Annotated in this window: 43 protein-coding genes and 1 tRNA gene (1 of these 44 cut by a window edge); 23 read left to right on the top strand and 21 right to left on the bottom strand. The window is 64.0% G+C overall.

The features are described from left to right. Nucleotides 1-129 precede the first annotated feature (129 nt). The 4 genes from FSZ31_RS09075 (at nt 130) to rpoD (ending at nt 5,475) form a co-directional block, all read left to right on the top strand. On the top strand, nt 130-582 hold the full coding sequence (locus FSZ31_RS09075; protein WP_147123027.1) for a GatB/YqeY domain-containing protein: 453 nt from the start codon (nt 130-132) through the stop codon (nt 580-582). Between the two features lie 98 nt (nt 583-680). Then, the gene (locus tag FSZ31_RS09070) at nt 681-1,499 is read left to right on the top strand and encodes a hypothetical protein (protein ID WP_147123026.1); all 819 of its coding nucleotides are present in this window, start codon (nt 681-683) and stop codon (nt 1,497-1,499) included. Between the two features lie 31 nt (nt 1,500-1,530). Further along, nucleotides 1,531-3,420 carry a DNA primase gene (gene dnaG / locus FSZ31_RS09065; protein ID WP_147123025.1) on the top strand — a complete coding sequence of 630 codons (1,890 nt, stop codon included), beginning with the start codon at nt 1,531-1,533 and terminating at the stop codon, nt 3,418-3,420. A 39-nt stretch (nt 3,421-3,459) separates the two neighbouring features. Then, entirely contained in the window at nt 3,460-5,475 is a 2,016-nt protein-coding gene (gene rpoD / locus FSZ31_RS09060) for an RNA polymerase sigma factor RpoD (protein ID WP_147123024.1), read from the top strand. Between the two features lie 119 nt (nt 5,476-5,594). Here rpoD and FSZ31_RS09055 read toward each other — a convergent pair whose 3' ends face one another. Continuing rightward, complete coding sequence (locus tag FSZ31_RS09055; protein ID WP_147123023.1) at nt 5,595-6,371, bottom strand: right-handed parallel beta-helix repeat-containing protein; 777 nt, start codon at nt 6,369-6,371, stop codon at nt 5,595-5,597. Between the two features lie 460 nt (nt 6,372-6,831). Here FSZ31_RS09055 and FSZ31_RS09050 point away from each other — a divergent pair, with 460 nt between their 5' ends. After that, complete coding sequence (locus FSZ31_RS09050) at nt 6,832-7,497, top strand: DUF6975 family protein (protein WP_147123022.1); 666 nt, start codon at nt 6,832-6,834, stop codon at nt 7,495-7,497. Between the two features lie 114 nt (nt 7,498-7,611). Next, the gene (locus FSZ31_RS09045; protein ID WP_147123021.1) at nt 7,612-8,454 is read left to right on the top strand and encodes an AAA family ATPase; all 843 of its coding nucleotides are present in this window, start codon (nt 7,612-7,614) and stop codon (nt 8,452-8,454) included. A gap of 21 nt (nt 8,455-8,475) precedes the next feature. Here the strand turns inward: FSZ31_RS09045 and FSZ31_RS09040 are convergent, their stop codons facing one another. Next, nucleotides 8,476-9,897, bottom strand: a complete 1,422-nt coding sequence (locus FSZ31_RS09040) for a methyl-accepting chemotaxis protein (protein WP_147123020.1) — start codon at nt 9,895-9,897, stop codon at nt 8,476-8,478. 126 nt (nt 9,898-10,023) lie between these two features. Here FSZ31_RS09040 and FSZ31_RS09035 point away from each other — a divergent pair, with 126 nt between their 5' ends. Then, complete coding sequence (locus FSZ31_RS09035) at nt 10,024-11,199, top strand: vWA domain-containing protein (RefSeq protein ID WP_147123019.1); 1,176 nt, start codon at nt 10,024-10,026, stop codon at nt 11,197-11,199. A 104-nt stretch (nt 11,200-11,303) separates the two neighbouring features. Here the strand turns inward: FSZ31_RS09035 and FSZ31_RS09030 are convergent, their stop codons facing one another. Together FSZ31_RS09030 and FSZ31_RS09025 are read right to left on the bottom strand one after the other, a co-directional pair. After that, nucleotides 11,304-12,503: an exo-beta-N-acetylmuramidase NamZ family protein gene (locus FSZ31_RS09030; protein WP_147123018.1), complete on the bottom strand. Its 1,200-nt coding sequence runs from the start codon at nt 12,501-12,503 to the stop codon at nt 11,304-11,306. Next, a complete protein-coding gene (locus FSZ31_RS09025) occupies nt 12,500-13,042 on the bottom strand; it encodes a DOMON-like domain-containing protein (RefSeq protein ID WP_236643742.1) in 543 nt (180 codons plus the stop codon). The genes FSZ31_RS09030 and FSZ31_RS09025 overlap by 4 nt, the downstream gene beginning before the upstream one ends. A 30-nt stretch (nt 13,043-13,072) precedes the next feature. Here FSZ31_RS09025 and tyrS point away from each other — a divergent pair, with 30 nt between their 5' ends. Together tyrS and FSZ31_RS09015 are read left to right on the top strand one after the other, a co-directional pair. Then, a complete protein-coding gene (tyrS, locus tag FSZ31_RS09020; protein WP_147123017.1) occupies nt 13,073-14,311 on the top strand; it encodes a tyrosine--tRNA ligase in 1,239 nt (412 codons plus the stop codon). A 68-nt stretch (nt 14,312-14,379) separates the two neighbouring features. After that, nucleotides 14,380-14,721 carry a PilZ domain-containing protein gene (locus FSZ31_RS09015; protein WP_147123016.1) on the top strand — a complete coding sequence of 114 codons (342 nt, stop codon included), beginning with the start codon at nt 14,380-14,382 and terminating at the stop codon, nt 14,719-14,721. Between the two features lie 145 nt (nt 14,722-14,866). On the opposite strand, the gene recG is transcribed toward FSZ31_RS09015, so the two are convergent. Beyond that, the gene (gene recG, locus FSZ31_RS09010; RefSeq protein WP_147123015.1) at nt 14,867-16,930 is read right to left on the bottom strand and encodes an ATP-dependent DNA helicase RecG; all 2,064 of its coding nucleotides are present in this window, start codon (nt 16,928-16,930) and stop codon (nt 14,867-14,869) included. Between the two features lie 95 nt (nt 16,931-17,025). Between recG and FSZ31_RS09005 the strand changes: the two genes are divergently transcribed. Further along, nucleotides 17,026-17,292, top strand: a complete 267-nt coding sequence (locus FSZ31_RS09005) for an FAD assembly factor SdhE (RefSeq protein WP_147123014.1) — start codon at nt 17,026-17,028, stop codon at nt 17,290-17,292. Between the two features lie 16 nt (nt 17,293-17,308). Next, nucleotides 17,309-20,773: a transcription-repair coupling factor gene (gene mfd / locus FSZ31_RS09000; protein ID WP_147123013.1), complete on the top strand. Its 3,465-nt coding sequence runs from the start codon at nt 17,309-17,311 to the stop codon at nt 20,771-20,773. 5 nt (nt 20,774-20,778) lie between these two features. On the opposite strand, the gene FSZ31_RS08995 is transcribed toward mfd, so the two are convergent. Then, nucleotides 20,779-22,407 (bottom strand): GGDEF domain-containing phosphodiesterase, encoded by a 1,629-nt coding sequence (locus FSZ31_RS08995; protein ID WP_147123012.1) that lies wholly within the window; start codon nt 22,405-22,407, stop codon nt 20,779-20,781. 173 nt (nt 22,408-22,580) lie between these two features. Here FSZ31_RS08995 and moaA point away from each other — a divergent pair, with 173 nt between their 5' ends. The 3 genes from moaA to FSZ31_RS08980 all read left to right on the top strand — a co-directional run bounded on the left by moaA (nt 22,581) and on the right by FSZ31_RS08980 (nt 24,439). After that, nucleotides 22,581-23,528, top strand: a complete 948-nt coding sequence (gene moaA / locus FSZ31_RS08990; protein WP_236643768.1) for a GTP 3',8-cyclase MoaA — start codon at nt 22,581-22,583, stop codon at nt 23,526-23,528. Then, the gene (locus FSZ31_RS08985) at nt 23,525-24,304 is read left to right on the top strand and encodes an NAD kinase (RefSeq protein WP_147123011.1); all 780 of its coding nucleotides are present in this window, start codon (nt 23,525-23,527) and stop codon (nt 24,302-24,304) included. Before moaA ends, FSZ31_RS08985 begins: the two co-directional genes overlap by 4 nt. A gap of 60 nt (nt 24,305-24,364) precedes the next feature. Further along, nucleotides 24,365-24,439, top strand: a tRNA-Asn gene (locus FSZ31_RS08980). Nucleotides 24,440-24,468: 29 nt separating this feature from the next. On the opposite strand, the gene FSZ31_RS08975 is transcribed toward FSZ31_RS08980, so the two are convergent. From FSZ31_RS08975 to FSZ31_RS08935, 9 genes are all read right to left on the bottom strand, one after another. After that, nucleotides 24,469-25,221: a sulfite exporter TauE/SafE family protein gene (locus tag FSZ31_RS08975; RefSeq protein WP_201739150.1), complete on the bottom strand. Its 753-nt coding sequence runs from the start codon at nt 25,219-25,221 to the stop codon at nt 24,469-24,471. A gap of 18 nt (nt 25,222-25,239) precedes the next feature. After that, the gene (gene secA / locus FSZ31_RS08970; RefSeq protein WP_147123010.1) at nt 25,240-27,987 is read right to left on the bottom strand and encodes a preprotein translocase subunit SecA; all 2,748 of its coding nucleotides are present in this window, start codon (nt 27,985-27,987) and stop codon (nt 25,240-25,242) included. A 171-nt stretch (nt 27,988-28,158) separates the two neighbouring features. Then, entirely contained in the window at nt 28,159-28,479 is a 321-nt protein-coding gene (trxA, locus tag FSZ31_RS08965) for a thioredoxin TrxA (RefSeq protein ID WP_147123009.1), read from the bottom strand. Between the two features lie 54 nt (nt 28,480-28,533). Next, nucleotides 28,534-31,953 (bottom strand): double-strand break repair helicase AddA, encoded by a 3,420-nt coding sequence (gene addA / locus FSZ31_RS08960; RefSeq protein WP_147123008.1) that lies wholly within the window; start codon nt 31,951-31,953, stop codon nt 28,534-28,536. Further along, on the bottom strand, nt 31,950-34,943 hold the full coding sequence (addB, locus tag FSZ31_RS08955; RefSeq protein WP_147123007.1) for a double-strand break repair protein AddB: 2,994 nt from the start codon (nt 34,941-34,943) through the stop codon (nt 31,950-31,952). The genes addA and addB overlap by 4 nt, the downstream gene beginning before the upstream one ends. After that, on the bottom strand, nt 34,936-35,661 hold the full coding sequence (locus FSZ31_RS08950; protein WP_147123006.1) for a nucleotidyltransferase family protein: 726 nt from the start codon (nt 35,659-35,661) through the stop codon (nt 34,936-34,938). The genes addB and FSZ31_RS08950 overlap by 8 nt, the downstream gene beginning before the upstream one ends. Beyond that, complete coding sequence (locus FSZ31_RS08945; protein ID WP_147123274.1) at nt 35,658-36,629, bottom strand: aminoglycoside phosphotransferase family protein; 972 nt, start codon at nt 36,627-36,629, stop codon at nt 35,658-35,660. The genes FSZ31_RS08950 and FSZ31_RS08945 overlap by 4 nt, the downstream gene beginning before the upstream one ends. Further along, the gene (gene tsaE, locus FSZ31_RS08940; RefSeq protein WP_147123005.1) at nt 36,626-37,069 is read right to left on the bottom strand and encodes a tRNA (adenosine(37)-N6)-threonylcarbamoyltransferase complex ATPase subunit type 1 TsaE; all 444 of its coding nucleotides are present in this window, start codon (nt 37,067-37,069) and stop codon (nt 36,626-36,628) included. The genes FSZ31_RS08945 and tsaE overlap by 4 nt, the downstream gene beginning before the upstream one ends. Then, nucleotides 37,066-39,438, bottom strand: a complete 2,373-nt coding sequence (locus FSZ31_RS08935; RefSeq protein ID WP_147123004.1) for a sensor histidine kinase — start codon at nt 39,436-39,438, stop codon at nt 37,066-37,068. The genes tsaE and FSZ31_RS08935 overlap by 4 nt, the downstream gene beginning before the upstream one ends. Nucleotides 39,439-39,952: 514 nt before the next feature. On the opposite strand from FSZ31_RS08935, the gene FSZ31_RS08930 reads away from it, so the two are divergent. The 3 genes from FSZ31_RS08930 (at nt 39,953) to FSZ31_RS08920 (ending at nt 45,702) form a co-directional block, all read left to right on the top strand. Then, nucleotides 39,953-43,129 carry a TonB-dependent receptor domain-containing protein gene (locus tag FSZ31_RS08930; RefSeq protein ID WP_147123003.1) on the top strand — a complete coding sequence of 1,059 codons (3,177 nt, stop codon included), beginning with the start codon at nt 39,953-39,955 and terminating at the stop codon, nt 43,127-43,129. 63 nt (nt 43,130-43,192) lie between these two features. Beyond that, nucleotides 43,193-44,092 (top strand): 2OG-Fe(II) oxygenase, encoded by a 900-nt coding sequence (locus tag FSZ31_RS08925; RefSeq protein ID WP_147123002.1) that lies wholly within the window; start codon nt 43,193-43,195, stop codon nt 44,090-44,092. After that, entirely contained in the window at nt 44,089-45,702 is a 1,614-nt protein-coding gene (locus FSZ31_RS08920; RefSeq protein ID WP_147123001.1) for a tetratricopeptide repeat-containing sulfotransferase family protein, read from the top strand. The genes FSZ31_RS08925 and FSZ31_RS08920 overlap by 4 nt, the downstream gene beginning before the upstream one ends. Here FSZ31_RS08920 and ahcY read toward each other — a convergent pair. Then, entirely contained in the window at nt 45,696-47,114 is a 1,419-nt protein-coding gene (gene ahcY / locus FSZ31_RS08915) for an adenosylhomocysteinase (RefSeq protein ID WP_147123000.1), read from the bottom strand. The two genes, FSZ31_RS08920 and ahcY, sit on opposite strands and share 7 nt — an antisense overlap. Before the next feature lie 162 nt (nt 47,115-47,276). Then, a complete protein-coding gene (locus FSZ31_RS08910) occupies nt 47,277-47,837 on the bottom strand; it encodes a YqgE/AlgH family protein (RefSeq protein WP_147122999.1) in 561 nt (186 codons plus the stop codon). A 140-nt stretch (nt 47,838-47,977) separates the two neighbouring features. Here FSZ31_RS08910 and FSZ31_RS08905 point away from each other — a divergent pair, with 140 nt between their 5' ends. After that, nucleotides 47,978-48,457, top strand: a complete 480-nt coding sequence (locus FSZ31_RS08905) for a peroxiredoxin (RefSeq protein ID WP_147122998.1) — start codon at nt 47,978-47,980, stop codon at nt 48,455-48,457. Nucleotides 48,458-48,536: 79 nt separating this feature from the next. Continuing rightward, nucleotides 48,537-49,973 carry an AMP nucleosidase gene (locus FSZ31_RS08900; protein WP_147122997.1) on the top strand — a complete coding sequence of 479 codons (1,437 nt, stop codon included), beginning with the start codon at nt 48,537-48,539 and terminating at the stop codon, nt 49,971-49,973. On the opposite strand, the gene FSZ31_RS08895 is transcribed toward FSZ31_RS08900, so the two are convergent. Both FSZ31_RS08895 and FSZ31_RS08890 read right to left on the bottom strand, forming a co-directional pair. After that, complete coding sequence (locus FSZ31_RS08895; RefSeq protein ID WP_147122996.1) at nt 49,970-50,530, bottom strand: YbjN domain-containing protein; 561 nt, start codon at nt 50,528-50,530, stop codon at nt 49,970-49,972. The two genes, FSZ31_RS08900 and FSZ31_RS08895, sit on opposite strands and share 4 nt — an antisense overlap. A 195-nt stretch (nt 50,531-50,725) precedes the next feature. Then, the gene (locus FSZ31_RS08890) at nt 50,726-51,478 is read right to left on the bottom strand and encodes an alpha/beta fold hydrolase (RefSeq protein WP_147122995.1); all 753 of its coding nucleotides are present in this window, start codon (nt 51,476-51,478) and stop codon (nt 50,726-50,728) included. Nucleotides 51,479-51,565: 87 nt separating this feature from the next. On the opposite strand from FSZ31_RS08890, the gene FSZ31_RS08885 reads away from it, so the two are divergent. Genes FSZ31_RS08885 through FSZ31_RS08875 form a run of 3 tightly spaced genes read left to right on the top strand, consistent with a single transcriptional unit; the run spans nt 51,566 to nt 54,711 of the window. After that, nucleotides 51,566-52,012 carry a MarR family winged helix-turn-helix transcriptional regulator gene (locus FSZ31_RS08885; RefSeq protein WP_147122994.1) on the top strand — a complete coding sequence of 149 codons (447 nt, stop codon included), beginning with the start codon at nt 51,566-51,568 and terminating at the stop codon, nt 52,010-52,012. After that, nucleotides 51,999-53,126: an HlyD family secretion protein gene (locus FSZ31_RS08880; RefSeq protein ID WP_236643740.1), complete on the top strand. Its 1,128-nt coding sequence runs from the start codon at nt 51,999-52,001 to the stop codon at nt 53,124-53,126. Before FSZ31_RS08885 ends, FSZ31_RS08880 begins: the two co-directional genes overlap by 14 nt. Next, nucleotides 53,101-54,711, top strand: coding sequence for a DHA2 family efflux MFS transporter permease subunit (locus FSZ31_RS08875; protein ID WP_147122993.1), 1,611 nt, complete (start codon nt 53,101-53,103; stop codon nt 54,709-54,711). Before FSZ31_RS08880 ends, FSZ31_RS08875 begins: the two co-directional genes overlap by 26 nt. A 12-nt stretch (nt 54,712-54,723) precedes the next feature. Here FSZ31_RS08875 and FSZ31_RS08870 read toward each other — a convergent pair whose 3' ends face one another. After that, nucleotides 54,724-55,749 (bottom strand): aspartate-semialdehyde dehydrogenase, encoded by a 1,026-nt coding sequence (locus FSZ31_RS08870; protein WP_147122992.1) that lies wholly within the window; start codon nt 55,747-55,749, stop codon nt 54,724-54,726. Nucleotides 55,750-55,914: 165 nt separating this feature from the next. Here FSZ31_RS08870 and FSZ31_RS08865 point away from each other — a divergent pair, with 165 nt between their 5' ends. Beyond that, nucleotides 55,915-56,730: a DUF2189 domain-containing protein gene (locus FSZ31_RS08865; protein WP_147122991.1), complete on the top strand. Its 816-nt coding sequence runs from the start codon at nt 55,915-55,917 to the stop codon at nt 56,728-56,730. On the opposite strand, the gene FSZ31_RS08860 is transcribed toward FSZ31_RS08865, so the two are convergent. Further along, a protein-coding gene (locus FSZ31_RS08860) for an APC family permease (protein ID WP_147122990.1) crosses the window boundary here: on the bottom strand, nt 56,727-57,671 show its 3' portion. 246 nt of this gene lie beyond the right edge of the window; the window shows 945 of its 1,191 coding nt (coding positions 247-1,191); the start codon falls outside the window, past its right edge; it ends in the stop codon at nt 56,727-56,729. The two genes, FSZ31_RS08865 and FSZ31_RS08860, sit on opposite strands and share 4 nt — an antisense overlap.

The raw sequence follows: 57,671 nt of genomic DNA, 5'->3' as shown, positions 1-57,671 counted from the left end.
AAGGGTGTCCGTCGGCATGAGGCTAAACGGCCAGATATTTATGCCTGCCCGGCGCGCGATACAATCTATCGAAAAAAGAAGTTTGCCGCTAAGGTTAGCGTTTCCGTGATGAAAGGGAGTCTCCGCGCCATGATTCGCGACGACGTAAAAGCTGCGCAAATTTCCTCGATGAAGTCAGGCGACAAGCCGACATTGGCGGCGGTCCGCCTGATCCTTGCCAAGATCAAGGATCGCGACATCGAGCTGCGCGGCAAGGCTCCGCCCGCCGACGACGACGCGATGGTCGTCGAGGTAATGCAGAAAATGATCAAGCAGCGCCGCGAATCGATCGACATGTATCGCAAGGGCGGCCGCGACGAGCTTGCCGATGCCGAACAGGGCGAGCTCGAGGTGATCGAGCGGTTCCTGCCCGCGCAGATGGACGAGGCGGCAACGCGCGCGGCGATCGAGACGATCAAGGCCGAAACCGGCGCCGCGTCGGTCAAGGACATGGGCCGCGTCATGGCCGCGCTCAAGAGCCGCCACGGTGCCGAGCTCGACATGAGCCAGGCGAGCCGGCTGGTGAAGGAATCGCTGGCGTGACGTGCGACCTGGGCCACCCCTCACCCGCTTACCCTGAGCTTGTCGAAGGGCCAGCGCGCGGAAGGGCTTCGACGAGCTCAGCCCGAACGGGATTGGGGATGCTGTTGGCCCTCTCGCTCGCGGCGTGCAATTTCTCGTCCGAACGCCCCGACCAGCAGGCGCAGAACGAGGCCGAGGCAACAATCTCGGCGAGCAAGACGCCCGATATCACTCCGGTCGATAACGCATCGATCCGGGCCGAGGGCGTCGTCGCCAACGGCATCGTCATCGCCGATCTCGACGCGCTCGCTTTGGGTCCGAAGATCGTCGGGCCGGTCGGACCCGAAGTGCAAGCATCGCTGGCGACGCCGCTCGCCGCGTTCGGCGATATCGAAAGCTGGGTCGCCTGCCCCGCGCGCGACAGTATCCGCGACGACAGCGGCAAGACGACCATGCCGCAACCCAAGGCCCCCAAGATCGAGACGTGCGAGCCGGGCAATATGCGCGACGGCACGGTCTACACCTACGTCCATGCGGTGACGCCGGGCGTCGACAAGCCCAACGACCGCCCCTTCGCGCAGCCCGAGGCGCTCAACATGCCCGCCGACATCACCGCGTTCAGGGTGGCAGTGCCGCTCGCGGGTTTCACCGGCAAGGCCGGCTATTCGTTCGGCGATGCGACCAAGGCATTGGGCAGCAAGGGCAAGTTTGCAGTCGCCTGTCTCGGCAAGGCGATCGTCTTTACCGTCGAGGCGCCCGAGGGCGGCTGGCGCAAGGGCCAGACGGTGCGCTTTTTCTGGCAGAGCACGGTGGCCCCCGCTGGCCCCGCCGAAGCCTATGAACTCGCCGCCGACGGCAAGCGCGCGCGCGGCGCAGGCCCTGCCCCGGCGCAGCCCAAGGACGGCGAAGGACCCGCGCTCAACGTGCCATGCGCGTGAGCGGGCGGTTTAGCGGGCGAGGCAACGGCAGGTGACGCTCAGCCCGCAATGGCTCGACGAACTGCGTTCGCGCACGACGCTGTCGAGCCTGATCGCGCAGTCGGTCAAGCTGACCCGCGCGGGGCGCGAGTACAAGGCGTGCTGCCCGTTCCATAACGAGAAATCGCCCAGCTTCACGGTCAACGACGAAAAGGGCTTCTACCACTGTTTCGGTTGCAGCGCGCATGGCGACGCGATCAGCTGGATGACGCAGCAGCGCGGCCTGTCGTTCATCGACGCGGTCAAGGAACTCGCCGATGCGGCGGGGATGGACGTCCCCGCGCCCGATCCGCGCGCGGCGAAACGCGCCGAGGCGGCGCAATCGCTGCGTGACGTGACCGAGGCCGCGGCACACTGGTTCACCGACCAGCTCGGCGGGATCGATGGAACAGGCGCGCGCGAGTACCTCCGGAAGCGCGGGATCAGCGACGAGGTCCGGCGCCGCTTTGCGCTGGGCTTCGCTCCCGACAGCCGCGGCAAGCTCAAATCGGCGCTGAGCCAGTTCCCCGAGGCGATGCTCGTCGAATCGGGCATGCTCATCGATGTCGATGACAAGGACACCTACGATCGCTTTCGCGGCCGGCTGATGATCCCGATCCGCGATCCGCGCGGGCGCGTCATTGCCTTTGGCGGACGCATCCTCGGTGCGGGCGAGCCGAAGTATCTCAACTCGCCCGACACGCCGTTGTTCGACAAGGGCCGCACGCTCTACAATCTCGACCACGCCTCGCCCGCGTCGCGCAAGACCGAGCGGATCATCGTCGTCGAAGGTTATATGGACGTCATCGCGCTGTCGCAGGCGGGGATCGACGATGTCGTCGCCCCGCTCGGCACCGCGCTGACCGAACAGCAGATCGGCATGATCTGGCGCATGGTGCCCGTGCCGATCCTGTGTTTCGATGGCGACAGCGCGGGGCAAAAGGCGGCGATGCGCGCCGCGATGCGCGTGCTGCCGCTGCTTCGGCCCGGATTCAGCCTGGCCTTCGTCGCGCTGCCCGAGGGGCAGGATCCCGATGATATCGTCAGTGCCGGCGGCGCACGCGCGCTCGAGGCGATCCTCGACAAGGCCGAACCGCTCGTCGACCATTTGTGGAATTACGAACGCGGCTCAGCCCCGCTCGACACGCCCGAACAACGTGCGGGGCTCAAGCAGCGGCTCGGCGAGATCGTTTCGAATATCGCGCACGCCGATGTCGCGGCGCACTATCGCGAGAATTTCCGCGCGCGCTACGACACGCTGTTTTTCGGTGCGAGCCGCAACGAGGCGGCGGGTGGGTCGCGCTTTGTGCCCGGGCAGCGACGCAAGTGGCAGCCCGACCCGCGGCTGTTGCCGCCACACGGCACGACGCGGACGATCGGCGGATCGGGTCTCGAGGGCCAACTGGCCGAGGCGGTGCTCGCCGGATTGCTGCGCCATCCGCACAAGATCGCCGAACATGCCGAGGACCTCGCCTCGCTCCATCTCGCCGATGGCGAGGCCGCCGCGCTGCTCGAATCGATGATCGATGCCGCGTTGAGCGAACAAAGCCTTGATCGCGAAGCCCTCCTCACCATATTGGCCGGAGGTAGGGCATATCATCGGGCAAAGGCGCTGCTGCGCGCCGACGCCATGCATTTTTCGTTTACGCGCGATGCGCCGCAGACCAGCGACGGGGATGACGCCAGTGAGGCTCCCGACCCGCGGGCGATGCGCGATCTCGATGAAGCGATTGCGGCGATGATCGCCTGGCCCGAAATCGACGCGGCCTTGCGGGCGGCAACCGAACGTGCCAGTCGCACGTTGGACGAGGATAGCTACGCCGCGCAGCAGCATTTGCGCGCTATGAAGGCCGAATTGACCCGTCGCCTGGGCGACCTGATGCAGAGCGATGCAAACGGTTGACCGGGACGATACCACGAACAGATTATTGCTAGGGCGAAAATGGCGGAAACCAAAGACAAGGGCGAGAGCGACGCACCGTTGCTCGACCTCAACGACGCAGGCATCAAGAAGCTCATCGCGAAAGCGAAGAAGCGCGGATACCTGACCTATGACGAGCTCAACGAGGCTCTGCCACAGGACCAGATGAATTCGGAACAGATCGAAGACGTCATGTCGACGATCTCCGAAATGGGCGTCAATATCGTCGAAAGCGACGAAGAAGCGCAGGAAGAAGCCGAACACAAATCGGCCACCGCCGCCAAGGAGATCGACGGCGGCGCCCAGGCGGCCGCCATCAACGTTCCCGAAAAGAAGAAGGTCACGATCGACCGGACCGACGATCCGGTACGCATGTACCTGCGCGAAATGGGCGCGGTCGAACTGCTCAGCCGCGAGGGCGAAATCGCCATCGCCAAGCGGATCGAAGCCGGTCGCGACATGATGATCATCGGCTTGTGCGAAAGCCCGATCACCTTCAACGCGATCATCGACTGGTCGAACGCGCTCAACGCCGAGGAAATGCAGCTGCGCGAGATCATGGATCTCGACGCGATGCTGTCGAAGGATCCGGCGCCCGAGAATCTCGAGGACGATGCCGAGGACGACGACGGTGAAATCTCCGAAAAGACCGCCGGACCGTCGTACAAGGAAGAAGAAGACGTCGAGGACGCCGAGGGCGAAGACGACGACGAATCGTCGATGACCGAAAAATCGGCGCGCAAGACCGACGATGACGACGACGAGGACAATACGCTCAGCCTCGCCGCGATGGAGGAACTGCTCAAGCCCGACGCGCTCGCGCGTTTCGCCGTCATTACCGCGCTCTACAAGAAATTCTCGAAGATCCAGTCGGCGCGGATGGAAGCGTTGGCAGCGGGCGAAGTGTTCCCCGCGGCCGACGAGCGCAAGTACCAGAAGCTGTCCGAGCAGCTGACCGCCGAGGTCGAGAGCGTCCAGTTCCACAACGCCAAGATCGAATATCTCGTCGATCAGCTCTACAGCTACAACCGCCGCCTGACCGCCCTGGGCGGCCAGATGCTGCGGCTTGCCGAGCGACACAAGGTCCCGCGCAAGGACTTCCTCGACAGCTATATCGGGCGTGAGCTCGACGAATCGTGGCTCGCCACGTCGGCGAAAAAGGACAAGAAATGGGCCGCGTTCGCCAAGAACGAGGCCGATGCGGTCGAGCGCATCCGCAACGAGATTGCCGAAATCGCCCAGGCGACAGGCATGAGCCTCGGCGAGTTCCGCCGCATCGTCAACACGGTGCAAAAGGCCGAACGCGAAGCGCGCATCGCCAAGAAGGAAATGGTCGAGGCCAATTTGCGCCTCGTCATCTCGATTGCGAAGAAATACACCAATCGCGGCCTGCAGTTCCTCGATCTCATCCAGGAAGGCAATATCGGCCTGATGAAGGCGGTCGATAAGTTCGAATATCGCCGCGGTTACAAGTTCTCGACCTATGCGACCTGGTGGATCCGCCAGGCGATCACGCGTTCGATCGCCGACCAGGCGCGCACGATCCGCATTCCGGTCCACATGATCGAGACGATCAACAAGCTGGTTCGCACCAGCCGCCAGTTCCTCCACGAACAGGGCCGCGAACCGACACCCGAAGAAATGGCGCAGCGCCTGTCGATGCCGCTCGAGAAGGTCCGCAAGGTGATGAAAATCGCCAAGGAGCCGATCAGCCTCGAAACGCCGATCGGCGACGAGGAGGATTCGCATCTCGGCGACTTCATCGAGGACAAGAACGCGGTGATCCCGGTCGACGCCGCGATCCAGGCGAACCTCAAGGAAACCGTCACGCGGGTCCTGGCGTCGCTGACCCCGCGCGAGGAACGCGTGCTGCGGATGCGTTTCGGCATCGGCATGAACACCGATCACACGCTCGAGGAAGTCGGCCAGCAGTTCTCGGTTACCCGCGAACGCATCCGCCAGATCGAGGCCAAGGCGCTGAGGAAACTCAAGCACCCGAGCCGCAGCCGCAAGATGCGCAGCTTCCTCGACCAGTAAGCGAACGCGCAAGGCACGATTGAGATCGCACAGAAAAGGCCGCCCCGTCCTAACGACGGGGCGGCCTTTTCTTGGGCGTCCGATTTACGGCGACGGGTTCGCGCGTCGCGGTGACCAGATCAGTGCTGCGACGTCAGCGTGTAACCCGTCGGTGGCACATCGAGGAAAGAGTTGTTGCCGAACGAGAGCACTTTTCCGCCATTTTCGACAAGGAAAGATGGCGCGCCCCTGCCGGTAAAAATAACGTCGCTCAGGACAACGAGATTTTTATTCCCGTTGATGCGGATCTGCCCCAGTTCGTTGCCGGCCAGCAATGTCCGCGTTACCCACGCGCGACCCAAACCCGTCGCGTCCGACAGCGACAGACCATACTGGCTGTTGCCGATGATCGTCGAGCGATCGATCGTCAGGTCGGATGTGCCGGTCGACAGGACATTGATGCCGACTTGAAAGCCCCGGATCGTGCAGTCGATGATGATCACCTGCCCCGCAGCCGAAATCGACACGCCGTTGATGCCCGAAGTGGTGGCCTGGTTCAGACCTTCGAAATCGAGGCCTTCGAGGACAACGCGCGCAGTCGTGGGAGCATTGATCGTGATGCCATTGGTTCCCGCGACGAGTACGCCTGCCGTTGCACCATCGGCGCGAATGGTGATCGCCTTGGTGATGGTGACGCCGCCAAACCCGCCCGAATCAAGAACGTTGATCTCGCCGCCCGTAGCGGTCTTCGAGATCGCACCAGCGAAGGTCTTGCAGGGCGCGGTACGCGAGCATGGATTGGCATCGTCGCCGACTCCCGAAACCCACGTTCGCGTCGCCTGCGCCGACGCCGGCGTAGCCATGAAGGTAAATGCCACTAAGACCGCGGCAACGACCTGGATCAGTGTCCTTGGCATCGAATAGCTCCCTAAATGAACGTGTTTTACTGGCTGTTGAAATGCAGAACAGCGCCGTGGGAAGGCATGGTTACCACGATTTCAGAATTAGGGACAAAGTAAAATGCAGGGCTCAAATGAAAAACGGAGTTGATCTACCGTCACGACTTGAAATCCAAAGAAATTCGAGCGCAATGCAGTCGTCGGCGCGCTCGACCGGAATGCTGTCCAAGCCAATACCCCCGGCTCGCAAACCCAACCGAACCGGCAATGTCACCTATCCACGACCAAGGCCTGAAGACGCGGATCGGGCGCGCTTGGCGCCGCGCCGAGACAGTCGGTTTTTGCGCTCATTTACACCCCGATCGCTGAAAGCTGGGCACCCGCGTAAACCTGATTTTTACGAGTTGACCCCTAGGGTCCCGGTTAACGCGGTGAGATGCCTATCGGCGTCGTTCGTGCGCGAATCGGAGGGTCGGTCTTGTTAGAAGCACAACGCCTGGAAAATTCCGGCGGCATTGCCGAAATCGTCGATGATCTCGTCGCGAACGAGGGCACTGGCGCAAGCGCCTATGTCGCTTCGGGCAAACTGATTTCGGGACCGCAATCGCGCGCCAATCTCGCCGACGCCGCGCATTATCTCTGCCTGTTGCATGGCGACCATCCGGGCATGATCGATGCCGCACTCGAAACCAATGTTGTTCCCGCCGGTCGCGCCTGGCTCGCCGAGGCGGCCGATGGTTTTTCGAACGAGCGTGAATTCCTCGCACGGCTCGTCGCCACCGTCGGCTCGATGCCGAGCACCGTCGGACACGCCCAGTGCGAAGCTGCCGTTCTTGCCCAACGCCATGCGCTCGACATGCTCGCAGTCTCCGAACGGCGCGGCTGTGCCTTTGGCGCAGCAGTCGCACTGACCCTCGACTGGCGCACGATCCGCGCGATCCTCGACATTGCCGGCGAACGGCTCGACATCACGCCGATGCGCTGCACGCTTCCCGATCTCCAGGAAACCGCCACCGTCCTCATGTCGATCGCGCAGGACGAGGCGATCAAACGCGCCATCGATTTCGGCGCACGCCAGCTGCTCATGCAGCATCGCGGCCTGTGGGACCTGCTCGGCGTACGTGAAGCGTCGCGCGCCGACTGAGCGATCCCGCGCTCACGCGCGCCCGCGATGCCGTAGCGTCGCTTCCATCCCCCTTGTAACCGCCCCGCGCGTCCCCCTATGCGTGGCACGGCACACGAGTTTCAGAGGGATTTTATGCGCTTCGAAGGCACCGACAGCTATATCGCCACCGACGACCTCAAGGTCGCCGTCAATGCCGCTGCAACCTTGCGCCGGCCGTTGCTGGTCAAGGGCGAGCCGGGCACGGGCAAGACCGTCCTTGCCGCCGAAGTCGCCGCCGCGATGGGCGCGCCGTTGATCGAATGGAATATCAAGTCGACGACCAAGGCGCAGCAGGGCCTGTACGAGTATGACGCGGTGGCGCGGCTGCGCGACGGGCAGCTTGGCGAAGAGCGCGTCCACGACATCGGCAACTATATCAAGCGCGGCAAATTGTGGGAGGCGTTCACCTCTCCCGAACTGCCGGTGCTGCTGATCGACGAGATCGACAAGGCCGATATCGAGTTTCCCAACGACCTCCTCCAGGAACTCGATCGCATGCGCTTCCATGTCTACGAGACCGGCGAGACGGTCGAGGCGGCCGAACGGCCGATCGTCGTCATCACCTCGAACAACGAGAAGGAGCTGCCCGACGCGTTCCTGCGCCGGTGTTTCTTCCATTATATCCGCTTTCCCGATCGCGACACGATGCAGGCGATCATTGATGTCCATTTCCCGGGCATCCAGAAGATCCTGGTGCGCAAGGCGATGGATATCTTCTACGAGATTCGCGAGGTTCCGGGGCTCAAGAAGAAGCCTTCGACCAGCGAACTGCTCGATTGGCTCAAGCTCCTGCTCGCCGAAGACATGCCGCTCGACGTGCTGCAGTCGCGCGATGCGACCAAGGCGATCCCGCCGCTGCACGGCGCGCTGCTCAAGAACGAGCAGGATGTGATGCTGTTCGAACGCCTCGCCTTCATGGCCCGACGCAACGGCTGACGCGCGTCGCGCGCGCCGGCTTCAGCGGAAGTTGTACGCGACCTCGAGGTCTCCCCAGCGCCGGCCCTTGACGACCGCGGGCATATAGACGTTGCGCACGGTCAGGAAATTCGTCCCGTCGCCTTCCTGGCGATAGACGCACATGAAGAACGGCGCCTTGCTTGCCTTGGCGTGCTTGTCATCGACGTCGAAGATGATCCGGCCATTGCGGCAATAGGTCGTGTCGTGGACGAGATCGCCGGTGGGTTTGCGCGAATGTGCGGTCACGTGCGTCGGCAGGAAACCGTTCATGTCGGAGGCCGCGCCCATCTTAATCGCCGGGTGCGCGCCGCAAATACGATCGAACAACGGACGCCAGTTTTGGTCCGCCCAGTCGCTTAGCGAGGTGCGGAACAGCGGCGGATTGGTCCCTTCGACAGACCGATAATCGGTATCGAAAAGCTGTTCGATGGTCAGTTCGCCGGCGTCGATTGCCGTTTCGGCCAAGGCGACAAACTGGTCACGAAATCCTTCGGCGAGTTTGACGATTTCGGTATCGCCGGGCGACACACCCGCCGAGATCACCGAATTGAACATGCGGTTCGACATCGCCTCCATGCCGATGATGCTGCCGCGGGTATCTTCGAGCAGCTTCTGGTTGTTGCGCACGGTCGACGCGAAGGCGGTAAGCTCGTCGCGGACGCGCGCGCTGCTGACGTGGTTGAGCGCCGAATTGCGCGCAATGTCGTCGCTTTGTCCGTCGACGCGCTGGACGAGTTCGGAGGCGAGTTCGATCGCGTGATTGATCTCGACGAATTCCTGTTCGGCCTTGCGGCTCTGGTCGATTCCCCTGCCCACTTCGCTAACGATGCCTTCGGCTTCGGCGGCAAGATGGCCGACCGATCGGGTAATCTCGTCGGTCGCGTTGCGCGTGTCCTGCGCCAGTTTCTTGACCTCCGACGCGACGACCGCGAAGGTCCGCCCCGCATCGCCCGCGCGCTCGGCCTCGATCGCGGCGTTGAGCGCGAGCATGTTTGTCGTCTTGGCGATGACCTCGATCGTGCTCGAAACGCTGCGCACCTGCTCCATCACCGCGGCGAAATTGACGACGTGATCGCCGAGTCGCGAGACGAGGTCGGTCAGCGAGCGGAATTCGCCGACGACGACGCCGACCTGCTGCGCGCTCTGGTCGAGCTGTTCGCGCGCACGCGCAGAAAACAGCTTGGCCTCTTCGGTCGATTCGGCGATCTTTTCCTGGTCGCGTTCGAGGCTCTCGACGACGAGCTCGATCTTGTCGAGCGCCTTGAGCTGCCCTGCCATTTCGTCGGTCACGTCGGCGATCTGTCCCGCCGCGGTCGTGCAACCGACTGCCAGTGCGCCACAATCGGACGCGGTCGATGCGTCGAGCCCCGCATCGCCGGCGTCAACCAGGCTTTGCGCAATTCGGGAATGGTCGTGCTGCATGGGTACCTTCCGCTTGGATTTCGTGCGCAAGGCATAGCCAGCGAGTGGTTAATATCGCCTAAAGTCCCGGTCACGCGATACGCCCGGCGGCTTGGCTATTGCCTGCCGGGCCGATAAGGTGATGCGATGTTCATCGATTTCGTCGAAGCGTTGCGCGCCGCGGGCATTCCCGCCTCGATGAAGGAGCACCTCGTCCTGCTCGAAGCGCTCGATGCCGACGTCATCGCGCAGGATCCCGAGCAGTTCTATTTCCTGTCGCGCGCGACCTTCGTCAAGGACGAGGGGCTGATCGACGCATTCGACCAGGTCTTCGCGCGCGTCTTCAAGGGGATCATCGCGCCCGAGGGCGAGGAGCGCGCGACGGTCCCCGACGAATGGCTCCGCGCGGTCGCGCAACGCTATCTCAGCGCCGAGGAAATGGCCAAGATCGAGGCTCTCGGCGGCTGGGACGAGATCATGGAAACACTCAAGAAGCGTCTGGAAGAACAGGAAAAACGCCACCAGGGCGGCAACAAGTGGATCGGCACCGGCGGCACGTCTCCCTATGGCAATTCGGGCTATAATCCCGAGGGTATCCGGATCGGCGGCGAGAGCACACACAAGCGCGCGATCAAGGTCTGGGAAAAGCGCGAATTCCGGAACCTCGACGCGACGCGCGAGCTCGGCACGCGCAACATCAAGGTCGCATTGCGCCGCCTGCGTCGCTTTGCCCGCGAAGGTGCCACCGACGAGCTCGATATCGACGCCACGATCGACGGCACCGCGCGCCAGGGCTGGCTCGACATCCACATGCGCGCCGAACGGCGCAATGCGGTCAAGATCCTGCTCTTCCTCGATATCGGCGGGTCGATGGATCCGCACGTAAAGCTGTGCGAGGAATTGTTCAGCGCGGCGAGCAGCGAGTTCAAAAACCTCGAGTTTTTCTATTTTCACAATTGCGTTTACGAAGGCGTCTGGAAAGACAACCGGCGGCGTTTCACCGAGCGTACGCCGGTCTGGGACATCCTCCACAAATACGGCCATGACTATAAGCTGATCTTCGTCGGCGATGCATCGATGAGCCCCTATGAAATCACCTATCCGGGCGGCTCGGTCGAGCATTTCAACGAAGAGCCCGGCGCGGTGTGGATCGAGCGGATGACGCACATCTATCCCGCGGCCGCATGGCTCAACCCCGTCGCCGAAAAACACTGGGGCTACACCCCGTCGATCGGCATCATGCGCGAGTTGATGAAGGAGCGGATGTACCCGCTGACGCTCGCCGGTCTCGACGACGCGATGCGCACATTGGTCCGCAAATAGCGCAAACGCGCGGGAATTCGACGCAGGCTGACGTCATGACGTCATGGCGTCGGGCGTTGACCTGGAAGTAAGCCATCGACAGCGTCGCGGCGCAGACCTGTCGGTCAGTAGAGCAGGAAATCTCGCCTGGCATTGGCCCAGGCGAGCTCGTCGGTGCGCGTTATGCGATCGAGATCGGGCGGCATCGCCGCATCGTCGTCGACCCATTCGCGCAAGCCCGGTCCGCCGTTGATCACGTCGATCGCAAGCTTGTCGAATTCATATTCGTACGGGAAATCGCGCCACAGGTCGTAATCGGGCCAGAGCCGCCGGATCGCCTTGAAAGCGAGTGCCTGCAGCCGCCACGGCATGAACGCGAGATAGTCGTAATCCGGACCCTCGGCGTGGATCTGGACACCGTGACACATCTGCCCGGCATATTTGTGGAAGGTCGGTTCGAACCAGCATTCGCGCAGGATACAGCCGCCGAGCCAGTGCGGCGCGAGCGCGCGCATTTCAGCGATCACCGCGCGCGCGTCGATATCAGGCGCACCGAACAGTTCGAGCGGGCGCGTCGTCCCCCTGCCCTCGCTCAGCGTAGCGCCTTCGAGCATTACGGTGCCGGCATAGGCGCGCGCCATGTTGACGTTGGCCGCATTGGGGCTCGGATTGATCCAGATGCGGTCTTCGGGCCAACCAAAGCCCGGCGCGGTATCGGGCGCCCACCCCTCCATTTCGATGACGCGATAATCGACATCGAGCCCGAGCGTCGCGATAAACCAGTGGCCCAGCTCGCCGAGCGTCAGCCCGTGACGCATCGGCATCGCGCCGGCGCCGACAAAGCTCTCCCAGCCCGGGCGCAGCGTCATCCCCTCGATCGGCCGCCCCGCGGGATTGGGACGGTCGAGCACCCAGACGGATTTATTATGTTCGCCAGCATCTTCGAGGACGTAGCGCAGGGTCGTTATGAAGGTGTAGATGCGGCAACCGAGATCCTGGAGGTCGATCAGGATGGTATCGAACGTCGCCATCGATGCTGCCGTCGGACGACGGCTTTCGCCATAGAGGCTGAAGACCGGGATGCCGTGGATCGGATCGATGAAATCCTCGGTCTCGACCATATTGTCCTGCTTGTCGCCGCGCAGACCGTGTTGCGGTCCGAAGGCGGCAGTGAGATCGATTTCGTCGCACGCGCCGAGCGCGTCGATCGCGTGCGTCAGGTCGGCAGTAACCGAGGCGGGATGCGCGAGGAGCGCAACGCGCTGCCCCGTGAGCGGCGCGCGCAGCGCGGGGTCGGCGATCAGGCGGTCGAGTCCGGTTTTCATGGCGCGACTTGTGGCGGCAGTTGCGCAACGAAGCAATCGGGCGCGTGAAAATCGGGCGCGCCGGGCGGATGCGCCAGCGCCCAATAGGATTTGGTGCCGTCCTTCTCCTCGATTACTGCGGATAGAGCGATACGTGAAGGACCAGGCGGAATTTCTGAAAAATCGACGTCCACCTCAAGCGCGAAATCTTCGCCTAAAAAAAGTCTGTCGATAAATGGTTCAACCGCCAACCGCTGCTCGCTCATGCCCGAGCGATAGGCTTCAAAAACATAAGCTCCCCATTCAGTTGAAGGGGAGAAATTGAATTCATGATAACCTTCAAATCCGTCACCCGCGATGAACAATTCGAAGCACGTGCTGCGCCAGAGACCGTCCTGCCGTCTCGGTGAGGCCCATTCGGGGATGACTAGCTCTGCCGCGTTTTCTACAATGTAGGTGATCAGCGCCTCATTCTCATCCTGCGCGCACCACTCCACGCTTACACCCGTCACGCTTCTCGGCGGATGATCGGAATGCGGATGCAAGCGATACGTTTTCAAGCCACGACTCCCATGCTAATCGCTCGCGCCATGACCGAATATAAATCCGATCTTCTCAAGCTGCTCGAGAGCCGTGGCTATATCCACCAGACGACCGACGCGGAAGGGCTCGATGCGCTCGCCGCCAAGCAGGTCGTGCCGGGCTATATCGGCTTCGATGCGACCGCGCCGTCGCTGCATGTCGGCAGCCTCGTGCAGATCATGATGCTGCGCCGGATGCAGCAGGCAGGGCACAAGCCGATTGTCCTGATGGGCGGCGGCACGTCGATGGTTGGCGATCCGTCGGGCAAGGACGAGAGCCGCCAGATGCTGACCAGCCAGCAGATCGGCGGCAATATCCGTTCGATCCGCCAGGTCTTCGAACGGTTTCTGAAGTTCGGCAGCGGTCCGACCGACGCGATCATGGTCGACAATGCGCGCTGGCTCTGTGGCCTCGGCTATATCGACATGCTGCGCGACGTCGGTCCGCATTTCACGATCAATCGCATGCTGACCTTCGATTCGGTCAAGCTGCGGCTCGATCGCGAACAGCCGCTGACGTTCCTGGAATTCAACTACATGATCCTCCAGGCGTATGATTACCTGCACCTGTCGCGTGAGCAGCAGTGCCGCTTGCAGCTGGGTGGATCGGACCAGTGGGGCAATATCGTCAACGGGATCGAGCTTGGCCGCCGGACCGACGGCGCCGAGCTGTTCGGCCTGACCACCCCGCTCATCACCACCGCCGACGGCAAGAAGATGGGCAAGACCGCCGCCGGCGCGGTGTGGCTCAACGAGGATGCGCTGCCCGCTTACGATTACTGGCAATTCTGGCGCAACACCGACGACCGCGATGTCGGCCGGTTCCTGCGCCTGTTCACCGACATTCCGCTCGACGAGATCGAACGCCTCGAAGCGCTCGAGGGCGCCGAGATCAACGAGGCGAAGAAATGCCTCGCTGACGCCGCAACCGCGCTGTGCCGCGGCGAAGAGGCCGCCGTGCGCGCCGCCGAAACCGCGCGCCAGACCTTCGAGACCGGCGCTCTGTCTGGCGACCTGCCGACGCTCGCGCTGCCGGCAGAGGGCATGACCGTCATCGAGGCGCTGACCGGGCTGGGTTTTGCCGCGTCTAACAAGGAAGCCCGCCGCAAGATCGACGAAGGTGCGGTGCGCATCGACGGCGAACGCATAACCGACCCGCGCCACCCGATCGGGCCGCTATCGGGCGACCAGGCGCTCCAGATCAGCCTCGGGGCAAAAAAGCACGGCCGGATTATTCCGGCCGCCTGATTGCATCTTCATGGTTTATTGAGATTCGTTCGGCATTCTCTACCCTCGCACATTAGGGCACGAGTTATATGCAGAAGATCGATCTCTCCAAGGCTCAATACGCCGGACCCGACACGCGGATCGCACCCCGAACCGACATTTATGCCCGGACGTCGGTAACCTTGCCCGACGCACGGCAGGAAGTGGTGACGATCGTCAACATTTCCGCCGATGGCGTCCTGTTTCGCCTGCCGCAACAGTTCGAAGTCAACGACATATTGATCTTCAAGATGCCGATCCTCGGCCAGGTTGCCGCGCGCGTCATCTGGTCGATGGCGGGCCGTACCGGCGTCCAGTTCGAAAACATGATCTCGGTGCAGGATTACCTCCCGCTGCTGCGCGCTTTTGGCTGCACCCCGCGCGAGCAGTAAGCGCGGGATCAGACACACAACACATCCGTTCGGGCTGAGCGTGTCGAAGCCCTGCCATATTTATTCTCAGCATTGAGTTTCAATCCGACCCTTCGATACGCGCCTTCGGCGCTACTCAGGGCAAACGGGGTTGGGGGAATGGACTTCATCCGCCCCTGAGCAGCGGCACCGCAGCGTCGCGTTCGAACAGATAGAGGCACGTGCGCGCCGCTTCGCCGCGCTTGCCCGCAATCCCACCGTCGCGATCGATAAACAGCCGCGCATCATCGTGCGCGAGCGGTAACAGTCGCTGCAGCTGTTCGGGCGTCGCGACGCGATAGCCCGCCTCGCCCGATTGGCGCGTTCCCAGCACTTCGCCCGATCCGCGCAATTCGAGATCGGCCTCGGCAATACGAAAGCCGTCATTGGTCTCGCGCATCATCGTCAGGCGGGCCTTGGCCGATTCGCTCAGCGCTTCGCCGCGAACGAGCAGGCAGACCGATTTCTCGGCGCCGCGCCCGACGCGCCCGCGCAGCTGGTGCAGTTGGGCCAGGCCGAACCGGTCGGCGCTCTCGATGACGATCAGGCTCGCATTGGGGACGTCGACACCGACCTCGATCACCGTCGTTGCGACGAGCACGGAGGTCTCGCCGCGCGAGAACGCCTCCATCACAGCGTCCTTGTCGGGGCCCTTCATTCGGCCGTGGACGAGCCCGATCCTGTCGCCGAAACGCTGTTTGAGCGACGCGGCGCGTTCCTCTGCCGAGCCGAGATCGACCGCGTCCGATTCCTCGACCAGCGGACAGACCCAATAGGCCTGCTTGCCCGCATCGATGTGCCGGCCAAGTGCATCGACGACCTCGTCGAGCCTTGCCGAGCCGATGATCCGCGTATCGACGGGGGTGCGCCCCGGCGGCATTTCGTCCAGTCTCGAAACGTCCATTTCGCCGTAGTTCGACAACAGCAGAGTGCGCGGGATCGGCGTCGCGGTCATCACCAGCAGGTGCGGCGGGCGTGACGCCTTTTGCGTCAGTAACAGCCGCTGTGCGACGCCGAACTTGTGCTGTTCGTCGATCACCGTGACGGCGAGATCGCGATAGGTCACCGCCTCCTGGAAGATCGCGTGCGTGCCGATGAGGATATCGATGCTGCCGTCGGCGAGGCCCATCAGCGTCGCTTCGCGGACTTTGCCCTTGTCGCGCCCGGTCAGCACCGCGAGGTTGACCGGCATGCCGACGAGCATCGCCTGGAGCGTCGCGAAATGCTGCCGCGCCAGGATCTCGGTCGGCGCGAGCAGTGCGCCCTGCTTGCCTGCCTCGACCGCGGTGAGCAGCGCGTCGAGCGCGACGATCGTCTTGCCCGAGCCGACATCGCCCTGCAGCAGCCGCAGCATCGGTGTGTCCTGCGCGAGGTCGCCCTCGATTTCGTCCATGCTGCGCCTCTGCGCGCCGGTCGGCGCAAAGGGCAGTTTGAGCATGTCGCGCAGGCGGCGGTCGCCCGTCACCGGATGACCGCGCCGCGCCTTCAATGATTGCCGCACCAGCATCCAGGCGAGTTGCCCGGCGAACATCTCGTCATAGGCCAGTCGATCGCGCGCCCTGGCGTCGTCGGGTTCGGCGTGCGCCGCGGCCAGCGCGGGTCGCCAGCCGAGCCATTCCTCGCGCGCGACCAGCCCCGCATCGGCCCATTCGTCGAGCTCGGGCGCGCGTTCAAGCGCCTGGGCGGCGATGTCGGCCATGCGCGCGTTTGTCAGGCCTTCGCTGAGCGGATAGACGGGTTCGCGCAGTGCGATCGACACTTCGCTATCGACCGGTTCGACCATGTCGGGATGGACGATCTGCAAGGCATCGCCGAAACGATCGAGCCGTCCCGCGACGCGCCGCGCCTCGCCAAGCGGAAACAGTTTGCGCGCCCAGCCGGTGTTGCGGCCGAAATAGACGATCGAGACATGGTTGCCGACGCCGTCGAACGCCTCGATTCGGAACGGCGCGCGGCTCGACCCGACCGAGCGATAATCGCGCGCGGTCAGCGTTACGAGGATCATCCGTCCGACATCGGCTTCGTCGAGCTCGGCGACCGCCTTGCGTTCGATCACCCCGGTCGGCAGATGGAACAACGCATCGACGATCCGCGCCAGACCGAGACGGCCCAGGGGCTTGGCGAGGCCGGGTCCGATCCCCTTGAGGCTCGTCAGTTCGGCAAACAGCGGATTGAGTATATCGGGGCGCATGACTATCTGTGCTGCCTAACCCACCGCGCCGCAGCACGCCAGTTCGTCCTGCGGTCGATCCCGATTCGCCCGACCGCATCGACAGAAAGTATCCCATGGACCACGCAACGCGCCTCAAACGCCTGCACTTTCGCGCCTGGCACCGCGGGACGAGAGAAGCCGACATGATGATCGGTGGCTTCCTCGATACCCATGGCGCATCGTGGGACGAGACCGAAATGGCGTGGTTCGAGATGCTGCTCGATCACGACGATGTCGACATCATGGCCTGGGCGATCGGCACGCAAGTCCCGCCCGAGGCGGTCGCGGGCCCGCAAATGGCCGCGATGCAGCGCCTCGATTACATCGATATTCCCAAGTGAGTGCAGCGCCCACCGCATGACCGACCTCGCCCAAATCCTGCAGGCCAAGGCGCCGCTGACGCTCGCCGGCGTGCCGACCGGCTTCCTGCCCGCGATGCTCGCCGACCTGACGCGCGCGGCGCCGGGCCGGACGGTGTTCGTCGCACCCGACGAATCGGCGATGCACGCGATCGCCGATACCGCGCAGTTCTTTGCCCCCGAGATGGTCGTGCGGATCTATCCCGCGTGGGATTGCCTGCCCTATGATCGCTCGTCGCCGAGCCTGCGCGTCTCGGCGCAGCGGCTTGCCACGCTGGTGGCGCTGCAGGGCAAGCCTGCCGCCGCCGAGCTGATCGTCACCACGGTCAACGCGATCACCCAGCGGACGCTGACCCCGTTTCGCGTTCGTGGCCTGTCGGCCAGGCTCGCGGCGGGCGAGCGGATCGACCGCGACCGGCTGATCCGCCTGCTGCAGGACAATGGCTATTCGCGCGCCGATACTGTCGCCGACCGCGGCGAATATGCCGTCCGTGGCGGCATCGTCGACCTCTTCCCCTCGGGCGAGAGCGAGGGGCTGCGACTCGATTTCTTCGGCGACGAGATCGAGAGTATCCGCCGCTTCGACCCGACCGACCAGCGTACGACGGGGCGCGTAGACGGTTTCACGCTGTTCCCGGCGGCCGAAACTCTGCTCGACGAAGCCAGCATCAAGCGCTTCCGCTCGCGCTATCGCGAACGCTTCGGTGCCAATGCGACCGGCGATCCGCTCTACCAGGCGGTCTCCGAAGGCCGACGCCTCGCCGGCATGGACCACTGGCTGCCGCTGTTCGAGGAGCGGCTCGAGACACTGTTCGACCATCTCGGGCCCGACACGCTGTGGGTCCGCGACGGCGGCACCGAAAGCGCCGCCGAATCGCGCTTCGAGGCGATCGCCGATTATTTCCGCAACCGCACCGAGGCGGTGCGCAGCGATCCGGGCAGCTATCGCCCGCTGACGCCCGACACGCTCTACCTCTCGCCGACCGAGTGGCAGGCGCGGATCGCCGGTGCACCGATCCACGCGACGAGCGCCTTTCCCGAGCCGCCCAGCACATCGGTCATCGCATTCGGCGTCGCGGGTCCCCGCGACTTCGCGCCCGAACGGACCCAGAACGCCAACGTCTACGATGCCGTCGTCGCGCATGCGAAGGGCGAGGCGATGCGCGGGCGCAAGCTCGTCCTCGCGAGCTACTCGGGCGGATCGCGCGAACGCCTTGCCGGCCTCCTTACCGATCACGGCCTGACCGGCGTCGCCAAGGTCGACACGTGGCAGGAAGCGCTCGGGACCGCTTCGGCCGCGACCGTCGCGCTCGTCACCCTGCCGCTCGATCACGGCTTTACCGGCCCCGATGTCGCGTTGCTGACCGAACAGGACATGCTCGGCGACCGCCTCGTCCGCCGGGTCAAGCGCAAGAAGAGCGCCGACGCCTTCCAGGCCGAGCTGGCGATGATGACGCCGGGCGACCTCGTCGTCCACGCCGACCACGGCATCGGCCGCTATGAAGGGCTGACCTCGATCCCGGTCGGATCGGCCCCGCACGATTGCGTCGCGCTGACCTATGCGGGCAGCGACAAATTGTTCGTGCCCGTCGAGAACATGGACGTGCTGTCGCGCTACGGATCGGACAGCGAAGGCGTCCAGCTCGACAAACTGGGCGGCGAAGCATGGCAGCGGCGCAAGGCGCGGATGAAGGACCGCATCCGCGAGATCGCCGGAGAGCTGCTCGCGACTGCGGCGAAGCGCGCGATGCGCCCCGCCGAGATCGCCCTGCCCGACCCCGCTTATCCCGAGTTCGTCGATCGCTTTCCGTTCGAGGAAACCGACGACCAGGACCGCGCGATCGCCGACACGATCGACGATCTGGCCAAGGGTCGGCCGATGGACCGGCTGATCTGCGGCGATGTCGGCTTCGGCAAGACCGAGGTTGCGTTGCGCGCCGCGTTCGTCGCGGCAATGGCGGGAATGCAGGTCGCGCTGGTCTGCCCGACGACATTGCTCGCACGCCAGCACGTCATCAACTTCACCGAGCGCTTCAAGGGCTTCCCGATCAACATCGGCCGCCTGTCGCGCCTCGTCCCCGCTGCCGAAGCCAAGAAGACGCGCGAAGGCCTTGCCGACGGGACGATGGACATCGTCATCGGGACCCACGCGCTGCTCGCCAAATCGGTCGAGTTCAAACGCCTCGGGCTCGTCATCGTCGATGAGGAACAGCGCTTTGGCGTCACGCAGAAGGAAAAGCTGAAGGCGCTGCGGACCGACGTCCACGTCCTGACGCTGACCGCGACGCCGATCCCGCGCACGCTGCAGATGGCGATGTCGGGGCTGCGCGACCTTTCGGTCATCCAGACGCCGCCGGTCGATCGCCTTGCGGTGCGGACCTATGTCACGCCGTGGGACCCGATCGTCATTCGCGAAGCGCTGCTGCGCGAACATTATCGCGGCGGGCAAAGCTATTTCGTCACTCCGCGCGTCGCCGACCTGCCCGAGCTCGAACGCTTCCTGCGCGAAGAGGTGCCCGAGGTGAAGGCGGTCGTCGCGCACGGCCAGATGTCGCCGACCATTGTCGAAGAGCGGATGAGCGCGTTCTACGACAACAAATACGATGTCCTGCTGTCGACGACGATCGTCGAATCGGGCCTCGATATTCCGTCGGCCAACACGATGATCATCCACCGCGCCGACCGCTTCGGCCTCGCCCAGCTCTACCAGCTACGCGGCCGCGTCGGCCGGTCGAAGACGCGCGCCTATGCCTATTTCGCCACCGCACCGCAGCGCGTGCTGACCGAAACCGCCGAAAAACGGCTCAAGATCCTCGTCGATCTCGACACGCTCGGCGCCGGCTTCCAGATCGCCAGCCACGATCTCGACATCCGCGGCGCGGGCAACCTCGTCGGCGACGAGCAGTCGGGCCATATCCGCGAGGTCGGCTTCGAGCTCTACCAGTCGATGCTCGAGGACGCGATTTTGGCGGCCAAGGCAGGCGTCAGCGATCTCGATATCCAGCTCGATACCAAATGGTCGCCTCAGATTACCGTCGATGCGCCCGTCCTGATCCCCGAGACCTATGTTCCCGACCTGGCGCTCAGAATGGGGCTCTATCGCCGCCTCAACGACCTCGAGGGCAAGGCCGATATCGAATCGTTCGCTGCCGAGCTGATCGACCGCTTCGGACCGATCCCTGCGCCAACCGAAAACCTGCTGCGCCTCATGGAGATCAAGCAGAACGCTCTGCGCGCGCGCATCGCCAAGGTCGATGTCGGTCCCAAGGGCGCAATCGTGGCGTTTCGCAACGACGAATTCCCCAACGTTCCCGGGCTGCTCGATTATGTCGAACGGCTCAAGGGTATCGCGCGGCTGCGTCCCGACCACCGCCTCGTCATCGCGCGCGCGTGGCAGACGCCGGGCGATCGCCTCCATGGCGCGTTGCAGTTGTCGAAGGGGCTTGCCAAGCTGGCGCGCTGAACGGGCTAGAGAAACTCGGCGAGCTGGTCCGATGCGACCGCTGCCGAGCGCAGGAAGCCCTGATAATAGGTGCAACTCTCGGCCTTGAGCAGGTCGAGCTGTTCGGTCGTTTCGACCCCTTCGGCGATCGTTTCGAACCCCAGTGAGCGCGCCAGTTCGAACACCGCGTGGATCACTGCTTGGTCGCGCTGCGACCCGACCAGGTCCTTGGTCATGTCGCTGTCGATCTTGAGATAGTCAACCGGCAGGTCGCGCAAATAGCCGAGCCCGGCATAGCCCGAACCGAAATCGTCGATCGCGATCCCGACACCCGCCTCCTTGAGCTCGGCGAGCGCCGCCGATGCCTGCGCGATATCGCGGACCATCGCGTCCTCGGTGATTTCGACCGTGATCCGGCTGCAAGGCGCGTCCCAGCGTGCAAGCCGATTGAGAAAGCGCGCGGAAAACCCTGACCGGGCAAGGTCTTCTGCGGTGATGTTGAGCGATAGCCTGACATGGCCCATCGCTTTCGGCCAGCCCGTCATGTCGGCTAGCGCGATCTCGTGGATATGCGCGGTGAGCTCGGGCAACACGCCCGCGCGGCGGGCCGCGGTGACCAGCGGCGCCGCGCCGAGAGGACCGAGATCGGGATGGTCCCAACGCGCAAGCGCCTCGACCCCCGTCATCGCGCCGCCTTCAATTGCGAATTGCGGCTGATAGACGACGCGCACTTCGGCTTTGGTGATCGCGGTCCCGATGATGATCGCCGGACCGTCGATGCCCTCGCTTCCGAGTGCCTGCGCGGCATCGCGCAACAGGTCCGAAGGCTGCGTACCCTGTGCCCCGGCAATGACCGCGGTCCGGCAACCGACCTGCCAGCTCGTCCCCGCGAGCATCACCGGCGTGCCGAGCGAATCGACCAGCGCCTGCGTTTCGGCTTGGACTTGCTCGACGCTGGTTTCAGCCGGCGCGATCAACAGGAAACGCGCGCCCTTGAGCCGCGTCACCAGCGCGTCCGGGCCCCATTCGTCGCGGGCGAAGCGGTCGATCAGGCCGGCCAGTATGCGCAGCAGTTCGTCGCCCGCTTCCTCGCCCGCCTGGTCGTTGACGCGGTCGAGATCGGTTGGTTCGACCAGCAATATCGTCGCCGACGATGTCGCGAGCCGCGCGTGGAGCAAGGCCAGCGCCGCGGTCTCGCCGGGCAGGCCGGTAACGTGATCGCGACGTTGCTCGAGAAAGCGGCGGTCATCGGCGCCGTCGTCGGCCACCCCCGCCCCGCCTGTACTGATCGCTATGCACGCTCGCAGCTCTTCGTCGCAGCAATCGCCCGGGAGATAGATGTCGAACCCCGCGGCAACGAAATCGGCGAGCGCACCGCTTTCGCCGCGCGCGTTCATGACGATGATCCGCGCGCCATTGGCCCGGACGATCGCACCGATGTCGTGCAGCGCGGCGAGCGTGTCGGGAACCGCGTCGCGCGCGTCGACGAGCAGCGCGTTCGACCCCGCCATGATGAAGCGTCGCACCAGTCCCTCGCGCCGCCGGGCGACCATCGCGGGTACGCCCAGCGCGCTCAAACGGTCGGCCATGGCATCGCGATGCGTGGGCGACAGGACGAACAGCGGGCGGTCGGACAAGGCTTCGTGCGTTGACATGGAAACTCGACTAGCAGCTTTTGATTGCGCAATCCTTAGCCTTTTCGCACGATCGTCGCTTGCGCTCGGGCGAGACGCACCATAGGTCTGGCGCCGTGCACAGCCCAGCCATAGCAGCGCGTACCGATCGCCGGCTGATCGACGTCCACGGACGGCGGATCAGCTATGTCCGCATGTCGGTGACCGATCGCTGCAACCTGCGTTGTACCTATTGCATGCCCGCCGACATGCGCTTTCTTCCGCGCCCCGAACTGCTGACCGCCGACGAGATCGTCCTGCTCGCCGAGGCCTTTGTCGCGCGCGGCGTTACGCGCATTCGCCTGACCGGCGGCGAACCGCTTGTCCGCAAGGATATCGGGCAGATCGTCGAACAAATCGGCGCGTTGCGTGCACGCGGGCTCGAAGAGGTCACGCTGACGACCAACGGGGTGCTGCTCGATCGCCATGCGGCGATGCTCGCGGCAGGCGGCGTCGAGCGCGTCAATGTCAGCCTCGATACGCTCGACCCCGAGCAGTTTCGGGCGATCACGCGCGGCGGCGATATTGGCCAGGTGCTCGCGGGGATCGAGGCAGCGCGCAGCGCGGGTCTCGCGGTCAAGGTCAACATGGTCGCGCAGCGCGGGGTCAATGAGGACCAGCTGCCCGCGATGATCGATTATTGCGATGCGCGCGGGATCGACCTGTCGCTGATCGAGGCGATGCCGCTCGGCCCCGAAGCGGCCAGCGCCAGCGACAGTTACATCGCGCTTGCCGATTTCATCCGGCCACTCACCGATGCCGGCGACGCGCTGGCCCCCGCACTGCATCGCACGGGTGGGCCGGCACGCTATTATGCGCTCCCGGGAAAGAGCATCCGGCTCGGCCTGATCAGCCCGCTGAGCCGCAATTTCTGCGAGGGCTGCAATCGCGTCCGGGTTACCGCGACGGGGCGCGTCTATATGTGCCTCGGCCGCGAAGACCATGTCGACCTGCGCGGGGCGGTGCGATCGGGCAATAGTGAGGCGATCGACGACGCGATCGACGCGGGGCTCAGGATCAAGCCGCTGGCGCACGATTTCCTCACCGCGCAACGTGAACGCACGGCCGCAGTTTCGCGGACGATGAGCGAGACGGGGGGATGACCGCATTGTCACGAAAGATCGCGCTGGTCGCGTCGACCACCGAGCCGGCGAGCGCCGCCGAACGCCAGCTGCGCGACGCCTATGATTTCGTCGACACCGGTGATGCTGACATGCTGCTGGCACTCGGCGGCGACGGCTTCATGCTCCAGACGCTCCACCATATGCTCGACAACGGCCGCACGCTGCCGGTGTTCGGCATGAACCTCGGCACGCTCGGCTTCCTGATGAACGAGTGGCGCATCAAGGGCCTCGATGCGCGCATCGCCAAGGCGCGCGAGATCACCGTCACCCCGCTGACGGTCGATATCGAGGCAGTCGACGGGACGCGCATCACCCTGCCGGCGATCAACGAGCTGTCGCTGCTGCGCGAAACGCGCCAGGTCGCCAAGATCGAGGTGGCGATCAACGGCCGCACGATGCTGCCCGAACTGATGTGCGACGGCGTGCTCGTCGCCACCCCGGCGGGTTCGACCGCCTATAATCTAAGCGCGCACGGCCCGATCCTGCCGCTCGATTCGGCGCTACTTGCACTGACCCCGATCAGCCCCTTTCGCCCGCGCCGCTGGCGCGGTGCGATCCTGCCCGAACGGACGCGGATCACCTTCACCGTTCTCGAATGCGAAAAACGCCCGGTCAGCGCGGTCGCCGACCAGCGCGAAGTGCGCAATGTCCGCCGTGTCGAGGTCGCGATCGACCGCACCCGATCGCTGACCTTGCTGTTCGATCCCGAGCACGCGCTCGACGATCGCATCGCGATGGAGCAGTTCGTCGTTTGAGGTGTTGCATTGCGATAACGAAATCGGCATAGGCGTGCCGTGCCGGGTAGCCCCGGCTGCTCCCCGATAGCTCAGCGGTAGAGTAGGTGACTGTTAATCACTTGGCCGTAGGTTCGAATCCTACTCGGGGAGCCATTTTACCGGGTCGTTCAAGACCCCACCTCTCAAATCAGCAATAACCGGATCGCGACATAGGCGATCAGCAGCGCGGTCGCGATGCGGATCAGCCGCGGCGGCAGGATTCGTGCGCCGAGCAGGCTGCCGATCTGGCCACCGACCAGCACCCCCAGCACCAGCGGCCAATAGGCGGCAACGTCGCCGATCCTATCGCTACCGATCTTGCTCGCCTGGCCGGCCAGCCCGGCAAGCGAATTGATGAGGATGAAGACCGACGCACTGCCCGCGATGACGCGCGGCGGCGCCCAGCGGGCGAGGTGCAGCACGGGCGCGAGGAATATCCCGCCACCGATGCCGACCAGCCCCGACAGCAAGCCCACTCCTGCCCCCGTCAGCGGCGCCGCCCAGCGCCAGCGCGGATCGTGATCGCCCTGGCCTTCGGACTCGCGCTGCGTAAGCATCAGGATCGCCGCAACGAGCAGGCTGAGGCCGAGGATCAGGACGAAATGATCGCGTTCGATCGCGATCCGCCCGCCGAGCCATGCGAGCGGCGCCGACAGCAGCAGGATCGGCCACAGCCGCGCCCACGGCACGCAGCCTTCGCGCGCGTAGCGCCAGCTGCCGCCGGCAACGACGATGATGTTGCAGATGAGCGCGATCGCCGGAAGGATTCGATAATCGGTCCCGGCGAGGACGAGCAGCGCGTTATAGGTCGATCCACCGCCGAAGCCGACGCTGGCATAGAGCAGGGCCGTGATGCCGAACGCCAGCGCCAGCGCGAATGGCATGACGATGCTCATCAAAGCCCCATGCGACGCCTAGAGCGCCCCGTGGCAGTGCTTGTACTTGCGGCCCGATCCGCACGGACACGGCGCGTTGCGGGCGATCTCCCGGCCGGCATAGGGATTGTCGCGGACACCGTCACCCGGGGTGGGGTCGGGTTGTGGGCTCTGGAACGGCGGCAGATTGCCCTGCTCGATCGCGAACAGGCTGCCGTCGGCATCGGCCGAATTGTCTTCGCCGGTCAGCGGGTCGATATGCGTCGTCAGGAAGTCGGGCAGGTCGGGCAGCGGCGGCGGCACCGGTCGTGCCTCGAACTGGCTCGTCGCGATCGTCCGGGTGACGTCTTCGCGGATGTTGGTCAGCATCCGTTCGAACAGCTGGAAGGCTTCCTGCTTATACTCGTTGATCGGCTGTTTCTGGGCATAGGCGCGCAGGAAGACGACCTGGCGCAGCGCGTCGAGCGTCGCCAGATGCTCTTTCCAGTGGTGATCGAGAGTCTTGAGCAAGATGCTCTTTTCGATCCGCGGCCACATTTCGGGTTCGACCTGGTCGACCTTTTCCTGGACCAGCGCATCGGCTAGTTCGCCGAGCCGGTGTTCGAACATTTCGGGTTCGACCGCGTCTTCTTCGACCCAGTCCTTCAGCGGCGCATCGATGCCAAGCACATCGATCATTCGTTCCTTGAGGCCGGCGATGTTCCACTGTTCGGGATAGCTGCCCGGGGGGCACGCTTCGCCGACCAGCGCGTTGACCGTTTCGGCGCGCATGTCGACGACGACGTCGCCGACGGTATCGGCGTCCATGATCTCGCTGCGCTGTTCGTAGATGACCTTGCGCTGGTCGTTCATGACGTCATCATATTCGACGACCTGCTTGCGCTGGTCATAGTTGCGCGCCTCTACCTTTTTCTGCGCGGTTTCGATCGCCTTCGACATCCATTTCGAGGGCGGCAGCGCCTCGCCGTCGTCGAGGTTCGAGCGCAGCATCTTGGCGAACAGCGTGTCGGGGCCAAAGATGCGCAGCAGGTCGTCGTCGAGGCTGAGGTAGAAGCGCGACAGGCCGGGATCGCCCTGGCGGCCCGAACGGCCGCGCAGCTGGTTGTCGATGCGGCGGCTCTCGTGGCGCTCGGTGGCGAGAACGAACAGGCCGCCAGCTTCGCGGACGAGGCGGCGCTCTTCGGCGACTTCGGCCTTGATCCTTTCGATCGCAGCATCGCGCTCGGGCCCCTCGGGCATTTCGGCAAGCTCGTCACCGACGCGAAACTCGACGTTGCCGCCAAGCTGGATGTCGGTGCCGCGGCCCGCCATGTTGGTCGCGATCGTGACCATGCCGGGACGGCCCGCCTGGGCGACGATATGCGCTTCGCTTTCGTGCTGGCGCGCGTTCAAGACGCTGTGAGCAACGCCTTCCTTCTCAAGGAATTCGCTCAGCAATTCGGATTTTTCGATCGAAACGGTACCGACCAACACGGGCTGGCCGCGGTCGCTGTGTTCCTTGATCGTCCTGGCGATACCGGCGAACTTGTCCTGCGTGTTCTTGTAGAAGGTATCTTCCTCGTCGATCCGCTGGACCGGCAGGTTGGTCGGGATCTCGACGACGTTGAGCTTGTAGATCTCGTAAAATTCGCCCGCTTCGGTCGCGGCGGTACCGGTCATGCCCGAAATCTTGGGATACATGCGGAAATAGTTCTGGAAGGTAACCGACGCCAAGGTCTGGTTCTCTGGCTCGATCTTGACGCCTTCCTTGGCCTCGACCGCCTGGTGCAGGCCGTCGGACCAGCGACGACCGTCCATCATCCGCCCGGTGAACTCGTCGATGATGATGATCTTGCCATCCTTGACGATGTAATCGGTGTCGCGCTTGAACAGCGCGTTGGCCTTCAATGCCTGCTGGACGTGGTGGACCGCCTGGGTGTTCTCGAAATCATAGAGGTTCGACCCTTCGAGCAGCCCGGCATCCTCGAGCATCCGCTCGACCTTTTCCTGGCCGTCTTCGGTCAGCAGGACGGTGCGTTGCTTTTCGTCCTTGTCGTAATCCTCTTCGTCGAGCTGCTTCACCAGCGCATCGACCGAAACGTACATGTCCGACTTGTCGTCGGTCGGGCCTGAAATGATCAAAGGCGTGCGCGCTTCGTCGATCAGGATCGAATCGACTTCGTCGACGATGGTAAAATTGAACGGGCGCTGGACCATCTGCGCGCGATCGTATTTCATGTTGTCGCGCAAATAATCGAAACCGAGCTCGTTATTGGTCGCATAGGTGATGTCGGCAGCATAGGCGTCGCGCCGGTCCTGGTCGGACAGGTTGGGCACGATGACGCCGGTGGTCAGGCCGAGAAAGCGATAGACCTGCCCCATCCAGTCGCAGTCGCGCCGGGCAAGGTAATCGTTGACCGTGACGACGTGGACGCCCTTGCCCTCGAGCGCATTGAGATAACAGGCGAGCGTGGCGACGAGCGTCTTGCCCTCACCGGTGCGCATCTCGGCGATCTCGCCGCGGTGGAGGACGATGCCGCCGATCAGCTGGACATCGTAATGACGCTGGCCGAGCGTCCGCTTGGCCGCCTCGCGGACGGTGGCGAAGGCTTCGGGAAGCAGATCGTCGAGCGTCTCGCCGGCTTCGAGCCGATCGCGAAACTCCTGCGTCTTGCCGCGCAATTCGTCGTCGCTGAGCGGCTCGAAGCTGCTTTCGAGCGCGTTGACGGCGTCGACCGTCTTGCCGAGCGATTTGACATAACGGTCGTTCGACGACCCGAAGATGGATTTGGCCAAACCGGCGAGCATGTAACGATCCTGACTTATGCAAAAATACTGCGGCAAATACGCGTCGACCGCGACACCTGGATGGTCTCACGAAATTGCCGCCGCGCGTGCCGCTACATGCGGCGCGATGTAGGGTTTGCCTAGACTTTAGTCAATCGGAGCGGGCGGCATCGCCACCCGCTCGCGAAGGCCTCAAAGCTCGCCTTCGAGCCATGCCTTGAGCTGGCTCTTGGGAGCCGCGCCGACCTTGGTCGCGACGAGCTCGCCGCCCTTGAACAGCATCATCGTCGGGATGCCGCGCACGCCCAGACGGCCGGGGGTTTCGGGATGGTCGTCGATGTTGAGCTTGGCGATCGTCACCTGGTCGGCCATTTCCTCGGACATCTCCTCGAGCGCGGGGCCGATCATCTTGCACGGGCCGCACCATTCGGCCCAGAAATCCACGAGAACGGGTTTATCCGCCTGCAAAACGTCGCTCTGGAAGCTGTCGTCCGAAATCGCCTTGGTCGCCATGATGATGATATCTCCTTGTGTTGACCCCGAAGGTAGGAAGCGTCGCGCCATTACTCAAGGACTCGGTGCGCTAAGCCCTTCGCGCCCCGGCGCGTGGTCGGCGAGCAGGTCGGGCGGCAGGTCGATCATCGTCGGCCCGGCGACGTAGAGCAACGCCGCGCGGATCGGGCGATCGGCAAAAATAACGCGCAATGCCGCGGCATAGGCCGCCATTTGCCGGACATAGGCAAGCGGGACATCGTCGGCCGTCGGCGGGACATGGCCGCCCGTCTTGTAATCAACGATTGCGATATGATCGGCGGCGACGATCAGCCGGTCGACCTGCCCCGATACGACAATCCCGTCGGCAACGACCGCCGCAACGGGCACCTCGGCCATCGAATCGGGTCCGAACAGCGCGGCATGTTCGGGATCGGCAACGATCGTGCAGACCGCATCGACCATCGCATCGCGATCGGCTTCGCCGCGATCGGGCGCCTGGCGTTCGAGCCAGCGGCGCCCGGCATCGGCGCGCCGATCGGGCGCGACCTCGGGCAAGCGTTCGAACAGGCCATGGAGCAGCCGCCCGCGCTCGATCGCGTCGCGCCGGGCGAGGTCGGCGGGCGGGTCGCCCGCATTATCCGAGCCGAGCGACGACGGCGCGAGCGGACGCGGCGGGCGTGCTTCCTCAGGTGCCTTTGTGCGTGTCCAGTCCGGCAAAGCGGGCATTGCGGCGCTGTCGGACGAGCCCGAAGCGACCGCCTTGCCGTAGGGAATCGGCGCATAGCGTCGCACCCTGCCCCATGGCTCGCCGCTGTCGTCCCATTCGCATCCCATGTCGGCGAGCGTCGCCTCGATCGCGGCGTACCAGCTGCTCTCGGGAGGCGTGTCGCCCGCGCGCTTGCCGAGCGCGCCGCCGACAAACAGCATTTCCTCGGCGCGTGTCATCGCGACATAGAGCAAGCGCCAATGCTCCTCGGCGTCATTGCCGCTGGCCCACTCGGCGGCGTCTTCGAGCGGGCCGAACAGCAACGCCTTCGACGCGCCGACGACCGGAATCGTGACGTCCTCGTCGATCTGCCAGTCAAAGCCGCCGCCGACCGCGTTGTCGGGATCGACGGTCGCATCGGCGAGGACGACGATGCGCGACTGCAGCCCCTTCGAGCCGTGAACGGTCATCACGCGGACTTCGTCGGACCGCGCGGTCGTCTCGCGTTTGACATCGACCCCGCCGGTATCGAACCAGGCGAGGAATGGCTGGAGCGAAGGCGTATGGCTCGCCTCGAACTGGAGCGCGGCGTTGAGCAGTTCCTCGATCGGATCGCGCGCATCGTTGCCGAGCCGCGCGAGCAGCCGGGCGCGACCGCCGATCGGGCCCGAGAGGATCTCCTCGAAAAAGCGATAGGGCGTCGTCAGGTCGGCGGCTGCGAGGATGGTCCGCAGCGGTGCGACCTTGGCCGCGATCGCGCGATTGCCCTGGATATGCGTCCACAGCGGCACACCCTTGTCGCGGTATCCGTGCGCCAACAGGTCGTCTTGGGTCCAGCCGAGCAAAGGGGAAACGAGCAAGGCGGCGAGGTTGAGGTCGTCGTACGGCTGGAGCGCGAACCGCGCCGCGGCGAGCAGATCCTGCACCGCGAGCGGCGCGTTGAGCCGCAGCCGGTCGACGCCGGCAACAGCGACGCCGCGCGCATAGAGCCGCGCGACGAGCAACGCGGCTAGATCGGTCCGCTTGCGCACCAGCACCATGATGTCGCCGGGACTGACCGATTGGCCATCGCAGCCATTCTCGATCCAGTCGGCGACCTGGATGGCGATGCGGTCGGCAAGGCTGCGCACGCCCTGCTCGATCCAGCCTTCGTCGCCCTCGTCCGCCCCGCCGTTGCCCGAACCGTCGGCGATAGCGGGGACTGGTGGCCACAGGACAACCTGGCCGGGCATGTTGGGCTGCGCGCTTTCGTGCGCGACGCCAGGATCGATCTTGCCGAGGACATCTGCGCCGACACGCGCGAACAGCGCATCGACAAAGGCAAGCACCGGCGGGGTCGAACGATAATTTATGTTCAGCGCCACGGCGCGGAATGGCTTTTCGGCGAAACCAGCGAGCAATCCAAAAGCCTTCTGCGCATTGTCGAAAGCATAGGGGCTGGTCCCCTGGAAACCGAATATCGCCTGTTTGAAATCGCCGACCGCGAACAGCGTGCGCAGCGTGTCGCCCTTGCTTCCGGCGCCGGCGAAAAATTCCTGCGTCAGCGAGCGGACGATCGCCCACTGGTCGGGGTTGGTATCCTGCGCCTCGTCGACGAGGACATGGTCGATCCGGCGGTCGAGCTTGTAGGCGATCCAGTCGGACAGTCGCCCGTCGCGCAGCAGTTCGACCGCCTTGGCAATGAGATCGTCGAAATCGACCACCGCGAGCGCGCGCTTCTTGGCCGCATAGGCGCGGACATAGGCGCGCCCCGCCTCGATCGCCCCGGCAAGCTCGTCGATGAAGGCGACGCGCCCGGGCATTTTCGCCAGCTCGCCGAGATGTTCGGCCAGTTCGCGCGCGGCATCGCCGACGCTCGCCATCGCTTTGTCGGGATCGTAATCGCGGCGCAGCGTTCCCGCCTGCGTAAGGAATACCGACACCAGGTCGCCAATCGCCTCCCCCCGCTGCGCCGGGTGCGCGGCAAGCCACGCCTCGATTCCCTCGGCATAGCCGATCCCCGTCTTGGTCCCCCAGGCCCGCCCTGCCGCCGCGATCATCGCCAGCGCGTTGCAATCGACGCCATCATCGCCGCAACGTTCGGCCATCCAGTCGCCGATGTCGCCGAGCGGCAGTTCGAGAGCATTGCGCAGGCGCGGCGCGAGATCGCCGGTCAACCGATCGAGCGAGTCGGCATAGCCGCTGCAGGCGAACAGGAAACTGGTCGCCCCGCCCTCGCCCATACGCAGCGACAGCGCCTGCACCTTGGCGATCAGGCCGAGGTTGCCCTCGCGCTCGGCCGCGAGCAGCATGTCGGACAGCGCCTCGCGCCTGAGCGATGCCTGTTCGCGTTCCTCGAGCGCGCGAAAGCCCGGGATCAGCCCCGCCTCGATCGGGAAGGTCGCGAGCAGCGTCTGGCAGAAGCTGTGGATCGTCTGGATGTTGAGCCCGCCGCCGGGCGAATCGATCACCTGCGCAAACAAGGTCCGCGCGCGCTCCTGCGCCGCGGGCGAATGGTCCTCGCCGATCGCCTGCAGGTCGGCGGCGAGCGCGGGGCCCTTGGCGCGGACCCAGCTCGCCAGCACCTCCTGGATGCGCATCGCCATTTCGGCCGCGCCCGCCTTGGTAAAGGTCAGGCAGAGGATGTTCTCGGCCTTGACCTCGGGCCGCATCAGCAGCCGCAGGACGCGCGCGGCGAGCACCTGCGTCTTGCCCGTCCCCGCCGATGCGGTCAGCCAGACATTGCCGCGCGGATCGGCGGCGACGGCCTGCTCTGCATTGAGCGGATAGAGGTTCGCGCCGCTCATATCCCGTACCATTCCTGCAGCCGCATCAGCTGGTCGTAGTCGGCATAGGGGGCAAATTCGGGCGCGAGCTTGGCGGTGAACGGCTCGTTACCCGTCAACCAGCGCTCGCACGCAGCGACCAGGTGGCGTTCAACGAATGCGGTAAAATTCTCGGGCGACACATCATCGGGCGTCGGGCGCGCGGGGAACGGCTTGGCGATATGTCCGAACACGTCTTTTTTCTTGGCGAGCGACCAGTATTCGAAACCGTAAGCGCGGTTGTCGTCGCCGAGCGCTTCGAAGCCGCCGCGTTCGGCGATCAGGCCAAGCAGGCCGAGCTGCAAACTGTACCCTGCGCGGACCATCGCCGCGGTCGGGGCCTGGCCGGTCTTGTAATCGACCACCGCGATGCCGCCGTCGGGCAGGCGATCGATCCGGTCGGCCTTGCCGCCGAGCATCACGCCGTCGATCTCGACCTCGCCCCATTGCTCGAACAATATCGGCTGGCGCCCATCGGCGATCTGCGCCGACATCGTCTCGGCAATCCACTCGATCGCGGCGAGCAGGCGCGGCTCCCACATCGCGCGGATGACGGGGTTGGCGCCGGGCGCGAGCATCAGGTCGCGCGCGCGCTGGTGCAGCAGCGCGGGATCGTGATCGTCCTCCTTCGACCAGAGTTCGAGCACCTCGTGAACCGCCGACCCGCGCCACGCCGCGGTCGGATCGGCATCGAGCGCGTCGACCGCCGCGAGGTGCAGCACGCTTTGTGCGTAAAAGGCGAAGGGATCGGCCTTGAGCCGGTCGAGCTGTGTCACGCTGATCCTGCGCGGCCGCTGCTCGGACGTCGGCACCGGCGCGGGATGTTTGATCTGCTCGCGTGCCTGCGCCTGATCGAGCGCGAGGGCGAGCGCGCCCATGTCGTCGGCAAGCTCGGGGCGCGGCAGGCCGCCCGCCATCGCTTCGAGACGCAGGACAAAGCGCGAGGCGACGGTCGGCGCACCTGCATCGCGCCGCGAGCGCGTGATCAGCACTTCGGGTGCGGCGAGCGCACCGGCGAAATCGTGCGCGCTCAGCCCGATCCGCCCGTCGAGCCCGGGCAGGCCGAGGCGGCGGCGGATACCGGGCGCGAGCCACGGATCGGGCGCGGGCAGCTGCGGCCAGACACCCTCGTTGAGCCCGCCGAGGATCATCAGGTCGGCGCTCTGCAGGCGTGCTTCGATCAGTCCCCAGATGAACAGCCGCGGATGGCCGCCCTGCGGCGGGCGCACCGCGATCGGCGCCATCAGCCGTTCGAGCGCGGTGGGAATCGCGTCGGGCGCAATGCCACCGGGCAGGTCAGGCGCGGCAATCGCAAGATCGGTGAAAAAATCGGCGAGCGCGCGGCCCGCGGGTCCGGTCCAGGCGGCATCGCCGGCGAGCGCGGTCATCGTTTCGCGGATCGCAGCGAGCGCGTTGCCAAGATCGATCGCCGCGCCATCCCTGCCCGCAAAGAGCGTTTCGATCGGCTTGAGGATCGCCGCGACCTCGCGCCACCACGGCGCGATCGCATGGCGCGCAGCGCGCGTTCGCCTGGCACCCTCGGCGGTAAGGAATTCACCGATCCCGTCGAGATCGTTGGCCGGACGCGGGCCGCGCAGGACCATGTCGAGCGCGCGGACCTGGTCGAGCCAGCCGAGCCGGTCGCCGCCCGAGCGGACGAGCGGATGTTTGAGCAGGCTCATCAGCTCGACCGGGGCAAAGCGTGCCGCCGCCGCCTCGGCTACGAGCAACGGCAGCGCGCCCGCCGTCGTCTGGGGAAGTGCACGCCCTGCCGAATCGTCGGCGGCGATGCCCCAGCGCGTCAGGTGCGCGGCAACGCGCGCCGCCAGTGCGCGATCGGGGGTGACCAAAGCGACGGTGCGTTCGGGCGTTTCGAGGCTGTGCCGCATTGCCAGCGCGATCGCCTGCGCCTCCTGCGCCGGATTGGCGAGCTCGATCGCCTTGATCCCGGCGAGCGAGCGTTCGTGCGATTGCAGCTCGCGCCACTTGCCGGTGAAGGCAGCGGGCGCGAACGCGTTCGATGTCATCATCGTCCGGCGCGGAGTCGCATCGGCCTCGCTCGCCGCCTGCCAGCGGCGCACCTCGTCGCGCGCGATCCCCATCCGGTCGAGCAGCAATTTCAGGTGATATTGCGGGTGCGTTTCGAGATCGGGCTGGCCCGGCCCCTCGCCGCCGGCCTCATGCGGGCCGAGCGCATCCCATTCGGCCTGCGGCATCGCACGGTCGAGATCGGCGAAGACGACCATCCCCTGCGGCATGAAGGCGAGCGTGCGCAGCAGCTGGGCAACCGCGGGCGCGGTGTCCGATATGCCCGCCGCGACGATGAACGGCGCGTCGCTTCCCTGCGTCCAGCGCGCCGCAACCGCATCGAGCACGCGGCCCCGATGATCGGCGAGATCGATCAGCCCGCGCGCCGCCAGTTCGCGCGGCCATTCGTCGGACAGGATGCGGAACAGGTCGAGCGACTGGCGCCAGTGACCGGCGAGTTCCTCTCCCATTTCATCGGCCAGCGCGGTCAGCTGCGCAGGTTCGACGCGTTCGAGCTGCATCTGGTCGAGCGTGGCGCCGAGCGCCTGTGCCAGCGCCAGTGCTTCGGCCCCGTCGATCCGTTCGGCCTCGCGCTCGTACACGCGCGCGATCATCGCCGCGAGGATCAGCGTACGGCGCAGCGGATCGACCACCGGTGGCAGCGGGTCATCGCCGTCGATCGCGTCGAGGCCGATGCCGACGCTCTCGCCCAGGTCGCTGTCGCCGATCGCGACGATCCGCGGCAGCAGCAGCCCGCCGCCCGAATGGCGGACGAAGCCGTTCTGGATCGCTAGCTTGGCGCGGTTGTTGGGGACGATGACGATCCCACGGGCAAGCCCGAGCGGGTCCTTGCCAAAGCGGCGGAGCAGCCCGACCGCGAGCGCATCGGCGAACGCCCTGTGCGCGGGCATCGAGAAGACATTGGCGCGCGGGGCCTCAGCCATCCGCGAGCACCGCCTCGGCCTTGGCGATCGCCGCCACCGACCCGACGTCGCACCACATGCCCTCATGGGCGATGCCGAACAATCGCCCTTCGGCGATCGCCCGATCCCACAGGATGTTGGTCGAAAACGGACCCTCGGGCGGATCACGCAGCAAGCGCTGTGAAAGGAGCTGCACGCCCGAATAGATATAGGGCGCGATCGCCCCGGCCTTGCGCCGGCTCAGCTTGCCCGCGGCGTCCATGCGGAAATCGCCGCGGCCGTTGTGGCCGACTGCGCGGGTATGCGGCACGAGCAACAGCAGCGCGTCCATCGCCTTGTCGTCCCATGCGCCTGCCATCCGCGCGATCGTGTCATAGGGACCGTCGGTCCAGATATTGTCGCTGTTGGCGCACAATACCGGATCACCCGTCAGCAGCCCGGCGCGCTGTGCCTGGACCAGCCCGCCGCCGGTCTCCATCAGCTGCGCGCGCTCATCGGAGATCGCAATTTCGTACGGACGCTTCGACCGCCGCAGATGCGCTTCGAGCGCGTCGGGCAGGTAATGCGTGTTGACGACGACCTTGCCGATCCCCGCCGCGGCGATCCGGTCGAGCGCGTAATCGATCAGCGGTCGCCCGCCGACGCGGATCAGCGGCTTGGGCCGCGTCGCGGTCAGCGGCCGCATCCGCTTGCCGAGCCCGGCCGCCATGACCATCGCGGTTTCGATGTTCGCGCTCATGCGGGCGACGGCGCGACGCGGCGGTCGGCGGGGACGTGTTCGTCCATCCAGGCCGCCACGGGGGCAAGCGCGGGATGCGCAAGGTCGCGCTCGAGCAGGCGCCAGACGTGCGGGATCATGTCGAGATAGCGGTCCTTGCCGTCGCGCTGCCACAGGCGGGTGAAGATGCCGATGATCTTGGCGTTGCGCTGCGCGCCGAGCAGCGCATAATCGCTTTCGAACGCTGCGCGGTCGGCGACCCCGGCGGCCGCGCAATAATGATCGAGCATCGTGCGCTCGAGATTTTCGGAGACCTCGCGGCGCGCATCCTGCAACAGCGAAACCAGGTCGTACGCCGGGTGGCCCGCGAGCGCGTCCTGGAAATCGAGCAAGCCCATCGCGCCGCCCTCGAGCAGCATCAGGTTCTCGGCATGGTAGTCGCGCAGCACCGTCACCGGCGCATGCGTCCGCGCGATCAGTGGCGCCATCGCCTCACGCCAGGCGGCGAGATAGGGTTCGGGATCGGTCGCCAGCCCGATCGCGGGCAGATACCATTCGGTCAGCAGCGCGACTTCGCGCGCATAGGCCGACCAGTCATAGGGCGGCAGCTCGGCCACCGGCTTGGCGTGAAGGTCGGCGAGGATATCGACCGCCTGCCGATAGGTCGCGGTTTCGCTCGCGGGATCGCTGGCAATCTCGGCGCGCATCAGCCGGTCGCCGAAATCCTCGAGCAGGATCAACCCGCCGTCGAGATCGGCAGCGAGGATGCGCGGCGCCCGAAAGCCGTGATCGGCCAGATAGTTCGCCAACGCGATGAAGGGGCGCGAATCCTCCTTGGCAGGCGGCGCGTCCATCAGCACCGCTCGTCGGTCGCTGTCGACGACGCGAAAATAGCGCCGAAACGAGGCATCGCCGGCAAGCGGCAGGATATCGGCCCCGCCCCAGCCATGGGAGGCAAGAAATGCGGGAGCGTGGGCGGGAGGAATCATTGCGGCGGCCATCGCCCTTCCCAAGCTGGGGGCACGGTGGCTGTCAAGCGCCGCCGCGCCTCGTCGGCGAAATCGATCGTCAGGTTGAGCATTTCGGCAGGTACGCGCTGCCCCATGCGCTCGGGCCATTCGATCAGCAGAACCTGGTGCGCGCTGTCGTCGAACAGGCCGAGTTCGTCGATCTCGGCCGCGTCCTCGATCCGGTACAGATCGACATGCAGCACCGGCAACGTGACTTCGGGCGGGGCATAGGGCTGGACGATCGCGAACGACGGGCTCGGTGCCTCGCCTTCGAGCCCCAATGCAGCGAGGATGGCACGCGCCAGCGTCGTCTTGCCCGCGCCGAGCGATCCCGTCAGGCCGACGACATCGCCGGGCTGCAGGGAGCGCGCGATCCTTTTGCCGAGCAATCCGATCTCGTCGAGGCCGTATTCGATCATGCGCGCGGCAGCTCGACCGTGACCATCGTGCCTTCACCCGGCTCGGACACAAGGCTCAACGTGCCGCCATGACCCTCGACGAGCTGGCGCGACAGCGGCAGGCCGAGACCGGTATTGCCGTCCTCGCCGCCTGCCGACCGGCGCGATACGACGTCGAACACGCGGTTCTGCTTGTCGCGGGCGATGCCCGGGCCGTTGTCCGAAATCACCAGCCGCGCGCGTTTCATATTGCCGTCGCCGTGCAGCAGGACGCGCGCATCGCCGCTGCGCTGCGCAGCGGTATAGCGGATCGCGTTGGCCAGCAGGTGATCTAGAACCTGGCGCAGCCGGCGCGGATCGCCCTGGATCGCGCCCAGTGACGGGGCCAGCTCGACCGCCAGCTCGACATCATTGTCCTGCGCGAGCTTGATCGCCGCGGTCGCCGCGGCCTGCGCCACTTCGGTGAGATTGGTCGGCACCCGCTCGATCGGCAGCGTCCCCGCCTCGCTTTGCGAAAGGTCGAGAACATTGTCGATATGGCGCCCGAGCAACTCGACCGAATCGACGATTGCGCCGACATAATCGACCGCAGCGGCGGGCAATTCGCCGGCATATCCCGTCGCGAGCATCTCGGCGAAACCCGCGATCGAGGTCAGCGGCGTGCGCAGTTCATAGCTCATTTTCGACAGGAACGCCGACTTGACGCGATCGGCGTCTTCGAGCGCGTCGTTGCGATCGCGCAGCGCCTGTTCGATCCGTCGGCTGTCGCTGACGTCGAGCATCGTCAACAGCGCGTTGCCGTCGGGCAGCGGAACCGCGGCAAATTCGAAATGGCGGCCGTCGCGAAACGCGATCTTGCCCGCGCGCTGGCGCCGCTCGCCCGTTGCCGCGCGGATGATTTCCTGGATCAGCGGAGCCTGCGCCGGGCGCATCAACCTGTCGGCGAGCTGCTTGAGCAGGTCGTCGAGCCGCGGATGCCCCGCGAGCACCGCTTCGTCGATCTCCCAGACCTGGCGGAACCGCCGGTTCCACAGCTGCAGCTTGCCGTCGGCAGCGAACACCGCGATCGCCTCGAACAGGTTATCGACCGTCGCGGTGCGGACGCGCAGCAACGTGTCGCGCGCGCTCGCCAGCTGGACCTGCTCGGTGCGGTCCTCGAAAATCAGCAGCAGCCCGCCATCGGGGGTCGGCTGCGCAACGGTCCGCAAATGCGTGCCGTCGCTCAGCTGCCAGCTTTCCTCGTTGACCTCGGCACTGTTGAACCAGCCGACCCGCTCGGACCGCCAGGCGGGATAATCGCGCACTTCAGGCGTGCGCCCCTGGCTGTGCAGCCGATCGAGGAAGCGGGCGAACTCGGCATGCTCCTTGAGCGCGGCGGGATCGAGTCCGAACAGGCGCGATAGCGGCTGGTTGGCGAAGCGCAGCGTCTTGTCGGGACCAAATTGCGCGACCGCCGACGACAGGCGATCGAGCAGGTCGCGCTGCGCCTTGGCGAACCGGCGGAAATTGGCGCGGGCGTCCTCGGCGTCCTGAATGTCGATGGCAAAGCCCGCGACGCCGGCGCGTCCGACGGGAACGTCGACCACGCGCATCATCCGCCGCGCGCCCGATATCGTCACCGGGATCGCCCGCTGGACGATCGCCCCGCCTGCCTGCGCCTGGCCGGCCGCTTCGGCCGCGCTGATCCCCGCAACGGGCTCGACCAGTTCGGTGCCAGCGGCGACGATGGCGCGGGCGTCGTCGCTGTCGGTCGCGGCGACATAAGCGCGATTGACGAGCCGCAAACCAAGGCCACGATCGCGGAACCACATCGGGAACGGCGCCGCCTCGACGAGCGCCGAAAGCGATTCGAAGGCGGTGACAGCGCGGTCGCGCTCGGCCTCGATCTCGATCTGGTCGGCCATCCCCTCGGTCACGTCGGCGAACCAAAGGAGCACGGCGCCCTGCCCGCCGATCCGGGCTGGCGCAGGCGCTCCCGAGACGCGCAGCACGCGGTGCGAACCCGCCACGCCGACCAGCTGGCTGAAGCGTCCCGCCGAACGGCGCACGGCGGTGACATGATCGCTCAGCGCGGACAGATCGTCGCGCGACAGGCCGCTGGCACCATCGCCTCCGCCAGGCGACAGGTCATCGAGATAGCGCGGCGCGCCATCGAGACCGAGCCACTGGCTCAGCCGGTCGGGACATTCGATCCGCATATCCTCGCGCACGACGAGCGGCAGCACCGGCGCGGCATCGATCAACGCCGAGAGCTTGGTCGATTGCGCCGCGGTGAGCGCGGCGCGGCGCTGCATCGACAGCCCGCGGACGATCGTCACGCCGGCAAGCACGAGCCAGAGCGCGAACAAGAGGCCGAGGATGAGCACACCGTTAAGCACGTCCACTCCCATGGTTAGAGTGTGAGCCGCCTGACAATGCAATTACGGCGGATGGATGATCTAGGAAAATGCAGTTTCACCTTAGGATTACAAAGACCCATTATCTGGTCGCTCACCGCAATCGTTTCCCTGCACGATGGCCGAGATCGGATGATATCAGGACGTATCTCTCGCGGACAAGGGCTGGAAGCCCGTAAGATACGATTCGGACAGATGCACCGCCGCCCCCCTGATGGGCATTTCGCTCAATTTCCGAATTTAGTGGGTACGCATTTTTATCAAAAATTGCACAGCAATGTGCAAACATGTTGGGCGAATTGGGTCTCCATCGTCGCAACTGAGACGGGACCAAACGATAGCGTGGCTAATTTGTCACATTAGACCAAAGTTATAGCCCGGCACCTCACATGCAGTTGACTCGATTCCCCCGACCTGTGACGTTCCAACCAGCAATTTGTATAGTCCAAGGCGCGATGATGCCACGTCTCGACGTGGATCGGGATGTCGGAATTTTAGGGGTATTGCCATGAATACGAGATCTTTTCCTTCCACGCTTCGACGGTTTCGCAACCATGCAAGCATCGGCGCATCCGTTCTCGCGATTGCACTGGCTTGCCCGGCTTACGCACAGGATGCGACCGATGATGCTGACCAGGCAGCTGCGCAGGCCGCAGCCGATCAGGATGCTACGGACGCAACGGTGTCGGCCGATGGCACAGAAGTCACCCAGGGCGACGCGATCGTTGTTACAGGCTCGCGCATCCGTAGGCCCAATCTGGAATCGACGGTGCCCGTCACGACGGTCGATGGCGCGGAGTTTTTTGAAACCGGCCGCACTTCGGTCGGCGATACGCTCAACGAACTGCCTGCGCTGCGCAGCACCTTCAGCCAGTCGAATTCCACCCGATTCCTTGGTACCGCTGGCCTGAACCTGCTCGATCTTCGCGGTCTCGGCACTCAGCGCACCCTTGTCCTGGTAAATGGTCGGCGTCACGTTGGCGGCGACATCCTCAGCAACAGCGTCAGCCCCGACGTTAATACGATCCCGACCGATCTTATTGAACGCGTTGACGTTGTCACCGGCGGCAACTCGGCGATTTATGGTTCCGATGCCATCGCCGGCGTAGTCAACTTCGTTCTCAAGGACGATTTCGAGGGTCTCGAGGGACGCGCGCAAGCTGGCATTTCCAAATATGGCGATGCCGGATCCTATTATACCAGCATCTTGGCCGGACGGAATTTCGCCGATGGGCGAGGCAATGTTGCGATCAACCTGGAATATGCAAAGCAGCTGCCGTTTTACGCGTCGGACCGCCCAGCCTATAGCCAAAGCAGCGGTTTCATTACCGTAGATACTGATCCAGCAGGCACGCCCAATGGTAGCGATGGCAACCCAGACGCTGTATTCTTTCAGGATATTCGCAACGCCCTTTATAGCAATGGCGGTACATTCCTCTCGTATGATGGAGGATCGTTCTATGCTCCTTATATTTTCCAGCCTGACGGCACACTAGTCAAGCAGACGGGCACTCGCGTTGGGCGCCCTTCCGTCGGTAGCTTCATCGGCGGCAATGGCGATAATTTCCGCGACGGAAAGCAGTTTGGCTTCTTGCCTAACCTCGATCGCTATAGCGCCAACCTGGTGGGCCATTTCGAGGTTTCACCCGCATTTGTACCGTTTGTGGAAGCGAAATACTCGCGTACGGACTCGGTCAGCAATGCTTCTGGTCCGTATTTCACGAGTGCGGTTGGCGAGCGGTGGTACACCGACAATCCCTACCTTACTGATCAGGCAGCCGGTATCATCCGCGATTATTATGGCGACTACTACGACGCCGCCGGTAATAGCGGAGCCGACGGAATTCCCGACGCCGATCAGAACGGATTCGTCATCCGCCGCAACGTTGTCGAGCTTGGAAACCGCGAAGAACGCGCGAAGCGAGAAACGTATCGCGCTGTCGTCGGTGTACGAGGCGATTTCAACGACGACTGGAACTATGAAGTTTCGGCAAACTACGGCGAATTCAAGGAGCGCACCAGAATTGACGGAAACGTCAATCTGCAGCGTATGTTGCTCGCCATCGACGCGGTTGACCAAGGCGAAGCCACGACAGGCGTCGCGAATGGCAACGTTGTCTGTCGTGCGCAGGTTGACCCTGCTTCAGGAAGCCCGTTCGATCCGACAAATGCCTATTCCAACCAGACTTACCCTGGGGATGTGGCATCTTGCGTCCCGATCAACCTTTTCGGTGAGGGTAATATCACCCAGGCTGCAAAGGACTATGTGCTTTCAAATTCGCTGGCGCGCGGCAAAATTACGCAGTTCGTTCTCAGTGGGTTCATGAGCGGCGATACGAGCCAGTTCCTGAACTTACCGGGTGGGCCCGTTGGTTTTGCCATCGGTTCCGAATATCGGCGGGAAACGAACTACTATGTCCAAGACGAACTGACGTCCTCCGGGATCACGTTCTACAACGCGATCCCAGAATTTGATCCAAAGGCCTTCGAGGTTACGGAAGCTTATGGCGAAATCCGCCTTCCGATATTGCGCGATCTGCCATTTTTCAGAGAGCTGACGTTGAGTGCAGCCGGACGATTAGCCAAATACAGGGGCATTCATAAGCTCGTCAAAGCATACAACGTCGGGCTAGATTGGTCGCCAATCGAAGATTTGCGTCTCCGCGGGAATTATAGCCGTGCAGTCCGCGCACCCAATCTCGCCGAATTGTATACGCCTTTTGGTCAAAACTATACGCCGCCGCCGGCTGATCCCTGTTCGGATCGGAATCTCGCTCTTGGCACGGCTAATCGCGAAGCAAACTGCCGCGCAGATGGCGTGCCCGTCGGTTACGATTACATCTATACGTCGTCGTTGCCCTACCTTTCGGGTGGCAATCCTAACCTCGAGCCGGAAACCTCGGACAGTTACACGTTCGGCGGAGTATTTCAGCCGCGCTTCTTGCCAGGATTCGCGTTGACCGTTGATTACTACAACATCACCGTGAACAATGTCATCGCCGGCCTGGGGGCGCAGACTATCCTCAACCAGTGCTATGACTCCAGCACGATCGACAACCAGTATTGCGATCTGTTCGACCGTGCCGGTCCCGGCGGCGGCCCCAATGGAGAAATCCAGGGCCAGGTTATCGAAAACAGCTTGCGAGTGGGGCCACTAAACTACGCCAAGCTTAAGGTTCGCGGTATCGACTTCGACTTGAACTATCGTCGTCAAATCGGGAATTTGGGACAACTTAACCTGCGCGGCGTTTACACTCGCGTGTTACAGAATGATAACTTCTTGGATCCCACCAGCCCCAACACGCCTAATCAGATATTGTACGAGCTTGGCGATCCGCGCGACGCCTTTAACATAAGCACATCGTTCAAATCGGGTGCCTTCACCTTGGGCTACAAGCTTCGCTACATCGGCAAGATGACGCCGGGCGCCATCGAGAACATCAAGAGTGTGGGCGGTCTTCCTCCACGGAATGCCGATGCGTTTTCGATCGATTACTACCCCGAAGTGTTCTACCATGACGCGCGGATTGCAATCGACCCGAACTCGAAATTCAGCTTCTACTTCGGTGTCGATAACATTGCCGACAAGAAGCCACCTTACGGCCTTTCGGGTGCCGGCGGCGGCAGCGGCATCTATAACAATACCGGACGCTATTTTTACACTGGCGTTCAGATCAAGATGTAAAATCGAGATAACATTGATAAAAGGGGCCGAACGCGTTTCGGCCCCTTTTTTTTGGGATAGTCCATGATTGCAGACTCTCGATCCGCTAATCTCGGCGCGGCTTTGTTCAATCGCGCATATGACCTTATCGACTGCGCACCGGCGCAACGCGATTTCAAACGTGCACGCGAATTATTCAGTCAAGCTGCAGCAGCAGGTAACCTTGACGCAGTCCGGATGGTGGGAAATTTCGCAGCGCGCGGCATAGCCCAACGGCGCGATTGGACAGCGGCACTGGCAAGCTATCGCCATGTCGCGACCGTCGATGCGCAGACCGAACGAACCATAAAGCTCATAGATTCAATGGTTCTGACGAGCGACGGCAACCCCGTAACGGCCGCACAACTCGAGCAGATCAGCGCGAAACCTCGCATCGCCCGGATTGCTCAATTCCTGACGGCTGACGAGTGCGACATGCTGATCAGCTTATCGGCACCCATGTCGCGTCCGGCCCAGGTTGTCGATCCGTACAGCGGCAGGCTGATCCACGATCCGGTTCGCAAGGCACACAGCGCCTTTTTTGGCATTCTGTCGGAGTCCCCGTTCGTCCATGCGATCAACAGACGCATCGCTTTGGCCAGCTCAACCGACGTGGACCAGGGTGAACCCCTACAAATCCTGAGGTATCGCGTCGGCGACGAATACCGCCCCCACGTCGATAATGTGGCAGGCGACGATAACGACCGTCTGATTACGTTCCTAATCTGCCTGGATGACCGGTTTAGTGGCGGCGAAACCGAATTCCCGTTGGCCGGTGTAAAGGTCCGCCTTGAAAAGGGTGCGGCGATGATGTTCTACAATTGCCAAGGGAATCAACCCGATCCACTGGCAGTTCATGCCGGGCTTCCCGTTACAAAAGGGGAAAAGATCATCGCCTCCCGCTGGATTAGAAAGCGTCGTTTCTCGCCTTGGCCCGATCAATGAATCAGACCGGGTTAGATCGGGAAATGCGCGATGCGTTCCATGCATTTTCGCGCAACGACTTTCGCCGTGCAGAGAGCATCGCCCGTCACCGGATAATGCAAAACGATGATGACGCAGATGCGCGCACGTTGCTCGGTCTCCTTGCTGCACGGCTTGGGATAGACGAGGATGCCGAACGCTTGCTCAAAGAAGCGCTCGAACGCGATCCCGATCATAAAACGGCAAGATTGGGCCTCGCCGACTGTTACTGGCGCCAAGGAGAATTTGCGCGGGCGCTCGAGTCCAACGCAGTACTGCTCGCCCAAAACCCGGAGGATTTTATGGTCGTTCAGGCACTTGGGCAGATGTATGCGCAAAGCGGCGATTACGACCGGGCCGAAACCCTCTATGCGGACTTTACCAAGCGTCGGCCCGACAACGCTAGAGGCTGGCTAAGCTACGCTCACCTTCTCAAAACGATTGGTGCAACCGACAAGGCTATTGTGGCCTATCGCCGTTCGATATCGCTCTCACCCACCTCGGGAGACGCGCACTGGAGTCTCGCAAATCTGAAGACATTCAGATTTTCTTCCGATGAGATTCAAGCGATGGCGAACTTGATTGAAGCCGGGAAGCTTCACGCCAATGATCATATCCAAATCTGTTTTGCCTTGGGCAAGGCTTATGAGGATCAACAGGATTACGCTAAGTCGTTCGACTTTTATCAGACCGGAAACGCGTTGGAAAAGCGACGTTCGAATTTCGATCGCGATAGCTTCTCTGCCGAGATTGAAACCTTTCGTACCGGCTTTGACACCGCGTTCTTTCAGAAACGAGCGGGTTGGGGTTCCCAGTCTCGCGCGCCCATCTTCATTGTCGGAATGCCCAGAGCGGGATCGACGCTTCTCGAGCAGATCCTTTCGAGCCATTCGACGATCGAAGGCACCTCCGAACTTCCCTACATTCCCGCGCTGATCCAGAAAGTGATGGCACGAGACTGGAAAGTGCCGCAGCGAACGATCGATGCCATTTCCACCCTGAACCAGTCGGAGGTCGAGGCACTGGCAGAAGAATATCTGGAACGATCGTCGCGTCATCGCAAGACCGATCGCCTCTATTTTATCGATAAGCTGCCAAACAACTGGGCCGATATAGGATTCATCCGGCTCCTGTTTCCCAATGCGCGTATCATCGATGCAAGGCGAAATCCGATGGCCAGCGGGTTTTCCAATTTTAAGCAAAAGTTCGCGCGCGGGCAAGGGTTTAGCTATAATCTTAAAGACCTGGGACGCTATTATTTCGAATATGTACGGTTAACCGAGCACTTTACGCGAATGTTTCCTCACGCAATTCTGCGGGTACATCATGAGGATGTCGTCGCTGACCTGAAATGTCAGGTCGATCGCATGCTGTCGTTTCTCGATCTGCCTTTCGAGCAAGCCTGCGTCGAATTCTGGACGAACGATCGCGCCGTCCGCACTGCAAGCTCGGAGCAAGTTCGCCAGCCGATCAATACCAGCGGGCTCGACCAGTGGCGCAATTACGCACCCTGGCTTTCCGACCTGCGGATCGAGCTAGGCGATGTGTTTGACGCCTATCCCGATCCGCCGGAATTTCCGCCCGATCAATAGCGGTAGTGGTCGGGCTTGAACGGGCCTTCGACGGGGACGCCGATATAGTCGGCCTGCTTCTGGCTCAGCTTCGACAGCTTCACGCCAAGCTTTTCGAGATGCAGCTCGGCGACCTTTTCGTCGAGATGCTTGGGCAGGACGTAGACGTCGTTCTTGTAGCCGTCGGTGTTTTCCCACAGCTCGATCTGCGCAAGCACCTGGTTGGTGAAGCTCGAGCTCATCACGAAGCTGGGATGGCCGGTGGCGCAGCCGAGGTTTACCAGGCGGCCCTTGGCAAGGATGATCAGCTTCTTGCCGTCGGCGAATTCGACTTCGTCGACCTGCGGCTTGATCTCGGTCCATTTCATGTTCGACAAAGCGCCGATCTGGATTTCGCTGTCGAAGTGGCCGATGTTGCAGACGATCGCCATGTTCTTCATCGCGCGCATGTGATCGACGGTGATGACGTCGGCATTGCCCGTCGCGGTGACGAAGATGTCGGCACGCTTGACCGCGTCTTCCATCGTCACGACTTCATAGCCTTCCATCGCCGCCTGCAGTGCGCAGATCGGATCGACTTCGGTGACGAGGACGCGAGCGCCGCCCTGGCGCAGCGACGCGGCGCTGCCCTTGCCGACATCGCCGAAACCGGCGACGCAGGCGACCTTGCCCGACAGCATGACGTCGGTCGCGCGACGGATCGCGTCGACCAGGCTCTCACGACAGCCGTAGAGATTGTCGAACTTCGACTTGGTGACGCTGTCGTTGACGTTGATCGCGGGAAACGGCAGCTTGCCCTTCTTGGCGAGCTCGTAAAGGCGGTGGACGCCGGTGGTGGTCTCTTCCGAGACGCCCTTGATCGCAGCGACGGTCTTGGTGAGGTAGCCGGGACGCTCGGCGAGGAAGCGCTTGAGCGTTGCGGCGAACACCTCTTCTTCTTCGTTCTCGGGGGTGAACAGCTCTTCGCCCGCTTCGACGCGTGCGCCCCACAGAGCGAACATGGTGGCGTCGCCGCCGTCGTCGAGGATCAGGTTGCAGGTCTGGCCATCGCCATCCTTTTCCCAGTCGAAGATGCGCGCGGCGTAATCCCAATATTCCTCAAGCGTCTCGCCCTTGACCGCGAAGACGGGCACGCCGGTCTTGGCGATTGCGGCGGCAGCATGGTCCTGCGTCGAGAAGATGTTGCACGATGCCCAGCGGACTTCGGCACCCAATGCAGTCAGCGTCTCGATCAGCACCGCGGTCTGGATCGTCATGTGCAGGCTACCGGTGATGCGCGCGCCCTTGAGCGGCTTTTTCGCGCCGAATTCCTCGCGCAGCGACATCAGGCCGGGCATTTCGGTTTCGGCGATGTCGATTTCCTTGCGGCCGTAATCGGCAAGGGAAATGTCGGTGATGACGTAATCGCGGTCGAGGGTCTCGGCGGTGGCCATAACGGGCTCCTGATTTAATGGCGAAGATGCCGTGCAGCGCGAGCATTGCGCAAGCAACGGCGGTTCGGGCGCGCCTTTAGCCAATGGGAGCTCAAACTGCAATATAAAGATTTCTTTATATGGCCCGTTCGAACGCATCGGAGCCGATCCGCGTTGGACCGCTCAGGCCGATCCGGCGGCCGAGGATATCCGGTCGGCATCGATTCCCTGGGCGGCGAAGCTCGCGCCCCATTTGTCGCGCGGCGCTTCGCGATAGAAGCAGCGCTCGTCGTAATCGCCGATATGCCATGCGTTGGCGGCGATCTCGCCTTCGAGCTGACCGGCACCCCAGCCGGCATAGCCCAAGGCGAGCAACCAGTCGCGTGGCCCCTCGCCCGCCGCAATCGCACGCAACGTCTCGATCGACGCGCTGAGCGACCAGAGACCGGCAACCTTCAGCGCACCGGGCGTGTCCCAGTCGTCGCCATGGAGGATAAAGCCGCGCTGCGGCTCGACCGGGCCGCCGAACAGCACCGGCTGGTCGAAGCGTTGCGTCGTCGCGATGTCGAACTGCGTGAAGACGTCGCCGACCGTCATGCCCTCGATCGGTGAGCCGATATCGATGCCAAGCGCACCCTCTTCATCGTGCGAGCACATCGCGATGACCGAATGATGGAAACGCGGATCGCCGATCGTCGGCAGGGCCAGCAGGAGATGGCCGGCGAGCTGGTCGAGGGCACTCATCCCTTCTAGATAAGGCGTACGACCGGTAAAGCTAGGCTCGGCGCAATCGCTCCCCCTTGATAATCGCCCACGGGTACACGAAATTGGCGCGCATCGGGTTGACGCGTTCGCCCGTCCTCAAACATCCAGGAGACAGTTTCATGGCGATCGAACAAGGCCAGAATATTCCCGAAGCCACGTTGGTCAAGGTCACCCCAGACGGCCCGCAACAGGTCAAGAGCGGCGAATTCTTCGCAGGTCGCAAGGTCGCGCTGTTCTCTGTCCCGGGCGCCTTCACCCCGACCTGTTCGGCCAAGCATTTGCCAAGCTTCGTTGAAAAGGCCGATGCCCTGCGCGCCAAGGGAATCGACGAGATCGTCTGCACCGCGGTCAACGATCCGTTCGTCCTGGGCGCCTGGAACAAGGCCGACGGATCGAGCGACGTCACGATGCTCGCCGACGGCAATGGCGATTTCGCCAAGGCGCTGGGTCTTGAAATGGACGGCACCGCGTTCGGCCTCGGCCATCGCGGCCAGCGCTTCTCGATGGTCGTCGACGACGGCGTAGTCACCCAGCTCAACGTCGAAGCGCCCGGCGAGTACCGGGTCAGCAGCGCCGAGCACATGCTCGACCAGCTCTGATAACCGATCTGCGCAACGGGGGGCAGGCAGCTTGCCAGCCCCCCGTGACAGCCGCGCAAAAAGCCCTTATGCGCGGTTCATGACAGATACCAAAAAGATCCTGCGCGACCTACAGGACGCCTACGACCGCTCCATCGACAATTTGCGCAAGGCGATTGCCGCCTTCGTCGCCGACGGAACCATCCCCGACCCCGCGCGGCGGACCGACGGCAGTTTTGCCTATCCGCAACTGCGCATCACCTATGCAGGCGAAGAAAACGAGGCGGTCCACAACCTCGCCTTCGGCCGGCTCGAAAAACCCGGCGTTTATGTGACGACGGTGACACATCCCGAGCTGTTCGGCGATTACCTGTCCGAGCAGATCGACCTGCTTACGCAGCAATACAAGATCAGCGTCGAAGTCACGCCGAGCAAGCAGGAAATCCCCTTCCCCTACGTCCTCGATCCGTCGGGCGATTATGAGATGGGCGATGTTCGCCCGCTCGACCTTGCGCGGCATTTCCCGACGACCGAGCTTGCCGATATCGGCGACGAGATCGCCGACGGCCAGTTCAACATCTTTGCCAACCAACACCCGCTCGCGCTGTTCGATGCGCTGCGCACCGATTTCAGCCTCGCGCGGCTGCGCCATTATACCGGCACGCCGCCCGAGCACGTCCAGCGCTATGTCCTGTTCACCAACTATCACCGCTATGTCGACGAGTTCGTCGACTGGGCCTGTGGCCAGATCGGCAAGGGCAAATACACCGCACTATCGGGCGCCGGCGGCCTGTACACCGAAACCAACGAAGCCGATCCGTCACGGCTCGTCGCCGACAGTGCGTGGCGCCGTCACCAGATGCCGGCCTATCACCTGATCGGCGAGGATCGCAGCGGCATCACGCTGGTCAACATCGGCGTCGGTCCGTCGAACGCCAAGACGATCACCGATCATCTCGCGGTCCTGCGCCCCGAGGCATGGCTGATGATCGGCCATTGCGGCGGTCTGCGCCCGACGCAGCGGATCGGCGACTATGTCCTCGCTCACGCCTATCTGCGCGACGATCATATCCTCGACGACGTGCTGCCGCCCGAAATCCCGATCCCGCCGATCGCCGAGGTTCAGCAGGCGCTCGCCGCCGCCGCGGGCGATGTCGAAGGCGCGCATGGCGCCGAGCTCAAGAAACGCATGCGCACCGGCACGATCGTGACGACCGATGATCGCAACTGGGAACTGCGCTATACGCGCTCGGCCCTGCGGTTTTCGCTCTCACGCGCGGTCGGGATCGATATGGAATCGGCGACGATCGCCGCTCAGGGTTACCGCTTCCGCGTACCCTATGGGACCTTGCTATGCGTCAGCGACAAGCCTCTCCACGGCGAACTCAAGCTACCGGGACAGGCCAACCGTTTCTACGAACAGGCGATCGCCGCGCACATGCAGATCGGCATCCGCACCTGCGAAATGCTGCGCGACGACGGCGCCAAGCTGCATAGCCGCAAGCTCCGCGCGTTCAACGAGCCGCCCTTCCGCTAAGGATTGACGATCTTGGAAAAGGCGGCGGCAATCGAGCTGAAGGTCGTCGCCTCGACCCTGATGTTTCCCGCAAAGGTGCCGAAGTCGCAAATGACGTAGCGCTGGACGTAGATACTGCCGTCGTTCAGAACGCCGGCCTTGATGAAGCTGTATTCGTTTTCAAAGTCCGACAGCGCCTTTAACAGCTTGGCATCCGACCAGCCCTTGGGGCGATCCCAGGCGGCCATGATATTGAGTCCGGCGCAGTCGCTGCCATCGGTACAGGCCGTCGGCTGGTAGATGGCAATGAGGCCCGATTCCATCTCCGCGCGAACAAAGGGCTGTCCATTGTTCTCCAAAACGCTCGTCTTCGCGCCAAGTCCCCTGAGGACCGACTGAACGTTCTGTAGCGTAAATTCCTTGATCGGCGTCGTGTCCGTCAGCGCCTGTGCACTAACTGGGCTCGCCGTCACCAAGAGTATCGTTGCCAGTGTTGCCACCAAGCCGTTGAGCATTGCGCGCACCATCGTGTCTCCCCCGCCCAAGAACGGTGTCGGCTCCCCCAATTGGAAAGCCATGCGAAATCTACAGAGCCATGAGCAAAGGTCAATCGTCGGTCGCATGCCTCACGAAGCGCATTGATTGCACGCATTCCTGAGCGCAGACCCGCAAATGTTTAAGTCGCGCGTGCCCATTCGCTACGCAGCGCAGCGGCGCAGGTCACGTCACGCGTACCGCCGATGGCACACGATTCCTTTACGAGCGCAGTCCAATCAAGCCGACAGGAAGGCCGCGATCGCCGCGCCGAGCTCGGGCTTGGCGACCGACGACATGTGCGTCCCCGGAACCGGATAAAGCGTCGCATCGGGCAACGCGGCGACGAGCGCGTCGGGAGCCCCATTGTCGCGATCCTCGGTGCCGCAAACGACGGCGGTGGGCATGGTAAATGCAGCAAGCTCCTCCGCGTCGGTATCGGCGAAGCTCTGCAGCAGCAGTTTTGCCGCGGTCCGGTCGACCTTCATCGTCTTCATGAAGCTGATCGCCATGAACCATGGGCTGTCGCGCTTGGCATCGTCGAAGTTGGCGATCGCATCGAGGAAGAAATCCTTGCGCCGTGTCCAGCCGGCGAGGCCTTCGAGTCCCATCCCTGCGAGGATCGCCTTGCCCGGCCGCGCGCCGCGCACCACGAGCCGCGCGGTGGTTCGCGCGCCGAGCGAGAAACCGCCAAAATCGTAATCGTCGAGGCCGAGATGCGCGATCAGCTCTTCGGCATCACGCGCGAGGACGTCGTGCGGATAGGATGCGGCGTCGTGCGGGGCGGCGCTGCCGCCATGCGCGCGCAGGTCGGGCATGATGACGCGATAGCCCGCCGCGGCGATGGTCGTGGCGTGGCCGAATTTGATCCAGTTGATCTCCGCGTTCGAAAACAGGCCGTGGAGCAGGATGAGCGGATGCCCCTCACCCATCTCGCTCCAGGCAAGGCGCGCGCCGTCGGACGCGGTAAATATGTGCTGCGATACGGTCATGACCGCCGATTAGCGACGCGAACGCGGTTCGCCAAGCGGCGAGAACGCGCGCTTGCAATAGTAGCTAGTGCTATTATATCGCGCGCTATGACAGAAAGCATCGGATTCCTGATGAACGACGCGGCGCGTCTGTTTCGCAAGGCGCTCGATGCGCGTGCGATCGAAACCGGGGTCACCAGCCTGCAATGGCGCCTGCTTGCCTGGATCTTGCGCAACCCCGGCGCCAGCCAGGGCTTCCTCGCCGACCGGCTCGAGGTCGAACCGATTACCGTTTCGCGAATGGTCGACCGGCTGGTCGAGGCGGGGCATATCGAACGCCGGCCCGATCCCGATGATCGCCGCGCCTGGAAAATCTACCTGACCGAATGCGCGATGCCGATCGTTCGCGATCTGCGTACGATGGCCGACGACCTCGTCGACCAGGCGCTCGACGGATTGTCGCCAGCCGAACGCGCCGAGTTTGAACGCCTTGTCACCCGCGTACGCGAAAATTTGTCCTCATGCGGACAGGAGCCTTTGAATGGACATGCCTGACAAACCCGAACGGTCGGTCGCCGATAGCCCGATCGACGTGCCGTCGGCACCCGTCGCTGAACGTGCCACGGCCGAACCCGTCGCCACTGAACAGGCGACAGCGCCGCGCAGCCGCATCGGACGCTGGGTCCTGATGCTTGGCCTGCCGCTGATCCTCGTCGCGGTCGGTGGCTATTTCTGGCTGACCTCGGGCCGCTATGTCTCGACCGACAACGCCTATGTCCAGCAGGACAAGGTCGCCGTCGCGAGCGATGTCGCGGGTCGTATCGTCGAGGTCGATGTGAAGGAAAACCAGCATGTCGAGGCGGGCGACATCCTCTTCCGCATCGATCCCGACCCCTATCGCATCGGGCTGGCGCAGGCACAGGCGGCAATCGCCGGGGCCCAGGTCAACGTCGCCTCGCTCCAGTCGAGCTATGCCGCATCGGTGCCCGATATTGCCGCCGCGCAGGATCGCGTCCGGCTGGCGCAGGAAGCGCTCGGCCGGCAACAGGCGCTGATGGCGCGTGGCTTCACGACCAAGACCGACCTGCAGGCGGCGCAGCATGAAGTGACGCAGGCGAGGCTTGCGGTCAGCAATGCTCAGGCCAGTGCGGCCGAAGCGAAGGCCAAACTCGCCACCGGGTCTGCGGTCCCCGGCGAGAACCCCGCGATCGCGGCAGCAACCGCGCAGCAACAGGCCGCCCAACTCAACCTCAGGCGCACCGTCGTGCGCGCACCGGTGTCGGGTACGGTCAGCCAGTCGGACCGGCTCCAGGTCGGCCAGATGATGGTCACCGGCCTCCCCGCGGTCAGCATCGTCGCCAATGCGTCGAGCTGGGTCGAAGCCAATTTCAAGGAAACCGACCTCGACAACATGCGCGTCGGCCAGCCCGCGACGGTGACCTTCGACGCCTATCCCGAACTCGAGCTCAAGGGGCATGTGGCGAGCATCGGCGCTGGCACCGGCAGCGAATTTTCGGTCCTCCCGGCGCAGAACGCCAACGGCAACTGGGTCAAGGTGACGCAGCGCGTGCCGGTGCGCATCGCGATCGACGACAAGAGCCCGCGCCCGCTGATCGCCGGCCTGTCGGCCAAGATAAAGGTCGATGTCCGTGGCGTCACGGGCCGCTGATCCTGCCAGGTCCGGGGTCGCGGCGCAGAGCGCGCTCGATGCCGCGCAGGCCGCCGACGTCCCCGCGACGCCGGCGACGATGCCAGGCCTGCTGACCATCGGGGTGATGGCGGCGACGATCATGCAGATCCTCGATTCGACGATCGCCAACGTCGCGCTGCCGCACATGCAGGCATCGCTCGGTGCGACCGCCGATACCGTCACCTGGGTGCTGACGAGCTATATCATCGCTTCGGCTGCAGCGATCCCGATCACCGGCTGGCTGGCCGACCGGCTCGGTTCGCGGCGCCTGTTCCTGATTTCCGTGGTCGGTTTCGTGCTCGCCTCGATGGCCTGCGGCCTCGCGCAGAACCTCGACCAGATGGTGATCTTTCGCGTCTTCCAGGGAATTTTCGCCGCCTTCCTCAATCCGCTCAGCCAATCGGTGATGCTCGACATCAACCGCCCCAGCCGCCACGCGCGAGCGATGTCGATCTGGGGCATGGGGATCATGATCGGCCCGATCCTCGGCCCGCTGCTCGGCGGCTGGCTGACCGAAAACTACAACTGGCGCTGGGTGTTCTACGTCAACGTGCCGATCGGTATCCTGTGTTTTGCGGTGCTTTCCGCGCTGCTCCCTTCGCGTCCGTTGCGACGGCGCAAGTTCGACCTGTTCGGATTTTCGCTGCTCGCGATCGCGATCGGTGCGCTCCAGCTGATGCTCGACCGCGGCCAGGCCAATGACTGGTTCCAGTCGACCGAGGTCATCATCGAGGCCGGCGTATCGCTCGCCGCCTGGTGGATGTTCGCGGTCCACATGCTGACCGCGCGCAACCCGATGTTCGACCGCGCGATGCTCGCCAACCGCAACCTCGTCACCTCGCTGATCTTCATGCTCGTCGTCGGTCTCGTCGTGATGGCGGTGATGGCGCTGCTGCCGCCGCTGCTCCAGACGCTCTACGGCTATCCCGTGCTCGATACCGGCCTGCTGCTGATGCCGCGCGGGGTCGGCGTGCTGATCTCGATGGCGGTCGCCGGGCAGCTCATCCAGCGCGGGTTCGACACGCGCATCCTGATCGGCACCGGTACGCTGCTGACCGCCTATTCGCTCTACACGATGACGCAGTGGACGCTGGTCATGGGAAGCAGCCCGATCGTCCTCTCGGGGCTGATCCAGGGGCTCGGCATGGGACTGATCTTCATCCCGCTCAACGTTACCGCGTTCGCGACGCTGCAACCGCAATATCGCACCGAGGCGTCGAGCCTGCTCAACCTGTGCCGCAACCTCGGCGCGTCGGTCGGCATCTCGATCTGCACCACCGTGCTGGCGCGCAACCTGCAGATCAGCCATGCCGACCTCGCCGGGCAGGTGACCGCCTACAACACCGGCAATATCGACCCGGCAATCACCGCCATCCTGGGCTCGACCGGCGATACCATGCTCGCCGCGCTTAATGGCGAGGTCACCCGCCAGGCGGCGATGATCGCCTATCTCGACGATTTCTGGATGATGATGATCCTGACCGGCCTGTCGGTGTTTCTCGTCCTGTTCCTGCGCAAACCCAAGCTAGCCGCGAAGGCCGACCCCAAGGATCTGCCGCACTGACCTTGCTGTCGCTCAACCCTTCTTGAGGTGCTTGCGGCCCAGCAGTTCGGCGATCTGCACCGCGTTCAATGCCGCGCCCTTGCGAAGGTTATCGCTGACGCACCACAGGTTGAGGCCGTTTTCGACGGTCGAATCCTCGCGGATGCGACTGATGTATGTGGCATAGTCGCCGACGCATTCGACCGGGGTGACATAGCCGCCGTCCTCGCGCTTATCGACGACCATGATGCCGGGTGCCTCGCGCAGCACTTCGCGCGCGCGCTCGGCGGTGATCTCGCGTTCGAATTCGATGTTGATCGCTTCCGAATGGCCGACGAAGACGGGCACGCGCACGCACGTCGCCGTCACCTTGATCTTGCTGTCGAGGATCTTCTTGGTCTCGGCGACCATCTTCCATTCTTCCTTGGTCGACCCGTCGTCGAGGAAGCTGTCGATGTGCGGGATGACGTTGAACGCGATCTGCTTGGTGAAGGTGCTCGGCTCGCCCTTGTCGCCGACGAAGATGTCGCGCGTCTGGCTGAACAGCTCGTCCATCCCGCTCTTGCCCGCGCCCGACACCGATTGGTAGGTCGCCACGACGACGCGCGTGATCTTGGCCTCGTCGTGGAGCGGCTTCAGCGCGACGACCATCTGCGCGGTCGAGCAGTTGGGATTGGCGATGATGTTGCGCTTGGTATAGCCGTCGATCGCGTCGGGATTGACCTCTGGCACGACCAGGGGAACGTCGGGGTCCATCCGGAAATAGCTCGAATTGTCGATCACGACACAGCCCGCCTTGGCGGCGATCGGCGCGTATTTCTTCGACGCTTCTGAGCCGGCGGCAAACAGCGCCATGTCCCAGCCGGTGAAATCGAAATGTTCGAGGTTGCGGACCTTGAGCATCTTGCCGCTGTCGCCGAAATCGATCTCGGTCCCGTGCGAGCGCGAGCTGGCGACCGCGGCGATTTCTTCGACCGGGAATTCGCGTTCGGCGAGGATGTTGAGCATCTCGCGCCCGACATTGCCCGTCGCGCCGACGACAGCGATCCGATAACCCATGTGACAGTACTCCCGATATGCGATGCCGCCCATCTAGGGACGCACGCCCCGCGAACCAAGCAATAATCTCCCGTCGCGCGCCCGATCGTGCTATAAGGCGGCGACGGCGTATCGCCGGGTGACCCCGCGCAGTCGCCGCCTCCGAGCAACGGGAGGAGATACACCATGCCCGCGACCCGAACCGCACCCCCCGCCCCTGCCGCTGCCAGGCCAACCGTCCGCACGATCGGTGCCGATGACCTGCGCTGGGCGTTGCAGCAAGGCTTCAACGACCTGCTGGCGATGCGCGGCGACATCTATTTCGCCGCCTTGTTCTATCCGCTGCTCGCGATCATAGCCGCCGCGCTCGCACTCAATGCCGGACTGTTGCCGCTGGTCTTCCCGATCCTGGCCGGAATGGCGCTGCTCGGCCCGGTCTCGGCGATCGGCTTCTACGAACTCGCCCGCCGACGCGAGGCGGGGCTTGAATCGGGCTTCGCGCATTTCTGGGACTTCGCGCGGCGCCCCGCTGCCGATGCGATCCTCGCGGTCGCCGCGCTGCTCGTGGCGATCTTCTTCCTCTGGCTCGGTGCCGCCGCGCTGGCCTACCTCGCCGTGGTCGACGAATGGCAGGCGCCGTCGATCGGCGCGTTCCTTCACCTGCTGGTCGACACGCGAGCCGGCTGGACGCTGATCATCGTCGGCAACCTCGTCGGCGCGCTGTTCGCGGTGCTGGTGCTCGCGGCAAGCATCGTCTCCCTGCCGATGCTGGTCGACGGCGAGGTTGACGCGCGAAGCGCGCTGGCGACATCGTTCGCCGCGTTTCGCGCCAACCCTCGCGTGCTGATCGGCTGGGGAACGATCATCGCGGCGATGCTGCTGATTGGTGCGCTGCCGCTGTTCATCGGCCTCGCCGCAATATTGCCGTGGCTCGGCTATGCCACCTGGCACCTTTATACGCGGATCATCGACCGCGAAACGGTTCCGGCCAAGGATCGCTAGACCAGACCGGCGAAGTGCGCGGCGAGCGTAACGAGCGCCAGCGCCGATCCCAGCGCGCCCGCGCCCGCGACCCATTGCGGCCCGGCCTGGCGACGCCACGCGATCGCATTGACGATCCCGAACACAGCGAGAAACACGATGCTGGCCGACTGGACGAGCGACGCGAGGCCACCGACCACCGCCAGCACCAGCGCCAAAGCGGCGATAATCAGGATGCCGACATAGGGAATGCCCTCACGGTCGGTCCGGGTGAAAATCGCCGGCAGATCGCCCTGTTCGGCGACGTCGCGCGACAGGCGCGCCGTGGCGAAGAGCGTCGCATTGATCGCCGACGCGGTCGAGAAGGCTGCGGCAATGGTCACCGCGACGAAGCCCGTCTGGCCCAGCGCCACGCGCCCCGCCATCGCCAGCGAGACCTCTTTCTGCGCGACGACTTGATCGGCCCCGACGAGCATCGCAGTGCCGAGGGCGACAACGATATAGACGATCGTCGCAGTGACGATCGCCACCGGCATCGCCCGACCGATCAGCACCTTGCGATCGCGCATGTCCTCGTAATCATAGGCGAGCAGCTGGAAACCTTCGTAGGCGATGAAGACCGACGCCGCGCCGACCAGCGCGCCCGACCAGCCCGGCGCGATCCCCGATAGCGCCAGCTGCTCTGGCGCCCAGTGCCAGATACCCAGCGCAGCGAGCGCGACGAGCACCGCCAGCTTGATCCAGACCGCGAAAATCTCGACCCCCGACGCTTCGCCGACACCGAGCAGGTTCACCCCGGTCAGCACGATGATCGCCGCCGCCGCCGATGCTCCGGGCAACCAGCCTGGCCCGCCGATGGCAAAGCCGAGATAGGCGCCGAAGGTATAGGCGTAGACCGAAACCGTCAGGATATAACCGAGGATCAGGATCCAGGCGACGATCCGCGCACTGGCATTATGGCC

Source organism: Flavisphingopyxis soli (assembly GCF_007995095.1).
GTDB classification, from domain to species: Bacteria; Pseudomonadota; Alphaproteobacteria; order Sphingomonadales; family Sphingomonadaceae; genus Flavisphingopyxis; species Flavisphingopyxis soli.
The sequence above is the reverse complement of the archived record's forward strand: the minus strand, read 5'-3'. Positions and strand labels throughout refer to the sequence as shown.

Excerpts from the sequence above, each read along its gene's own strand:
- FSZ31_RS09075 (WP_147123027.1), top strand. The coding sequence starts at position 130 with ATGATTCGCGACGACGTAAAAGCTGCGCAAATTTCCTCGATGAAGTCA.
- FSZ31_RS09070 (WP_147123026.1), top strand. The coding sequence starts at position 681 with ATGCTGTTGGCCCTCTCGCTCGCGGCGTGCAATTTCTCGTCCGAACGC.
- rpoD (WP_147123024.1), top strand. The coding sequence starts at position 3,460 with ATGGCGGAAACCAAAGACAAGGGCGAGAGCGACGCACCGTTGCTCGAC.
- FSZ31_RS09055 (WP_147123023.1), bottom strand. The coding sequence starts at position 6,371 with ATGCCAAGGACACTGATCCAGGTCGTTGCCGCGGTCTTAGTGGCATTT.
- FSZ31_RS09045 (WP_147123021.1), top strand. The coding sequence starts at position 7,612 with ATGCGCTTCGAAGGCACCGACAGCTATATCGCCACCGACGACCTCAAG.
- FSZ31_RS09040 (WP_147123020.1), bottom strand. The coding sequence starts at position 9,897 with ATGCAGCACGACCATTCCCGAATTGCGCAAAGCCTGGTTGACGCCGGC.
- FSZ31_RS09035 (WP_147123019.1), top strand. The coding sequence starts at position 10,024 with ATGTTCATCGATTTCGTCGAAGCGTTGCGCGCCGCGGGCATTCCCGCC.
- FSZ31_RS09030 (WP_147123018.1), bottom strand. The coding sequence starts at position 12,503 with ATGAAAACCGGACTCGACCGCCTGATCGCCGACCCCGCGCTGCGCGCG.
- tyrS (WP_147123017.1), top strand. The coding sequence starts at position 13,073 with ATGACCGAATATAAATCCGATCTTCTCAAGCTGCTCGAGAGCCGTGGC.
- FSZ31_RS09015 (WP_147123016.1), top strand. The coding sequence starts at position 14,380 with ATGCAGAAGATCGATCTCTCCAAGGCTCAATACGCCGGACCCGACACG.
- recG (WP_147123015.1), bottom strand. The coding sequence starts at position 16,930 with ATGCGCCCCGATATACTCAATCCGCTGTTTGCCGAACTGACGAGCCTC.
- FSZ31_RS09005 (WP_147123014.1), top strand. The coding sequence starts at position 17,026 with ATGGACCACGCAACGCGCCTCAAACGCCTGCACTTTCGCGCCTGGCAC.
- mfd (WP_147123013.1), top strand. The coding sequence starts at position 17,309 with ATGACCGACCTCGCCCAAATCCTGCAGGCCAAGGCGCCGCTGACGCTC.
- FSZ31_RS08995 (WP_147123012.1), bottom strand. The coding sequence starts at position 22,407 with ATGTCAACGCACGAAGCCTTGTCCGACCGCCCGCTGTTCGTCCTGTCG.
- moaA (WP_236643768.1), top strand. The coding sequence starts at position 22,581 with ATGTCGGTGACCGATCGCTGCAACCTGCGTTGTACCTATTGCATGCCC.
- FSZ31_RS08985 (WP_147123011.1), top strand. The coding sequence starts at position 23,525 with ATGACCGCATTGTCACGAAAGATCGCGCTGGTCGCGTCGACCACCGAG.
- FSZ31_RS08975 (WP_201739150.1), bottom strand. The coding sequence starts at position 25,221 with ATGAGCATCGTCATGCCATTCGCGCTGGCGCTGGCGTTCGGCATCACG.
- secA (WP_147123010.1), bottom strand. The coding sequence starts at position 27,987 with ATGCTCGCCGGTTTGGCCAAATCCATCTTCGGGTCGTCGAACGACCGT.
- trxA (WP_147123009.1), bottom strand. The coding sequence starts at position 28,479 with ATGGCGACCAAGGCGATTTCGGACGACAGCTTCCAGAGCGACGTTTTG.
- addA (WP_147123008.1), bottom strand. The coding sequence starts at position 31,953 with ATGAGCGGCGCGAACCTCTATCCGCTCAATGCAGAGCAGGCCGTCGCC.
- addB (WP_147123007.1), bottom strand. The coding sequence starts at position 34,943 with ATGGCTGAGGCCCCGCGCGCCAATGTCTTCTCGATGCCCGCGCACAGG.
- FSZ31_RS08950 (WP_147123006.1), bottom strand. The coding sequence starts at position 35,661 with ATGAGCGCGAACATCGAAACCGCGATGGTCATGGCGGCCGGGCTCGGC.
- FSZ31_RS08945 (WP_147123274.1), bottom strand. The coding sequence starts at position 36,629 with ATGATTCCTCCCGCCCACGCTCCCGCATTTCTTGCCTCCCATGGCTGG.
- tsaE (WP_147123005.1), bottom strand. The coding sequence starts at position 37,069 with ATGATCGAATACGGCCTCGACGAGATCGGATTGCTCGGCAAAAGGATC.
- FSZ31_RS08935 (WP_147123004.1), bottom strand. The coding sequence starts at position 39,438 with ATGGGAGTGGACGTGCTTAACGGTGTGCTCATCCTCGGCCTCTTGTTC.
- FSZ31_RS08930 (WP_147123003.1), top strand. The coding sequence starts at position 39,953 with ATGAATACGAGATCTTTTCCTTCCACGCTTCGACGGTTTCGCAACCAT.
- FSZ31_RS08925 (WP_147123002.1), top strand. The coding sequence starts at position 43,193 with ATGATTGCAGACTCTCGATCCGCTAATCTCGGCGCGGCTTTGTTCAAT.
- FSZ31_RS08920 (WP_147123001.1), top strand. The coding sequence starts at position 44,089 with ATGAATCAGACCGGGTTAGATCGGGAAATGCGCGATGCGTTCCATGCA.
- ahcY (WP_147123000.1), bottom strand. The coding sequence starts at position 47,114 with ATGGCCACCGCCGAGACCCTCGACCGCGATTACGTCATCACCGACATT.
- FSZ31_RS08910 (WP_147122999.1), bottom strand. The coding sequence starts at position 47,837 with ATGAGTGCCCTCGACCAGCTCGCCGGCCATCTCCTGCTGGCCCTGCCG.
- FSZ31_RS08905 (WP_147122998.1), top strand. The coding sequence starts at position 47,978 with ATGGCGATCGAACAAGGCCAGAATATTCCCGAAGCCACGTTGGTCAAG.
- FSZ31_RS08900 (WP_147122997.1), top strand. The coding sequence starts at position 48,537 with ATGACAGATACCAAAAAGATCCTGCGCGACCTACAGGACGCCTACGAC.
- FSZ31_RS08895 (WP_147122996.1), bottom strand. The coding sequence starts at position 50,530 with ATGGCTTTCCAATTGGGGGAGCCGACACCGTTCTTGGGCGGGGGAGAC.
- FSZ31_RS08890 (WP_147122995.1), bottom strand. The coding sequence starts at position 51,478 with ATGACCGTATCGCAGCACATATTTACCGCGTCCGACGGCGCGCGCCTT.
- FSZ31_RS08885 (WP_147122994.1), top strand. The coding sequence starts at position 51,566 with ATGACAGAAAGCATCGGATTCCTGATGAACGACGCGGCGCGTCTGTTT.
- FSZ31_RS08880 (WP_236643740.1), top strand. The coding sequence starts at position 51,999 with ATGGACATGCCTGACAAACCCGAACGGTCGGTCGCCGATAGCCCGATC.
- FSZ31_RS08875 (WP_147122993.1), top strand. The coding sequence starts at position 53,101 with ATGTCCGTGGCGTCACGGGCCGCTGATCCTGCCAGGTCCGGGGTCGCG.
- FSZ31_RS08870 (WP_147122992.1), bottom strand. The coding sequence starts at position 55,749 with ATGGGTTATCGGATCGCTGTCGTCGGCGCGACGGGCAATGTCGGGCGC.
- FSZ31_RS08865 (WP_147122991.1), top strand. The coding sequence starts at position 55,915 with ATGCCCGCGACCCGAACCGCACCCCCCGCCCCTGCCGCTGCCAGGCCA.